General features: G+C 64.8%; 41 protein-coding genes and 1 pseudogene. 15 read left to right on the top strand and 27 right to left on the bottom strand.

From position 1 onward, the window contains the following. Positions 1-208: EAL domain-containing protein (locus CDI09_RS12485; RefSeq protein ID WP_146220879.1), on the top strand; the 208-nt coding region annotated here is incomplete at its 5' end. 50 nt (positions 209-258) lie between these two features. Continuing rightward, complete coding sequence (locus CDI09_RS12480) at positions 259-1,995, top strand: putative bifunctional diguanylate cyclase/phosphodiesterase (RefSeq protein WP_078525767.1); 1,737 nt, start codon at positions 259-261, stop codon at positions 1,993-1,995. A 144-nt stretch (positions 1,996-2,139) separates the two neighbouring features. On the opposite strand, the gene lpdA is transcribed toward CDI09_RS12480, so the two are convergent. From lpdA to zapE, 4 genes are all read right to left on the bottom strand, one after another. Next, entirely contained in the window at positions 2,140-3,879 is a 1,740-nt protein-coding gene (gene lpdA, locus CDI09_RS12475; protein WP_078525766.1) for a dihydrolipoyl dehydrogenase, read from the bottom strand. A gap of 69 nt (positions 3,880-3,948) precedes the next feature. Further along, a complete protein-coding gene (gene odhB, locus CDI09_RS12470) occupies positions 3,949-5,208 on the bottom strand; it encodes a 2-oxoglutarate dehydrogenase complex dihydrolipoyllysine-residue succinyltransferase (protein WP_078525764.1) in 1,260 nt (419 codons plus the stop codon). A 121-nt stretch (positions 5,209-5,329) separates the two neighbouring features. Continuing rightward, positions 5,330-8,203: a 2-oxoglutarate dehydrogenase E1 component gene (locus tag CDI09_RS12465; RefSeq protein ID WP_078525762.1), complete on the bottom strand. Its 2,874-nt coding sequence runs from the start codon at positions 8,201-8,203 to the stop codon at positions 5,330-5,332. Between the two features lie 346 nt (positions 8,204-8,549). After that, complete coding sequence (gene zapE, locus CDI09_RS12460) at positions 8,550-9,749, bottom strand: cell division protein ZapE (RefSeq protein ID WP_078525760.1); 1,200 nt, start codon at positions 9,747-9,749, stop codon at positions 8,550-8,552. Positions 9,750-9,869: 120 nt separating this feature from the next. On the opposite strand from zapE, the gene CDI09_RS12455 reads away from it, so the two are divergent. The 4 genes from CDI09_RS12455 (at position 9,870) to CDI09_RS12440 (ending at position 11,995) form a co-directional block, all read left to right on the top strand. After that, positions 9,870-10,208: a carboxymuconolactone decarboxylase family protein gene (locus CDI09_RS12455; RefSeq protein ID WP_078525759.1), complete on the top strand. Its 339-nt coding sequence runs from the start codon at positions 9,870-9,872 to the stop codon at positions 10,206-10,208. 106 nt (positions 10,209-10,314) lie between these two features. Further along, entirely contained in the window at positions 10,315-10,959 is a 645-nt protein-coding gene (locus CDI09_RS12450) for a 2OG-Fe(II) oxygenase (protein WP_078525757.1), read from the top strand. A gap of 88 nt (positions 10,960-11,047) precedes the next feature. After that, the gene (locus CDI09_RS12445) at positions 11,048-11,401 is read left to right on the top strand and encodes a hypothetical protein (RefSeq protein WP_110571344.1); all 354 of its coding nucleotides are present in this window, start codon (positions 11,048-11,050) and stop codon (positions 11,399-11,401) included. Positions 11,402-11,452: 51 nt separating this feature from the next. Beyond that, positions 11,453-11,995 carry a Spy/CpxP family protein refolding chaperone gene (locus CDI09_RS12440; protein WP_078525756.1) on the top strand — a complete coding sequence of 181 codons (543 nt, stop codon included), beginning with the start codon at positions 11,453-11,455 and terminating at the stop codon, positions 11,993-11,995. Positions 11,996-12,145: 150 nt separating this feature from the next. On the opposite strand, the gene zwf is transcribed toward CDI09_RS12440, so the two are convergent. Beyond that, positions 12,146-13,690, bottom strand: coding sequence for a glucose-6-phosphate dehydrogenase (gene zwf, locus CDI09_RS12435; protein ID WP_078525754.1), 1,545 nt, complete (start codon positions 13,688-13,690; stop codon positions 12,146-12,148). Positions 13,691-13,972: 282 nt separating this feature from the next. Between zwf and CDI09_RS12430 the strand changes: the two genes are divergently transcribed. The 6 genes from CDI09_RS12430 (at position 13,973) to CDI09_RS12405 (ending at position 19,538) form a co-directional block, all read left to right on the top strand. Continuing rightward, the gene (locus CDI09_RS12430; RefSeq protein ID WP_078525753.1) at positions 13,973-14,992 is read left to right on the top strand and encodes an aspartate-semialdehyde dehydrogenase; all 1,020 of its coding nucleotides are present in this window, start codon (positions 13,973-13,975) and stop codon (positions 14,990-14,992) included. Positions 14,993-15,235: 243 nt separating this feature from the next. Next, positions 15,236-15,628, top strand: coding sequence for a succinate dehydrogenase, cytochrome b556 subunit (sdhC, locus tag CDI09_RS12425; protein WP_078525751.1), 393 nt, complete (start codon positions 15,236-15,238; stop codon positions 15,626-15,628). A gap of 2 nt (positions 15,629-15,630) precedes the next feature. Beyond that, entirely contained in the window at positions 15,631-16,062 is a 432-nt protein-coding gene (gene sdhD / locus CDI09_RS12420) for a succinate dehydrogenase, hydrophobic membrane anchor protein (RefSeq protein WP_061274364.1), read from the top strand. Between the two features lie 97 nt (positions 16,063-16,159). Further along, a complete protein-coding gene (gene sdhA / locus CDI09_RS12415) occupies positions 16,160-17,971 on the top strand; it encodes a succinate dehydrogenase flavoprotein subunit (protein ID WP_078525750.1) in 1,812 nt (603 codons plus the stop codon). Positions 17,972-17,997: 26 nt separating this feature from the next. Then, positions 17,998-18,780 (top strand): succinate dehydrogenase iron-sulfur subunit, encoded by a 783-nt coding sequence (locus tag CDI09_RS12410; protein WP_078525748.1) that lies wholly within the window; start codon positions 17,998-18,000, stop codon positions 18,778-18,780. A 95-nt stretch (positions 18,781-18,875) separates the two neighbouring features. Further along, on the top strand, positions 18,876-19,538 hold the full coding sequence (locus tag CDI09_RS12405; RefSeq protein ID WP_078525747.1) for a tyrosine-protein phosphatase: 663 nt from the start codon (positions 18,876-18,878) through the stop codon (positions 19,536-19,538). A gap of 119 nt (positions 19,539-19,657) precedes the next feature. Here CDI09_RS12405 and CDI09_RS12400 read toward each other — a convergent pair whose 3' ends face one another. The 5 genes from CDI09_RS12400 to CDI09_RS12380 all read right to left on the bottom strand — a co-directional run bounded on the left by CDI09_RS12400 (position 19,658) and on the right by CDI09_RS12380 (position 23,763). Next, a complete protein-coding gene (locus CDI09_RS12400; RefSeq protein WP_078525745.1) occupies positions 19,658-20,122 on the bottom strand; it encodes a helix-turn-helix domain-containing protein in 465 nt (154 codons plus the stop codon). Positions 20,123-20,391: 269 nt separating this feature from the next. Continuing rightward, positions 20,392-21,930 (bottom strand): apolipoprotein N-acyltransferase, encoded by a 1,539-nt coding sequence (gene lnt / locus CDI09_RS12395; RefSeq protein ID WP_078525743.1) that lies wholly within the window; start codon positions 21,928-21,930, stop codon positions 20,392-20,394. A gap of 36 nt (positions 21,931-21,966) precedes the next feature. After that, entirely contained in the window at positions 21,967-22,812 is an 846-nt protein-coding gene (locus CDI09_RS12390; RefSeq protein WP_078525741.1) for a GNAT family N-acetyltransferase, read from the bottom strand. Continuing rightward, positions 22,809-23,300, bottom strand: coding sequence for a Fur family transcriptional regulator (locus CDI09_RS12385; protein WP_078525740.1), 492 nt, complete (start codon positions 23,298-23,300; stop codon positions 22,809-22,811). Before CDI09_RS12385 ends, CDI09_RS12390 begins: the two co-directional genes overlap by 4 nt. 58 nt (positions 23,301-23,358) lie before the next feature. After that, complete coding sequence (locus CDI09_RS12380; RefSeq protein ID WP_078525738.1) at positions 23,359-23,763, bottom strand: MucR family transcriptional regulator; 405 nt, start codon at positions 23,761-23,763, stop codon at positions 23,359-23,361. Between the two features lie 93 nt (positions 23,764-23,856). On the opposite strand from CDI09_RS12380, the gene CDI09_RS12375 reads away from it, so the two are divergent. After that, positions 23,857-24,105 carry a sulfurtransferase TusA family protein gene (locus CDI09_RS12375; RefSeq protein WP_078525737.1) on the top strand — a complete coding sequence of 83 codons (249 nt, stop codon included), beginning with the start codon at positions 23,857-23,859 and terminating at the stop codon, positions 24,103-24,105. Here CDI09_RS12375 and rimI read toward each other — a convergent pair. The 13 genes and pseudogenes from rimI to hrcA form a co-directional block, all read right to left on the bottom strand. Beyond that, positions 24,086-24,529: a ribosomal protein S18-alanine N-acetyltransferase gene (rimI, locus tag CDI09_RS12370; protein ID WP_078525735.1), complete on the bottom strand. Its 444-nt coding sequence runs from the start codon at positions 24,527-24,529 to the stop codon at positions 24,086-24,088. The two genes, CDI09_RS12375 and rimI, sit on opposite strands and share 20 nt — an antisense overlap. Beyond that, complete coding sequence (gene tsaB / locus CDI09_RS12365) at positions 24,526-25,239, bottom strand: tRNA (adenosine(37)-N6)-threonylcarbamoyltransferase complex dimerization subunit type 1 TsaB (protein WP_078525734.1); 714 nt, start codon at positions 25,237-25,239, stop codon at positions 24,526-24,528. The genes rimI and tsaB overlap by 4 nt, the downstream gene beginning before the upstream one ends. A 3-nt stretch (positions 25,240-25,242) precedes the next feature. Next, entirely contained in the window at positions 25,243-25,827 is a 585-nt protein-coding gene (locus CDI09_RS12360) for a malonic semialdehyde reductase (protein WP_078525733.1), read from the bottom strand. A 35-nt stretch (positions 25,828-25,862) separates the two neighbouring features. After that, the gene (locus CDI09_RS12355) at positions 25,863-26,426 is read right to left on the bottom strand and encodes a NifU family protein (protein ID WP_078525731.1); all 564 of its coding nucleotides are present in this window, start codon (positions 26,424-26,426) and stop codon (positions 25,863-25,865) included. A 132-nt stretch (positions 26,427-26,558) separates the two neighbouring features. Then, a complete protein-coding gene (locus CDI09_RS12350) occupies positions 26,559-27,830 on the bottom strand; it encodes an ATP-binding protein (protein ID WP_236944673.1) in 1,272 nt (423 codons plus the stop codon). Positions 27,831-27,934: 104 nt separating this feature from the next. Continuing rightward, a complete protein-coding gene (locus CDI09_RS12345) occupies positions 27,935-28,708 on the bottom strand; it encodes a response regulator (RefSeq protein ID WP_078525729.1) in 774 nt (257 codons plus the stop codon). 233 nt (positions 28,709-28,941) lie between these two features. Beyond that, a pseudogene (locus tag CDI09_RS12340) lies at positions 28,942-30,250 on the bottom strand (hypothetical protein). 112 nt (positions 30,251-30,362) lie between these two features. Next, the gene (locus tag CDI09_RS12335) at positions 30,363-31,130 is read right to left on the bottom strand and encodes a MotA/TolQ/ExbB proton channel family protein (RefSeq protein ID WP_061274394.1); all 768 of its coding nucleotides are present in this window, start codon (positions 31,128-31,130) and stop codon (positions 30,363-30,365) included. Positions 31,131-31,238: 108 nt separating this feature from the next. Beyond that, positions 31,239-31,568 carry a hypothetical protein gene (locus CDI09_RS12330; RefSeq protein WP_236944443.1) on the bottom strand — a complete coding sequence of 110 codons (330 nt, stop codon included), beginning with the start codon at positions 31,566-31,568 and terminating at the stop codon, positions 31,239-31,241. A 223-nt stretch (positions 31,569-31,791) separates the two neighbouring features. Beyond that, a protein-coding gene (gene prfB / locus CDI09_RS12325; protein WP_110571343.1) for a peptide chain release factor 2 occupies positions 31,792-32,923 on the bottom strand; the annotation gives its coding sequence in 2 pieces (ribosomal slippage) (positions 31,792-32,853 and positions 32,855-32,923; 1,131 coding nt in all). Between the two features lie 68 nt (positions 32,924-32,991). Beyond that, complete coding sequence (locus tag CDI09_RS12320; protein ID WP_078525727.1) at positions 32,992-35,556, bottom strand: penicillin-binding protein 1A; 2,565 nt, start codon at positions 35,554-35,556, stop codon at positions 32,992-32,994. 99 nt (positions 35,557-35,655) lie between these two features. Continuing rightward, complete coding sequence (locus CDI09_RS12315) at positions 35,656-36,543, bottom strand: aldo/keto reductase (RefSeq protein ID WP_078525726.1); 888 nt, start codon at positions 36,541-36,543, stop codon at positions 35,656-35,658. Between the two features lie 112 nt (positions 36,544-36,655). Continuing rightward, positions 36,656-37,735: a heat-inducible transcriptional repressor HrcA gene (hrcA, locus tag CDI09_RS12310; protein WP_078525725.1), complete on the bottom strand. Its 1,080-nt coding sequence runs from the start codon at positions 37,733-37,735 to the stop codon at positions 36,656-36,658. Positions 37,736-37,862: 127 nt separating this feature from the next. Here hrcA and rph point away from each other — a divergent pair, with 127 nt between their 5' ends. Continuing rightward, positions 37,863-38,591: a ribonuclease PH gene (gene rph, locus CDI09_RS12305; protein WP_078525724.1), complete on the top strand. Its 729-nt coding sequence runs from the start codon at positions 37,863-37,865 to the stop codon at positions 38,589-38,591. Further along, positions 38,588-39,202 carry an RdgB/HAM1 family non-canonical purine NTP pyrophosphatase gene (gene rdgB / locus CDI09_RS12300; RefSeq protein WP_110571342.1) on the top strand — a complete coding sequence of 205 codons (615 nt, stop codon included), beginning with the start codon at positions 38,588-38,590 and terminating at the stop codon, positions 39,200-39,202. The genes rph and rdgB overlap by 4 nt, the downstream gene beginning before the upstream one ends. 107 nt (positions 39,203-39,309) lie before the next feature. On the opposite strand, the gene CDI09_RS12295 is transcribed toward rdgB, so the two are convergent. The 4 genes from CDI09_RS12295 to truB all read right to left on the bottom strand — a co-directional run bounded on the left by CDI09_RS12295 (position 39,310) and on the right by truB (position 44,476). Next, a complete protein-coding gene (locus CDI09_RS12295; protein ID WP_078527905.1) occupies positions 39,310-40,728 on the bottom strand; it encodes an NAD(P)H-dependent flavin oxidoreductase in 1,419 nt (472 codons plus the stop codon). 90 nt (positions 40,729-40,818) lie between these two features. Beyond that, positions 40,819-42,957: a polyribonucleotide nucleotidyltransferase gene (pnp, locus tag CDI09_RS12290; RefSeq protein ID WP_078525722.1), complete on the bottom strand. Its 2,139-nt coding sequence runs from the start codon at positions 42,955-42,957 to the stop codon at positions 40,819-40,821. 304 nt (positions 42,958-43,261) lie between these two features. Then, positions 43,262-43,531, bottom strand: a complete 270-nt coding sequence (gene rpsO, locus CDI09_RS12285; protein WP_061274462.1) for a 30S ribosomal protein S15 — start codon at positions 43,529-43,531, stop codon at positions 43,262-43,264. A 24-nt stretch (positions 43,532-43,555) separates the two neighbouring features. Then, on the bottom strand, positions 43,556-44,476 hold the full coding sequence (gene truB / locus CDI09_RS12280) for a tRNA pseudouridine(55) synthase TruB (protein WP_078525721.1): 921 nt from the start codon (positions 44,474-44,476) through the stop codon (positions 43,556-43,558). Positions 44,477-44,813: the final 337 nt, after the last annotated feature.

Below are 44,813 nucleotides of genomic sequence, written 5' to 3'. Positions count from 1 at the left end.
GACGGTCGTGACCGAAGGCGTCGAGACCGAGCAGCAGCGCGACCTGCTGGAAAAACTGAACTGCGACGTGATGCAGGGCTACCTGTTCGCCAAGCCGCTCGCACCCGACGACTTCGAGAAGTGGATGCGCCACCACCACACGATCCGCCAGATGCTGCCTGCCGCGAAGACTGCCAAAAATGTTTCGCCAGAAAAGAAATCATCCTAAATTACCGATAGGTCAATTCAGGTTTTCCGATCCGTATCCGAGGTAACAGAATGTCAGCACCGCATGATAACAGGCTCCGTGCCCTTACACATGAAGATGCCGACTTCTGGGCGGATGTGGTGGATAATGTCCTTATTGTTGCAGTCACTGACCGCAAGGGCGTTATTACTTACGTCAATGACAAATTCTGCGAGATCAGCCAGTATTCCCGCGAGGAGCTTCTTGGCCATACCCACCGCATCCTGAACTCGGGCGAGCATGGGAAGGCCTTCTTCCGCGAGATGTACCAGACCCTGTTCGCAGGCCGCACCTGGTATGGCAACCTGTGCAACCGCGCCAAGGATGGCAGCCATTACTGGGTGGCCACCACCATCATGCCGCACCACAATGCGCAGGGCGAGATCACCGGTTTCGTGGCAAGCCGGTTTGAAATCACGGAACTGATGAACACCAAGGTCCGGCTCAAGAAACAGGCCGCGACCGATGTGCTGACCGGGCTGCTCAACCGTGGCGGCTTCAATGCCAGCCTTGTCACCGCACTCGAGAACGCCAAGCGCCCGCACCCCGAGCCGCAGGCGCTGGTCATGTTCGATCTTGACGGGTTCAAGCCCGTCAATGACATCCATGGCCACCATGCGGGCGATGAAGTGCTCAAGGTGATCGGGCAGCGCCTGATCGAACTGATCGGCCCCGATGACGCGATCAGCCGCCTTGGTGGCGATGAGTTCGCCATCATCCTGCGCCGCAGCCTCAAGCTCATGCCGCTCGAGACCATTCTGACCAAGGTGCAGAACCTGCTTGAGGAGCCGATCATGCTCGATAGCGCCACGGTGCGCATATCCGGCAGCATCGGGGCCACGCCGATCACGGCAGCGGACACGCTCGAGGGCCTGCAGAAAAACGCCGATGTGGCGGTCTATGCCGCCAAGCAGTCGGGCGGCAAGCAGGCGCGCATGTTCACACCCAGCCTGCACAAGACCACGATGGAACGGGCCAAGATCCTGACCGAGGCCCGCAAGGGCGTGGAACTCAGGCAGTTCGAGGTTTACTACCAGCCCATACTGAACGCACGCACGGGCCGCATCGAGCAGGCGGAAGCACTGATGCGCTGGCACCACCCGGACCGGGGCCTGCTCTCCGCCGGGGCGTTTACCGATGTATTTGCCGACTCGGCCCTGGCCCAGATCATGGAGACGCACCTTGTGCAGTCCTTCCATGACGATATCCAGAAATGGAAGGAAGCAGGCCTGCCCAGCCTGCGGCTGGCGGTCAACCTGTCGCATCTGGACCTGCTCAACCTCGAGCAGCAGATCGATCTGTTCAGCGAGATCCGTGAACTCAACCTTGAACCGTCCACCTTCATGCTGGAAGTGACCGAGCAGATGCTGCAGGGGCGGCGGGCAGAAAAAAGCCGCCTGCGCCTGCGCGCCCTGGCGGAAGACGGGTTTGGCCTGGCCATGGACAATTTCGGTTACGGTACAGTGCGCCTGTCCACCCTGCGCGAACTGCCGCTGCAGTCGCTCAAGCTTGACCGCTGCCTCGTGCGTGACATCGCCACCGACGCGGAAGCCCGCAACCTGCTTGCCGCCCTCATCAAGCTCGGCCATGGCTACAACCTGGCCGTAACGGTGGAAGGCGTGGAAACACAGGAGGAATTCGACACCGTGCGTGCGCTGGGCGTGGATTACGTGCAGGGCTTCTTCATCTCACGCGCGGTTTCCGCAACAGAACTGATCCGCATCACCCAGCGCGATGCCTGGAACCCTGTAAAGACGCCCACGGCCTGAGAGGGCGTGGGCCGACTTTTTCAGAAAGACGGCGGACTTGTGAAGCTTTTTGAAAACAGCTTCACCACAAACTTCTTTTGTCATTCATAAAAAAACCCACCCGGCAGCTCTGTTGCCGGGTGGGTTTTGTGTTGTTGCGCCGGGTCAGATATGGATGGCGCGCTTGTCCACATCGAGGGCTGCTTCCTTCACCGCCTCGCTCAACGTGGGGTGGGCGTGGCAGGTGCGGGCAATATCTTCCGACGAGGCGCCAAACTCGATCGCCATGGTGCATTCGGCAATCAGTTCGCCCGCCATCGGGCCGATAATGTGCACGCCGAGCACCTGGTCGGTGGTGGCATCGGCCAGAACCTTCACAAACCCGTCGGTCATGCCGATGGCGCGCGCGCGGCCATTGGCGGTGAAGGGGAATTTGCCAACCTTGTAGGCAACGCCCTCTTCCTTCAGGTTTTCTTCGGTCTTGCCCACGGTCGCCACTTCCGGCCACGTATAGACCACGGCCGGGATCGCGCCATAATTTACATGGCCTGCCTGGCCTGCCAGCAGCTCGGCTATGGCAACGCCTTCTTCCTCGGCCTTGTGGGCCAGCATGGGGCCAGCGATCACATCGCCAATGGCGTAGATGCCGGGCACGCTGGTGGCGTAATGCGCATCAGTCACGATGCGGCCACGCCTGTCGAGCTCAATGCCGGCTTCCTCCAGCCCAAAGCCCTTGCTGGCTGCCGTGCGGCCAATGGCCAGCAGTACCACATCGGCTTCCAGCGTCTCGGCCGTGCCACCCTTGGCGGGTTCCACGCTCAGGGTCACGCCCTTGGGGCTTTTCTCGGCCTTGGTCACCTTGTGGCCGAGCTTCATCTTGAGGCCCTGCCTGGTCAGGATGCGCTGGAAGGTCTTGGCCACTTCGTTATCGGTGCCGGGAACCAGACGGTCGAGATATTCGATCACCGTCACATCCGCGCCGAGGCGGTGCCACACGCTGCCCAGCTCAAGGCCGATCACGCCACCGCCAATCACCACCATCTTCTTGGGAACGGCGGAAAGCTCAAGCGCGCCGGTGGAGGTGACGATCTGCTTTTCATCCACGTCCACGCCCGGCAGGCCCGCGCTGTCGCTGCCGCTGGCAATGACGATGTGCTTTGCCGTAACCGGCTTGCCATCAACCGTGATGCGCCCCGTACCCTCGATCCTGCCGGTGCCCTTGAGCCAGGTGACCTTGTTCTTCTTGAACAGGAACTCCACGCCCTTCACGTTCGCATCGACCACGGACTGCTTGCGCGCCATCATCTTCGCCAGATCCAGCTTCACGCTGTCGATGATGATGCCCATCTCGCCATATTCATCCTTGGCGGCATGGAAGTTCTCTGACTGCTGCAACAGCGCCTTGGACGGAATACAGCCCACATTGAGGCAGGTGCCCCCAAGGGTCGCGCGCTTTTCCACGCATGCCACCCTGAAGCCAAGCTGGGCTGCGCGAATGGCGCACACGTAACCGCCAGGGCCCGCGCCGATCACGATCACGTCGTAATCCGTCTCGCTTGGCGCCTCGGCCGCGGGGCTGGACGCGGGGGCCGCCGGAGCGGACGCGGCAGGGGCAGCCGCCTGCGCGGGCTGGGCTGCGGGGGCCGGAGCCGCCTTGGCGCCGCCAGCACCCGGCGTAAGGGTGGTCAGCACTGTGCCGACCTCGACCTCATCACCTTCCTTGACGGCATGGGCACCGAGCACGCCCGCCTGCGGGGCGGGTACTTCCACGCTGACCTTGTCGGTTTCCAGCTCGGCGATCGGGTCATCGGCATTGACCGCATCACCGGGCTGTTTCAGCCATTTGGCGACCGTGGCCGTGGTCACGCTCTCGCCCAGCGTGGGCACCTTGATATCGATTGTCATGTCTTGTCAGTCCTGCTTGCTATGCGGTTGCGCGTAGGGGCCGCGACACAGGCGCGGCCCCGGCAGGCATCAGACCTGCAGCAGCAGACGGCGCGGATCTTCCACGTTCTGCTTGACGCGCACAAGGAAGCTGACCGCCTCCTTGCCATCCACGATCCGGTGGTCGTAGGTCAGCGCGATATACATCATCGGGCGGATCACCACCTGCCCGTTCACCGCCATCGGGCGCTCCTGGATGGCATGCATGCCAAGGATGGCCGACTGTGGCGCGTTGATGATGGGCGTGGACATGAGCGAGCCATAGATGCCGCCATTGGTGATCGAGAACGTGCCACCCGACAGCTCATCGATCTTGAGCGTGCCTTCGCGCGCCTTCTTGCCAAAGCCTGCGATCGCGCTCTCGATCTGGGCGAAGCCCATCTTGTCGGCATCGCGGATCACGGGCACGACCAGCCCGTTGGGGCCGCCCACGGCAATGCCGAGGTTGACGAACTCGCGGTAGATCACGTCATCGCCGTCGATCTCGGCGTTGATGGCCGGGAATTCCTGCAGCGCTGCAATGACCGCGCGGCTGAAGATGGACATGAAGCCCAGCTTCACGCCGTTATGCTTCTTGATGAACAGTTCCTTGTATTCGGCGCGCATCTGCATCACCGCCGACATGTCCACCTCATTGAAGGTGGTGAGCAGGGCTGCGGTGTTCTGCGCATCCTTCAGGCGGCGGGCGATGGTACGGCGCAGGCGCGTCATCTTCACGCGCTCTTCACGCGGGTCGTCCTGACGCGGCGGGCGCGGGGCGGCAGCGGGGGCAGCCGCGCGCGGCTGCGCGAGGAAGCTCTGCACGTCACCTTTGGTGATGCGCCCGTCCTTGCCCGTGCCGGTGCCGACCTGGGCGGGCGTTATACCCTGCTCGGCCATGGCCTTGCGCGCGGCGGGGAAAGCCACGTTGGCCGCACCCTGAGCCGCGACATCGGACGGCGGCGTGGCGGGGCGCGCCACCGGGCCCGGGGTTGCGGGCTGGGCCTGCACGCCACCAGGGGCGGCTTCTTTCTTTGGCGCGGGAGTGGCAGCGGCCTTGGGGGCGGCGCCACTACCGGCCTCGATGGTGGAGAGCACGGTGCCCACTTCCACTTCAGCGCCTTCGGGCACCAGCAGCGGGCCAAGCACGCCAGCCTGCGGGGCGGGCACTTCCACGCTGACCTTGTCGGTTTCCAGTTCCACCAACGGGTCATCCTCGTTCACGGCGTCACCCGGCTGCTTGAGCCACTTGGCGATGGTTGCCGTGGTTACGCTTTCACCCAGTGTCGGTACCTTGATCTCGGCGGACATTTCCTGTTTCCCAATCCCTTGGCCGCCCCTGCCCCAACCAGGCTGCGGGGCGGCCCCATTCGTTATTTGGGGGTACGACCGGCAGGCCGCCCCCGTGTTGTTATGTTCTACCCGGTCCGTATCAGGCGCTGACGCCCAGCGCCTTGTTCACCAGCGCCGCCTGCTCGGCAACATGCACCTTGGCAAGGCCCGTGGCCGGGCTGGCCGCCGCAACCCGCCCCACAAAGGTCGGGCGCGTGCTCTTGTGGCCAATATCGGTCAGCACGCCCTCGATCAGGCGATCGACAAAGGTCCAGCCGCCCATGTTCTCGGGTTCTTCCTGGCACCAGATCACCTTGGCCTGCCTGTAGCGGGCCAGTTCCTCGCCCAGCATCTTGCCGGGGAAGGGATAGAACTGCTCGAGGCGCAGGATTGCGACGTTATCGAGCTTGCGCTCACGGCGTTCGGCCAGCAGGTCGTAATAGACCTTGCCCGAGCAGATCACCACCCGGTCCACCTTGTCAGGCGCTGCGATCGGGTCGATCTCGCCAATGACCGGCAGGAAGCGCGTGCCCGGCCCGAAATCCTTGAGTTCCGACACCGCCAGCTTATGGCGCAGCAGGGACTTCGGCGTCATGATGATCAGCGGCTTGCGGTAGTCGAGGAACAACTGGCGGCGCAGCGCGTGGAAGTAGTTGGCGGGCGTGGTGATGTTGCACACCCGCATGTTATTCTCGGCGCAAAGCTGCAGGTAGCGCTCGAGGCGGGCGGAGGAATGCTCCGGCCCCTGCCCCTCATAGCCATGCGGCAGCAGCATCACGAGGCCCGACATGCGCAGCCACTTGGTCTCGCCCGAGGCGATGAACTGGTCGATGATGACCTGCGCGCCGTTGGCGAAGTCACCGAACTGCGCCTCCCACAGCACCAGCGCATTGGGGTCGGCCAGCGAGTAGCCGTATTCAAAGCCCAGCACGCCGAATTCGGACAGCAGCGAGTTGTAGATCTCGATGGCCGCCTGGTCCTTGGCGATGTTGTTGAGCGGCACGTAGGTGTTCTGGTTCACCTGATCGATCAGCACCGCATGGCGCTGGCTGAAGGTGCCGCGCTGGCAGTCCTCGCCCGACAGGCGGACATGGTGCTTGTCAAGCAGCAGCGTGCCGAAGCCCAGCGCCTCGCCCGTGGCCCAGTCGATGCCCGCGCCGGTCTCGAACATCTTCGCCTTGGCCTTGAGCTGGCGGATGATCTTGGGGTTGGCGTTGAAGTCATCGGGCACATGAGCCAGCGATGCGCCGACTTCCTTCAGCCGGTCGATGGAAACACCGGTTTCGGGCGCGGGCAGGGTCGTGTCGACTGGCGGCGGCTTGAGGCCTTTCCACGCGCCTTCCAGCCAGTCGGCCTTGTTGGGCTTGTAGCCCTGGGCGGCCTGATAGGCCTGCTCGAGCTTGTTGTGGAAACCATCCCACTCGGCGGTCACTTCAGCTTCGGTCACCACGCCTTCGCGCACGAGGCGATCGGAATACAGCGTGCGGATGGTAGGCCGCGCCGCGATGGCCTTGTACATGGTGGGCTGGGTGAAGGACGGCTCATCGGACTCGTTATGGCCGTGGCGGCGGTAGCCCACGATGTCGAGCACCACGTCGGACGCGAACTTCTGGCGGAACTCGGCGGCAAGGCGCGAACAGTAGATCACCGCCTCCGGCTCGTCGCCATTGACGTGCAGGATCGGGGCCTGCACCGCCTTGGCCACGTCCGTGCAGTACAGGCCCGAGAAGGAATGGACCGATACGGTGGTGAACCCGATCTGGTTATTGACCACGACGTGGATCGTGCCGCCTGTGCGGTAGCCGATGAGCTGCGACATGGCCAGCGTTTCATACACGATGCCCTGCCCCGCGAATGCGGCGTCACCATGCAGCAGCACGCCCATGTGGCGGCCGCGCTGGTGGGGGTCGTCATCATCCTGCGTCGCGCGCACCTTGCCGATCACGACCGGGTCCACCGCCTCAAGATGCGAGGGGTTGGGCTGGAGCGAGATATGCACGGGCGTACCGCCAATCTCGACATCGGTGGAGGTGCCGAGATGGTATTTCACATCGCCCGAGCCCTGCACGTCGTCCGGCTTGAAGGACACGCCGGCGAATTCACTGAAGATGGCCGTATAGGGCTTGCGCACGATGTTGACGAGCGTGTTCAGACGCCCGCGATGCGGCATGCCGATGGCCACCGAGCGCACGCCGCCTGCGGCCGCCTGGTCGATGATGGCGTGCAGCGCGGGGATGGTCACGTCCTCGCCCTCAAGGCCGAAGCGCTTGGTGCCGACATAGCGCTTCTGGCAGAAGGACTCGAAACCCTCCGCCTCGGTCAGCTGCTGCAGGATAACCTTTTTCTGCTCCGGGCTTGCGCCCTTGCGCCAGTTGTCACCCTCAAGGCGCGCCTGCACCCACATGCGCTGCTCGGGGTCCTGGATGTGCATGAACTCGGCGCCGATCGGCCCGCAATAGACCGCGCGCAGGGCATCGAGCACCTGATTGATGGTGGCGGTGTCCGAGCCGATCAGGCTGGCGACGATGTGGCCAAGATAGATCGGGCGGTCGCAGTCCTTGGGGCCGAAGCCGTAGGTGGCGGGGTCGAGATCCGCATGGGGCTTGGGCACCTGCAGGCCGAGCGGATCGAGCCGCGCCTCAAGGTGGCCACGCACGCGGAAGGCGCGGATGAGCTGGGTCGCGCGCAGGCTGTCATCAGCCGCCGCCTTCAGGCTCTCCGCCGTAACGCCCGCCGCCTTGCCACCCGGCAGGGGGGCCGGTTCATCGCCAGTGATGATATGCGGGCGCGGCGCCCAGGAGGCCCCTTCCGCATCATGAACGATTTCGGTGCCTTCCTCATGCAGTTCCTGAAACAGGGAGGCAAAGGAAGGATCGACGCTGTTGGGATCGGCCACCCAGCGCGCATACAACTCGGCCAGATAGGCCGTATTGGCGCCGCTGAATGCGGTCGAAAGAATATCTACGCCCGCCATATTGAAGACATCTCCTCGCTGGCGGCCTTTGTGGCCGCGCTATTTCCGGATCCGGCCTGAAACGGCAGCCGGCCCGATTTGTATCGCTACCCTAGCCGCACCCTTGCCGGGATGCCGCCATCTTTCATCAGGATCAGGTCTGCTTGCCGCGCATACTGACATTTTCGTGCCTGACCCGTAATGGCGGGGCATGGCGCTGCAAAACATCGCTTTTCGCGGCACGGATCCCGGCTGATGCGAACTTGCCCATACCCAAGCAAAGACCGCACGGCTTGCCTACCGCCCCGGCAGTCACACCACCGCCATAACCGTCACGATGGCGTGACCCTTCTGCCGTTTGCGTCCATCATGCGTTGAGGTGCGGCAGCTGCATATAGGCCGCGCTCTGCATCTCCTCGAGCCGCGAGGCCGTGCGCTCGAACGCGGTCGCCCCCTGCCCCCTGGCATAGATGGCATCGGGCTGGTCCTCGGCCGAGGCGAACAGCTTGACGTTCTGTTCGTACAGCGTGTCGATCAGCACGATAAACCGGCGGGCCTCGTCAAAATTATCCGGCCCCATGCGCGGCACGCCATCGAGCACGAGGTTGGGGAAGCGCGTGGCCAGTGCCAGGTAATCACCCGCGCCGAGCGGCCTGCCGCACAGCTCGGCAAAGCTGAACCGCGCCACCGGGCCTGCCGCGCGCGCCACCTTCAGCGGGCGCCCCATGATGTCGAGGGTTACGGGCACCACCGGCGCGCCACCGGCCAGTCTGGCAAAGATCGAGTCGAGCTGCCTTGTCGCCGCCGCATCGACGGGGATGATCCATGTCTGCATGCCCGGCGCGTTGCCCCGGCGGTAATCACGCGGGGAATCGAGGATGACGGTATCAACCTCCTTGAGGATCGCGGCGATGAACGGCTTGAACGCATCCGCGCCGGGGCGGTTCTGAAACAGGTCCTCGGGCTTTGTGTTGGATGTGGCCACCACCACCACGCCATCGGCGAACAGGTAATCGAACAGGCGGCCAAGGATCATGGCGTCCGCGATGTCATTGACCTGGAATTCATCAAAGCACAGCAGCCACGCCTCCTGTGCGATCTGGCGGGCAAGCGGGGGGATGGGATCGGACAGGTCGGGATCCGCTTCCTTCATGTCATGCAGGCGCTGGTGCACATCCTGCATGAAGCGGTGGAAATGCACCCGGCGCTTGTGCTCGACCGGGGCGAGGCTGAAGAACAGGTCCATCAGCATGGTTTTTCCACGCCCCACCTGCCCCACCATGTACACGCCGCGCGGCCGGGGCTGCCCCTGCGCCGCCCGGCCCGCAAGGCCAAGCCGCGCCTTCAGCCCGCCAAGCCAGCCACTGGCGGGTGGCGCGGACTGGACCACCGGGTGGTAGTCGCGCAGTTCGCGCCAGAGCTGGTCGAGCCTGCGGGCGGCTTTTTCCTGCTCGGGGTCGCGATCAAGACGGCCTGAAGCCACGCGGGCCTCATAGGCGGCGAAGGGGCCGGTGCCTGCGGGCTGCGCCGCAGCGGACAGGCGGGCGGGGGCGATATCCGTATTCATGATATTTTGGCGATAGTCCGTTAAAAAAGCCCCAGCAAGGCCCCGATCTCGCCAAACTGTGTCATGACAGGGGTTCTCTCCATCTGGTGAACTCAAACCCCATCAGATGGAGGTTTTGTGATGACTGACTGGAACGCCTACCGCGCCCATCTGGGCGAGTCCATCGGCGCGTTTGCCACCCTCTCGCCCGGCACGCTCAAGGGACTCCAGACCCTCGATCGCGCAGGGGCCGAAACCGGCCACCTCGATGCCAAGACCCGCGAACTCATCGCCCTGGCCGTGGCCGTGACCACACGGTGCGACGGGTGCATCTCCGTGCATTCCACCGCGGCGGTAAAGGCCGGGGCCACCAAAGCGGAAATTGCCGAGGCGCTGGGCGTTGCCGTGGCGCTGAACGCGGGGGCCGCCGTGGTCTATTCCAGCCGCGTGCTCGATGCGGTGGATACGGTCAAACCCTGATCTGCCCGATCACTTGCGGGTGAAGGCAACTGGCCCTAATCTGGCGCGTATTGGTTTTCTGGCCCGATGACAGGGCCGCTTTCACCCGCGTGCTTGCAGAGATGGCATGATCCAACCCGTCACCCCCGACTATGCAGCACTTGAGGCGACGCCGGTCGCAACCGCACCCTTCGCCCATGTGGTGGTGCCGCATTTCATCACGCCCCCCGACCTGCGCGCGCTGGCCACGAGCCTGCCCGCCATCCGCTCGGGCGGATCGTTCCCGCCTGCGGCGCTCAGCCTCTCGCCGCTCATGGCAGGGCTGGTGGCGGAGCTGGAGGGGCCGCGCCTGCGCGCGCTCATTGCCGCCAAATTCGACCTCGACCTTGATGCCGCCCCCACCATGCTGACCCTGCGCGGGCGCACACGGGCGAAGGACGGGCGCATCCATCGCGATTCCGACAGCAAGCGCGTGACCGTGCTGCTGTACCTCAACCCGGCCGACGAGGCCGCCTGGGCCCGGCATGAAGGCTGCCTGCGCCTCTTGCGCAACGGGCATGACCTTGAGGATTTCGCCGCCGAGATCCCGCCCGTCAACGGCACGCTGCTCATCTTTCCCAACGGGCCGGACACATGGCATGGGCACCGGCAGTATGTCGGCCCGCGCCATACCATCCAGCTCAATTACATGACCAATGACACCCGCGCGCGCAACGAACTGCGCCGTCACCGGTTATCCGCCCTGACCAAGCGGCTGCCCTGGGTGGCCTGAACCCAGCCCGGGCCATTGTTTCGCCACGCGCGGCGCCTATCATGCCCGCGTTCTTCGCCTTCACGACACGCCGAGGTACTCAAAGCCCATGAAGCTGCGTAAACTCACTGCTTCCCTCCTGTCAGCCAGCTTCGCCCTTGGGCTGCTGGCCACCGCTGTGCCTGCGGCCCACGCACAGCCCTGGCATGGTGGCCCGCGCGGTCCCGGCCCCGGCTGGCATGGCGGCCCGCCCCGTGGCGGGTGGCATGGTGGTGGCTACCGCCGTGGTGGCGGTGGCGCGGGGCTGGCCGTAGGCAGCGGCATTGCGGGCCTTGCGGTTGGCGCCATGCTGGGCAGCGCCCTGGCCGAACGGGGCGCAGCGCCCCCGCCGCCCGCCTATTACCCCGCACCGCCGCCACCGCCGCCACCCCCGGCCTACTACCCGTATGGCGGCGGTTACTGACCGCCTGACATCCCACGCACCCGATCTCTCCCGCGAAGGAAAATACACAACATGATGTTCCGCCGGTTCCTCCCCGCCGCCGCCCTCCTGATGCTGCCCGCCATGGCCCTGGCCGCCGACCCGCAGCCTGCGGCCCCCACGGCCCCCGCAGCGCAGGGCACGCCCAACTCCACCGCCTCGCTCGCCCACACCCCGCATGACCCTGCCCCCGACGAGGTCGAGGCCCACATCAAGGCCCTGCATGACGAGCTGGGCATTACCAAAAAGCAGGAAGCGCTCTGGACGCCGTTCGCGCAGGACATGATGGACAACGCCCAGCGCCTGCATGACGCCATCGAGGCCCGCCGCGAGAAGCTGCCCAAGATGAACGCGGTGGAAAACATGCAGTCCTATGCCGACCTCGTGGCCGAGCGCGCGCATGACATGCAGACGCTCAACAGCGCGTTTGCACCGCTTTATGACAGCTTCTCCAAAAAGCAGCGTAAGCATGCCGATACCCTGTTCGTGCAGGGTGACAGCGCGCATGCCGAGAAGCAGCAGGAGCGTGCCGCCGCAGCGCAGGGAGCAACAGCCGCCGCCCCCGCCGCGCAGTAACCTCCTGCCCCACAGGCATGAAAAAGCCCGCGCCGTGATGGCGCGGGCTTTTTTTGTTCAGTGAAAAGTTTCTGGTGACGCTGTTTTCCAAAAGCTTCAGAAGAACGCCACCTTTTTAAAAAAAGGCGGCACCCGAAAACTTTTATGACTTCAGGCTTTATCCAGCGGGTACCAGGTCCGCCCGTCACGCGCGAGCAGTTCATCAGCGCTCCTCGGGCCGGTGGCGCCTGCCTCATATAGTTCGGGGCCAGTGCTGTCCTGCGCCCAGGCCTGCAATACGGGATCAACCGCCTTCCATGCCGCCTCGATATTGTCGGCGCGCTGGAACAGGGTCTCATCACCCATCAGGCAGTCATAGAGCAGGGTTTCGTAACCCACATTGGGTGATTTGGTGAACACGTCCTCGTAGCGGAAACGGGCCTGCACGTCGGTCAGGTCCATTTCCGGCCCCGGCTTTTTCGCACCAAGTTCCACCGTCAGCCCCTGCGCGGGCTGGATGTTGAGAATGATGCGGTTGGGCGGCAGGTTTTCGGTCTCGGTATCGCGGAACATCAGCATCGGCGGCTTGCGGAACTGCACCACCACCTCCGTGCGGCGGCCCCCCAGCCCCTTGCCGGTGCGCAGGTAGAACGGCACGCCCGCCCAGCGCCAGTTCTCCACATGCAGCTTGAGCGCCACATAGGTCTCGGTATTGCTGTGCGGGGCCACGCCGGGGCTTTCGCGGTAGCCCACCATGGGTTTGCCCTCCACGGTGCCTGCGGCGTACTGCCCGCGCACGGCATCGCGGGGGTCGATGGGGGTTACGGCCTCGAACAGCTGCTCCTTGGCGTTGCGCACGCTCTCGGCATCAAAGGTGTTGGGCGGCTCCATCGCCACCATGGCGAAAAGCTGGAACAGGTGATTGGGCACCATGTCGCGCAGCGCGCCGGTGGGTTCATAGAACGCGCCGCGCTGCTCCACGCCAATGGTCTCGGCGGCGGTGATCTCGATATGATCGACATATTCATTGCGCCATAGCGGCTCGAAGATCAGATTGCCGAATCGCATGGCGAGAATGTTCTGCACCGTCTCCTTGCCCAGGAAGTGGTCGATGCGGAACACCTGCGACTCGTCGAGCACCGAGAGCACGCGGCGATTAAGTTCTTTCGCGCTGGCAAGGTCGGAACCAAACGGCTTTTCAATCACCACCCGGCGGAAGGCACCATCCTTCTGCGCCACGACTCCGGCAGCCCCCAGCGTTTCCACCACGGTGGCGAAAAAGCGCGAAGGAATGGCGAGGTAGAAAATGGCGTTGGCGGGCAGTTTTTCACCGAGCGCGCGGATGGCCGCCACGTCACTGAAATCCGCCTTCACGTATTCCAGCCGCTGCGCCAGCCAGTCCCACTGCGCGGCATCGATGTGGGCGGGGTGGAACTCGGCATTGGGGTCATGGGTAAAGGACTGCATCATGTCATTCAGTCCGTCGCGCCATGCAGCGGTGGTGCTGTCCACCCGGTCCACCCCGATCACGCGGAAATCCGGGTGCAGCAGGCCGCTGCCCACCAGGTTGTACAGCGCGGGCACCAGCAGCCGCTTGGTCAGGTCGCCATGTGCGCCGAATATGACCAGCGTGCACGGTGGGGCGCGGTGCGCGCCTGCGGGGGTGACCGGGCGCCCTGCTGCGGGCGTTGCGGAAATATCAGTTGGTGAGGCCATGATCTCTCTAACCGTCCTTGCCTGCGCGGCCGTGGGGCAGGCCACAGAGGCCTCCCGCGCACGGGCGCGATGGGTCAAGCGTGCCTCGGGCACGCGGTACGCCACAAGGCCTATCACCGCATGGAAGCCGCCACCTTGACCTGCCCCCGATTCGATTCCCCCCGTTTGGGGCGGCACAGGCTGCTTGCACGTTGGCGGCACAGGCTCTAGGTGTGCCTACAGTGACGGAAAACAGCCGGTTCCGCGCGAATGGACCGGCATGACAGGACAGGAAAGACGATTATGGGTTACCGCGTTGCGGTGGTGGGCGCCACCGGTGCTGTGGGGCGCGAAATCCTCAAGACTCTGGCCGAGCGCCAGTTCCCTGTGGATGAGATCGTGGCCCTTGCCTCCGCCCGCTCGGCGGGCAAGGAAGTCTCGTTTGGCGACAAAAAAGTGCTCAAGGTCCAGAACCTCGAGACCTTCGACTTCACCGGCTGGGATGTCGCCCTCTTCTCCCCCGGCGGCGCGGTCTCGGCCGTGCATGCGCCGCGCGCGGCCAAGGCGGGCTGCATCGTGATCGACAACACATCCCACTTCCGCATGGAACCGGATGTGCCGCTCGTGGTGCCCGAGGTCAATCCCAACGATGTGAAGAAGGCGAAGCGCGGCATCATTGCCAACCCGAACTGCTCGACCATCCAGATGGTGGTGGCCCTCAAGCCGCTGCACGACCTGTTCACAATCAGGCGCGTGGTGGTGGCCACCTACCAGGCGGTTGCGGGCGCTGGCAAGAGCGGCATGGACGAGCTGTTCAACCAGGCGCGCGGCAGCCTTGTGGGCGACCCGCTCAAGGCCGAGCAGTTCACCAAGCAGATCGCGTTCAACTGCATCCCCCACATCGACCGCTTCATGGATGATGGCGCCACGAAGGAAGAGTGGAAGATGACGGTCGAGACCCGCAAGATCCTCGATCCCGACATCGCGGTTTTCGCCACCTGCGTGCGGGTGCCGGTGTTCATTGGCCATGCCGAGGCCATTACCGTGGAATTCGAGGAACCCGTTGATCTTGCACGCGCCCGCGAGGCCCTGCGCGAGGCACCGGGCGTGGTGCTGCACGACAAGCGCGAGGATGGCGGCTACGCCACCCCGCTCGAGATCGTGGGCGAGGATGCGACCTATGTCTCGCGCCTGCGCATCGACCCCACCGTGCCTAACGGACTCGGCTTCTGGTGCGTGGCTGACAACCTGCGCAAGGGCGCTGCCCTGAACGCCGTGCAGATTGCCGAAACCATGGTCGCCCTCGACCTGCTCGGGCACTGAAGAACAGGCCTGCGGTGGCGGCGCAACGCGGCTGTACCGCCACCGTGGCGGGGGCAGGGTCTCTCAACCTCGTGTTCCCCGCCTGCGTTGACCCCGCCCGCCGCGCGGCGTAGGACCGAATTCAGACAAGGCGACGGAACAAACCGAAGCCATAACAGGGAAATTGACGAGACGACCATGCAGGATGTCCGTGATGCGCTCTATGTAGGGCAGCGAAGCGACGGAACTCTGACCAGGCGGCCTATGTCCCCACACCTCCAGGTCTACCGCTTCCGTCTTTCCATGTTCCTTTCAATCGCGAACCGCGCTGCCGGTGTCGCCGCCGCAGGCGGTTCGGCACTTGGCCTGTGCTGGATCAGCGCGGCGGCAAAGGGACCCAAATCTTTCAGCAAGGTCCAGAAAGTGACCGGCAACCCGCTTGGCCAGATGCTGATGGCAGGCTGGGCGCTGGCTCTGGTCTACCACTTCGTGGCGGGGCTGCGCCATCTGGCGTGGGATAGCGGCTATCGCTTCTCCAAAAAGGAAATCAACGAGGATGGGCCGGTCGCCGTGGGTGTCACGGTCGGCACCACGCTGGCACTCGTCGCCGGTATCGTTGGCGTTGCGATCTGTCGCTCCCGCAAGAAGGCATCCTGACCATGAGCAATCCAAAGAAGCCACATGTCACGGTCATGCGCTCGCAGCTTTCACGCGCGCGGGGCCTGGGTTCGGGACAGGCCGGCGTCGGCCACTGGTGGGCCGAGCGCGCATCGGCGGTGGCCCTCGTGCCGCTGTCGGGCTGGTTCGTGATCCAGGTGTTCCGCCTTGCGGGCGCATCACAGCCGGAAGTGGCGAAGTGGGGCGCACGCCCCTTCAACACCACCATGATGCTGTCGCTGGTGATCCTGACCTTCTACCACACCCAGCTTGGGCTGCAGGTCATCATTGATGACTACGTGCACGGCAAGGCGCACCTGCCTGCCGGCCTGCTGATGAAGGGGATCGTCTTCCTTCTGGGTCTGTTCGGCGCGGTTTCCGTACTGAAGCTGGCGCTGGCCGGCAGCAGCCGGAGCACGATCGCCGCGGGCTGAAGCCCGCGCAATCGCCTGAGCAGAACATGACATTCGCGGACCGGCGGGCCGCACCTGCGGCCGGCCGTCCGAACGAGCATCGGGACACGTCCAAGAAATGAACGCGACCACTTCACCACTCACCGGCTCCTACAGGATCGTTGACCACGCATATGACGTGGTTGTCGTAGGTGCTGGTGGCTCCGGCCTGAGGGCCACGCTGGGCATGGGGGCCGCTGGCCTCAAGACCGCCTGCGTGACCAAGGTTTTCCCCACACGCAGCCACACCGTTGCAGCCCAGGGCGGCATTGGTGCATCGCTTGGCAACATGGCCGAGGATAACTGGCGCTGGCACATGTACGACACCGTAAAGGGGTCGGACTGGCTGGGCGATCAGGACGCCATCGAATACATGTGCCGCGAAGCGGTGCCCGCCGTGCAGGAACTCGAGCACATGGGCGTGCCGTTTTCACGCACGGAAGATGGCAAGATCTACCAGCGCCCCTTTGGTGGCCACATGCGCAACTATGGCGAGGCCCCTGTGCCCCGCGCCTGCGCCGCAGCCGACCGCACGGGCCATGCCATCCTGCACACGCTGTACCAGCAGTGCCTGAAGCATAACGTTGAATTCTTTGTCGAATACTTCGCCATCGACCTGATCATGGATGAAGAAGGCGCCTGCCGTGGCGTCATGGCCTGGTGCCTGGAAGATGGCACGCTGCACCGCTTCCGCGCGCAGAAGGTGGTGCTGGCCACCGGCGGCTATGGCCGCGCCTATCATTCCTGCACATCCGCCCACACCTGCACCGGTGATGGCGGCGGCATGGCCATCCGCGCGGGCATTCCCATGCAGGACATGGAGTTCGTGCAGTTCCACCCCACCGGCATCTTCCCCGCAGGCTGCCTGCTGACGGAAGGCTGCCGTGGCGAGGGTGGCTACCTCACCAACTCCAAGGGCGAGCGCTTCATGGAGCGTTATGCGCCCACCGCCAAGGATCTCGCCTCGCGCGATGTCGTCTCGCGCGCCATGACCATCGAGATCAACGAGGGGCGCGGCTGCGGGCCAGAGAAGAACTACATCATGCTCCACCTCGAGCATCTTGGCCCCGAGATCCTGCATGAGCGTCTGCCCGGCATTTCCGAGACCGCGCGCATCTTCGCAGGCATCGACGTGACCAAGGAGCCGGTGCCGGTCCTGCCCACGGTGCACTACAACATGGGTGGCATCCCCACCAACTACCATGGCGAGGTCATCCGCCCCACGGCCGATGATGTTGATGCGGTGGTGCCCGGCCTGATGGCCGTGGGCGAGGCCGCCTGCGTGTCCGTGCATGGCGCCAACCGCCTTGGCACCAACTCGCTGCTCGACCTTGTGGTGTTTGGCCGCGCCGCCGCCCAGCGCGCCGCCGCCACCATCAAGAGCGAGGAAGTGATCCGCCCGCTGCCCGAGGGTGCGGGTGACGCTGCGATCGCGCGCTTTGACAGGCTGCGCTACGCCAAGGGCAAGACCCATGTGGCCGATATGCGCTCCAAGCTGCAGCGCACCATGCAAAAGCACGCCGCCGTGTTCCGCAACACCGAAAGCCTGGCGCAAGGTGTGGAGAAGATAAAGGAAATCTGGTCGGAACTGCCCGACATCTCGATCAACGACCGCTCGCTGATCTGGAACAGTGACCTGATGGAAGCGCTCGAGTTCGAGAACCTGCTGGCCAATGCCACCGTGACCATGGCAGGCGCCGATGCCCGCCACGAAAGCCGCGGCGCGCAGGCGCATGACGATTACCCCGATCGTGATGACAAGAACTGGATGAAGCATACCGTCGCCCACATGACCGACGCGGGCGATGTCACGCTGAGCTACCGCCCCGTGCACATGAAAACGCTGACCGACGATGTGCAGGTCTTCCCCCCCAAGAAGCGCGTCTACTGACGTAACGGCGGAAAAGGAACGAGACGATGGTCGAATTCAGACTGCCAAAGAACAGCACGGTGGGCAAAGGCCGCATTTTCACGGCTGCTCCCGGCGCCTCCAATGTCAAGAACTTCCGGATCTATCGCTGGAGCCCGGATGATGACAGCAACCCCGTGGTCGATACCTACGAGATCGACCTCGACAAGATCGGCCCGATGGTGCTCGATGCGCTGATTCATATCAAGAACGATGTGGACTCGACGCTCACCTTCCGCCGATCGTGCCGCGAGGGCATCTGCGGGTCGTGTGCGATGAACATCGCAGGCGAGAACACGCTGGCCTGCCTCAAGCCGATCCGCGACATCGAGGGTGATATCGCGATCTACCCGCTGCCGCACATGCCGGTCATCAAGGATCTGGTGCCCGACCTTGATGGCGCGTATGCCCAGCTGCGCTCGATTGATCCGTGGCTGAAATCCGACACGGCGCCGCCGCCCGATTCCGAGCGCCGCCAGAGCATTGAGGAACGTGCCGAGCTTGATGGCATGTGGGAGTGCATCCTGTGCTTCTGCTGCTCCACCTCGTGCCCGTCCTACTGGTGGAATGGTGATCGCTACCTCGGCCCGGCAACGCTGCTGGCGGCCTATCGCTGGATTGCCGACAGCCGCGACGAGCATGCGGGCGACCGGCTTGATGCGCTGGAAGATCCGCTCAAGCTCTATGCCTGCCGCACGATCATGAACTGCACCCAGACCTGCCCCAAGGGCCTGAACCCCGCCAAGGCGATTGGCCGGATCAAGGAACTGCAGCTTGAACGCAAGGCGTAAGGACTTCTTCCTTCATTCCTGATTGACGCGGAAAGCGCTGGATGTGAAAAATCCAGCGCTTTTTTCGTCTCCACCCGTTTGAAAGGACAAGGCCGGTGTTTGAGGGAAACCTGTCCACCCCCGCTGGCCGAAGCCGCGCCTGGATCGACAGCCTGTTTGTTGACCACGCCATTTTGCGCCAGACCTGGACCAACTTCCGCACGGTCATTCCTGGCCGGGTCTATCGCTGCAACCACCCCACGCCGTGGCGGCTGCGGCTGGCCACGCGCCGACTGGGCCTGAAAACGCTGGTCAACCTGCGCGGGCACCGCAAATGCGGCTCCGATGCCCTCTCACGCGAGGCGGCGCATGCCCTTGGCCTGCGGCATATCGACATGGCGTTCGAGAGCCGCAATGCCCCCCACCGCGACCGTATCGAACGTTTCGAGCGGATTTACCGCGATATCCGCTTTCCCATGCTCATGCACTGCAAGTCGGGCGCTGACCGCACCGGGCTTGCCGCAGGGCTGGTCATCCTGTTCGAGGGCGGCACGGCGCAACAGGCGCTGCGCCAGCTTTCATGGAAGAATGGGCATTTCAATTCATCACGCACCGGCGTGCTTGATGCCTTCTTCCTGCGTTATCAGGCGGAAGCCGAAGGGCGCATCCCCTTCATGGACTGGGTGCGCACGGAATATGATGAAGACCGCCTGCGCCAAGACTTCCGCGCAGGCAAGATCGCATCCTTCATGACCGACCAGGTGCTGCGGCGGGAATGAAAGTGGGGCGCGCCAGTCGTTATAAAAAAGTTTTTGGTGAAGCTTTTTTATAACGCTTCAGAAGACGCCGCCTTTTTGAAAAAAAAGCGACACCCGGAAACGCTCTGATAATGACAGGCTTATGCCCCCATGGAGCGCACAAGGTCCAGCACGCGGCGGCGCGTGCCGCTATCCTCGATTCCGTAATAGGCGCGCACCAGGTCAATCGTCTCGCGGCGTGACAGCAGGGCGAGATCATCGACCGGCAACTCCGCCCTGGCGTCTTCCTTCAGGGCAGGAATCGGGGCCACGCAGGCCACAGGCTCAGCCATGCCCGCAGCTGCATCCGCTACGCCAGCACCCTGCTCCATGCCACGATCGGGCAGGCCCTCAAAAAAGAAGGCCACCGGCACGTCGAGCACGCAGGCAAGGTCATACAGACGCGACGCACCCACACGGTTGCGGCCGCGCTCGTATTTCTGCACCTGCTGGAATGTGAGGCCAAGGGCATTGCCCAACCGCTCCTGTGACATGCCAAGCAGGGTACGGCGCAGGCGGATACGGTTGCCAACATGCACATCCACCGGGTTGGACGCAGCAGACATTTTCCCGATCACAGTGATAGCCTTACCTTTCCTGTCTCATACGGCGCAAACCGCTGGAACGTGCAGATACCCATCAGATAATGGGCCGGGCATTAATCTTTTTTAAAGCAAGCCCGGGTACACTACATACGCTATTTCCTGCACTGTCTGCGCCCAAATGAGGCAGGCATGCATAAAACTTTCCCACTGCAACAGGCAGGGAAAAATTAGGAAAATATTCATGCATTTTTGATGCACGAATAAAAAATGGACTTATCCTAAAGAGGTATTCAAGAACCCTCTTTAAGACGCGGCCGCCGCCAGATTACGCCCGCAACCCCCGTCAGCAACACCAGCAGCAGGGGCACCAGACGGCCATAATGACCAAAAAACGTACAAGGCAGCGCATCGGGCAACGCATGGACCAGCACGCCCTGCCGGTCCCACCCCAGCCGGGCCAACTCGCGGCCACGCCCGTCAAAAATGGCTGAAATGCCGGTATTGGCGGCACGCGCCACCGGCAGGCCTTCCTCCACCGCACGGATGCGCACGGCGGCAAGGTGCTGGCGGGGGCCTGCGCTATTGCCATACCAGGCGTCATTCGTGCTGTTGAGCAGCCAGGTGGGGCGATCATGCGGATCAACCACCTGACCCGAGAAAATCACCTCGTAGCAGATCAGCGGCCCCACCGGGGCAACACCCGGCAGGTGCCAGGTCTGCACGCCGGGGCCGGGGGTCATCCCTTCCCCCGGCACGACATGAAAGGGCAGAAAGGCAGGCTGGTATTCACCAAACGGCACCAGATGCGCCTTGTCATAAGGGGTGGCGGGCTGGCCATCAGGCAGGAGCGCCACCATGCTGTTGCGCCAGTGCCTGTCCTCCAGCCAGCGCAGCGTGCCGATTACGCCCGCCGCAGCCCCCTGGCCTGCCCGCATGATCATGGGGCGCGCGATGTCATCTTCCAAAAGCAGGCCGGGAAAAGCCGATTCCGGCCACGCAAACACGACCGGCCGGCCATCCGCCTCATGCAGCCCCGCCTGCACGCCCGCATGCGTCAGTTCCAGATAGCGGCGGAACACCGCCACATCGGAATCGCGTGATATTTTCTCGGTCTCGGGCACGTTGCCCTGCACCAGCACCACCTCGGGGTTATGGCCATAGGTATCATGGATGCTGGCAACCCGCAGCGCGCCACAGGCCACCCATGCCGCCAGCGCGCCCGTGCAGGCCAGGCGCCCCGTGCGGCCATAAAGCGGCGCAAGCGAGAGCAGGCAGGTCAGCAGCGTCAGCCCATCCACCCCGATCCACGCGGCGGGCTGGAGCATGACATCCCCCGCAAGCCCCGGAAATGCCCACACGCTGCCCGGCGGATTCCACGGAAAACCGCTGAACACGTAAACCCGCGCCATGTCCGTCAACGTCCACAACGCCGCCAGCACCACCAGCCGCCCGGTGCCGCGCGGCACAAGCCGGCTCAACCCGGCCGAAAGCGCGCTGAGCGGCGCCAGAATGACCGCGCAGCCCGGCGAGGCCAGCGGCACCAGCCACCAGAAATCATCCGCCCGGAGCAGGATGGCGTACATGAGCCAGTAAAGGCCCACGGTGTACAGCCCCATGGCGAACATGAAGCCCCGCCGCGCGGCCTCTTTCCAGCTGGTCGCGTTATCAATGGCCAGCGCCAGCAGGCAGAAGGCCACCGGCAGCACCACGACCGCATGCACGGGGGGAAAGCCCAGTGCGTACAGCCCGCCCGCCAGTACCATGGCAAGGTCCGCGCGCCATCCATGCTGGCGCGACAGCCTCATATACAGATCAGAAAGGAACCTCATGCAGCGCAACGATCCGCGCCGTGGGAGAGGACGCGCCTAGTCCAGCGCGTCACGCAGGCGGCGCTCGTAATGGCGGTAGTATTTGTCAGCCAGCAGCTCGCTCTTGACGAGCACGGCCACGTCAATGGTGTTGAACTGCTCATCAATCACCGCGCCATCGCCCACATAACCCCCAAGCCGCAGATAACCCTTGATCAGGGGCGGCAGGCGCGCGAGCGAACGGCGATGGTCGAGGGTCTGCGGATCGGTGCGCAGCATTTCCACCCGGCGCTCCGGCACGGCGCTGATGCGCAGCGCGGGCGGGGCAAGGTGATTGTGGTACAGATAGGTCAGCTCATCAGACAGAGCATCGGGGTTGGTGCCGGGCAGGCTCGCGCAGCCGAACAGCACATCAATGCGGTGCAGGAAGATGTAGGAGGCAATGCCACGCCACAACAGCTGCATGGCCGCGCGACCGCGATAGTTCTGGTCCACGCAGGAGCGACCCACTTCAAGCAGCCGACCGGGAAACTCGGTCAGGCGCGAGATGTCATATTCGCCCGATGTATAGAATTTGCCCAGCTTCTTCGCAGCATCCCCCTGCATGAGCCTGTAGGTGCCCACAACGCCTTTCGCACCCGACGAGATGGCATGGTCGATCACCAGAAGGTGATCGGCGTATTCATCAAATTCGTCCACATCCCGCTTCAGCCGGGCGGTACGGGAATCGGGGCGCGCGCCCATTTCCTCATAGAAGACACGGTAGCGCAGCGCCTGGGCGGCATCGCGCTCCTCATCTGTCGCGGCGATCCTGACGCCAAGGTTCCCCCCGCGCAGCTCGGGAAAACCGTTGCGCTCAAGGTCCAGAGTGGAAAGGGACTGTATGGTTTTCTCGATACTCAAGGCCGTGACCTGCCCTTCTGCTCCGTTTGCGCCGTATGGTCCGTCTGTTCTTGTGCCACGTCGGGTCGCCTGCGCGCAAACAGTTCCAGCCGATGAGATACCAGCTCGAACCCCAGGGAAGCCGTGATCTGGCGCAGCAGTTCGGCATGGGCGGCATGGGTGAACTCAACGACCTGCCCGCTTTCAACATCGATCAGGTGATAGTGGTCGCCTTCCTCCGTCGCCTCGTACCGTGCGCGGCCGCCGCCAAAGTCACGGCGTTCCAGAATACCGTTTTCTTCCAGCAGGCGAACGGTACGATACACCGTGGCAACCGATATGCGCCCATCAAGCGCCGAGGCGCGGCGGTAGAGTTCCTCCACGTCCGGGTGGTCATGGGCCTCGGACAGCACGCGCGCGATGACACGGCGCTGGCCTGTCATTTTCAGGCCGCGCTCCATGCACATGCGCTCGATACGCGTCTGTAGTCCGTTACGATCTGTTGCCATACCTATGGACGTAGCCGATCCTGCCGATACCTGTCCATATGACCACCCGGCACGGGGATCAGTCCTCGCGTTTCGTGCCCAGCCCGATCTTGCGGGCCAGGGTGGAACGGTGGCTGGCATAGCTCGGCGCCACCATGGGGTAGTCATGCGGCAGGCCCCAGCGCTCGCGATATTCATCGGGCGTCATGTTATAGGCGGTCTTGAGGTGGCGTTTGAGCATCTTGAGCTTCTTCCCGTCCTCAAGGCAGACAATGTAGTCAGGGAAGACGGATTTCTTGAGCGGCACCGCCGGCACCGGCTTCTCGGGCACGGGCTCGACGCGACCGAGGGAGGCAACGGCCTCATAGACCCGGTGAATCAGATCGGGGAGAGTTTCCGCATCGATTTCATTCCGCGAGACATATGCCGAAACGATTTCGGCAGCGAGTTCGCGCACTTCAACTTCTGCCGCTGCATCAGCCATTAATCTGATCCTGTCACTCTGGAATAATGATGCATCCTATATAAATAATTCCAGAAGGATCGCAACCGGTCATAACAGAGGTCTCATGGTAATATGTCTGATATAGAGATGGCGAAACTGGATATCACCCATGAAGTGTGCCCCATGACTTTCGTACACACCCGTCTGGCACTTGACAGACTTCCAGCCGGGGGAAAACTGCTTGTCCGCCTGCGGGGAGCAGGCCCGCTGGACAATGTTTCTCGCAGTCTGAAGCTGCTTGGTCATGTCGTGGAAGAAATACAGACAGAAACAGATGGCATAACGCACCAGCTGACCGTGCTCAAATCTCCCGCTTCATGACACAGGCATCGGCGCCATCGGGGTAATAGCGCCGCCTCACCCCCACCACCACGAATCCCGCCGCGTGATAAAGCCCTAGCGCGGCCACGTTATCGCGCGCCACCTCAAGGAACATGCTGGCCACCCCCGCGCGCGCGGCCTCATCCAGGCACCGCCCGAGCAGGGCGCGGCCAATGCCCTGCCCCTGCCAGGCGGGGTCCACGGCAAAGGTCAGGATCTCGGCTTCATCAAGCAGGACACGGGCCATGATGAAGCCCGAAACCGGCGGAATACCCTCACCCTGCGCAAGCAGCACGAACACGCCCGGCATGGCCAGCAGGGCCGTCATGGCCTGCGCATCCCACCGGTGCACTGGCGTGAAGGCCGCCGCGTGGATGCGGGCCAGCAGCGCAGCCTGCCCTGCGGGCACGGCATTGTCTGTCATGGGGTGACGGGGGCCGGGCGCAGGCCCGCGGCGGGCAGCCGGGCTTCCGGCGCATCGACATAAAGCGGCTGGGCCACGCGTGGCGGCAGATCGCCCTGCACGCGCAGCAGGGCGGCGGCGGCAATGGCCTGCGGGTCGGGTGGTGCATCGGGCAGCAGGTGCATGTCATCCCGCCGGGCGGCGGCAGCCTCTGCTACCGCCTGCGCGCCGTTACCGGCCAGCAGCAGGGGCCCCGGCGGCAGGTCAAGTGCATCAAGCATGCAGGCGCGGACCTGCCCCAAGGCTGAGTGCGTGCCCGGCGTTTCAATAAACACGCGGCCCCGGCGGGCCATGGTGCAATGCAGGGCGGTTGCTCCCAGCGGGGTTGCGGCCGCGCGCAGGGCCGGGGCCATGACCTCGCCTCCGGTAACACCCACCACCATGCAGCCCGCCCCCGCCGCCAACCCGTGCGCAAACGCCAGCGAGGCCCGCAGCCCCGTGAACGATCCCGGCCCCACGACCACGCCCGCCAGTTCGGGCATGCCATGGCCCCAGCCACAGTGCGTGAACAGTTCGGTGGCCAGCAGCGGAAACTGCTCGGCCGCGCCACGCCCGGTGGCGATACGGGTGGCAAGGAGAACAGGCGCGCCCGCCGCATCAGCCGCCAGGCAGGCGATCAGGGCCTGCGCCTGCGCACCGGTCGCAGCCCCGTCCATGACCACAATCCGCATGGGTCAGACAATCACGCAGGCATCATCAAAGCCCAGCCGCGGGGCACGCGGCTCAGGCGGCGGCCCGTCACAATAGCCCAGGCAGAGCAGGAAATTGGCCTGCCAGCCCTGATTGGCCAGAAAGGCCTCTTCCACCATCGCCGCATCGAACCCCGACAGCGGCAGCGCCGACAGGCCCAGCGCGCGGGCGGCCAGGATCATGTAGCCGCCTTCCAGCGTGCCGTTGCGCTGGGCGGTTTCCTCGGCCAGACCAACATCAGCGGCGAACCACTGGCGCACATGGGCCTGCGGGTTCAGCGTATCCATGCGCTCGAAGAACAGCGGGTCATGCGCCACAATCACCGTAACCGGGGCCGTCATCATGCGCTGCACGTTGCCTGCCGAGAGCGCCGGGCGCAGGCGCTCGCGCGCGGCCTCCGTGGTCAGGAACACGAAGCGGGCGGGGCAGCAGTTGCCCGATGTCGGCCCAAGGCGCACCAGGTCATAGAGCTGGCGCAGCGTATCGGTGCCGACGGGCCGGTCATTCCACGCCACCGGCGTGCGTGCGTTACGGAACAGAAGGTCAAGCCCAGCATCATCAAGCGCCATGAAACATTCCCAAGCTTACGCGCAAGACCTGCCGATCAGGCCTCTACCTGCTCCACCGATACCACTTCCGGCACGTAATGGCGCAGCATGTTCTCGACCCCGTGCTTGAGGGTGGCGCGCGAGGACGGGCAGCCCGAGCATGCGCCCTGCATGGTCAGGCGCACCACGCCATCACGGTAGCCACGGAACACGATGTCACCGCCATCGCCCGCCACGGCGGGGCGCACGCGGGTATCGAGCAGTTCCTTGATCTGCTGCACGATCTCCTCATCCCCCGGCGCGATCAGGTCTTCAACCACCAGGGCTTCGCTTTCCACCACGGGCTGGCCGGTGGAGAGGTAATCGGCCAGCACCGAGAGCACCTGCGGGCGCAGGGCCTCCCACTCGGTGGCATCGGCACGGGTCACGGCCACGAAGTCATTGCCAAAGAAGACGCGGGCCACGCCATCAAGGTCGAACAGCAGTTCGGCAAGGTGCGAACGGCCCGCCACGGAATCGGGGCTGATGAAGTCAGCCGTCGCCCCGCTGGCCATGATCTCGCGCCCGGGCAGGAACTTCAGGGTGGCGGGATTGGGTGTGTCTTCCGTTTCGATGAACATTGCTCGGTCTTCCAGACATGACGGGAAAGGGGGGACAGGCAAAAGTACTTCCCGGGTCCTGTTATATGATCGACCCGATCACAAATCCAACCCCACGCACACGCACGGCGTGCATTTACGCCCCGTGGCCTATCACGGCATGCGCGGCAGGACAATTTCCGCACACAATCCACCCCCCAGCCGGTTGAACAGCCTGAACCGGCCGCCGCCACGCGCCACCTCACGGCTGACAATGGCCAGCCCCAGCCCCAGCCCGCCCGTACTGCGCGAGCGTGAGCCCTCCACGCGGTAAAATGGCGTGGTGACCCGGTCGAGCTCGGCCTCGGGCAGGCCGGGGCCGTTATCCTCCACGCGGATGCACAGCGCATCTTCCATCAGCGTCAGGCTGACATGGGCGTTGCCGCCATAATTCACGGCATTGTCAATCAGGTTACCCACCACGCGCTTGAGCGCCAGCGGGCGCACGATGGCCTGCGCCTGGTCCGGGCCATCATAGGTCACGTCGCGGCCCTGATCGGCATCGTCATCCACCCGCGTGGCGAGAATGGAGGCCACATTGACCGAACGCGCGGGCTCGGGGTCCTTCTCGCCAGAAAGGTAGGCCAGCACGCCGGTAATCATGGCCTCCATTTCGGTCACGTCGGCCTCGATCTCCTTCTGCGCGTTCGTATCCTCCAGAAAGCCCGCACGCAGGCGCAGGCGGGCCAGAGGCGTGCGCAGATCGTGCGATACGGCAGCCAGCGCCTCGGTGCGGTCGGCAATCAGGCGGTTGATGCGCTCCTGCATGGCGTTGATGGCGCGGGCGAGGTAGCGCACCTCACGCGGGCCCTTGTCGGCCAGTGGCACCCACTGGCCTGACCCCACCGTATCGGCCACGTCGGCCAGCGCGCGCAGCGGCATGCTCAGGGCGCGCACCAGCATGCCGGCCGCCCCGATGACCGCGCCAGCAAGAATGGCCGCCGAGACCAGCCCTCGGCGCATGTGATGCGGCTCGAGGATATCGGGGGCGAGAAAGCCCATGTAGCTGCCATCGGGCAGGCGCAGCGTACCGCGCACATCCGCCGTGCCCATGATGGTGCCCGACAGGTTGAGCGCATCGCCCTGCAGCACCGGCAGCGTGCCCGCCAGCCGGTCATGCAGCTTGCGCAGCGAGGGGGGCTCGACCTTCAGGGCGCCCTGCTGGCCCTGGTTGCGCCAGTCCACCGTAAGATCGCTGGTGGAGAGCATGGCGGCGAGCACCATGCGCTGCGAGGTTGGCGTTGCCGCCAGCACGCGCGCGTCGATCACCAGCCGCTCGCCCACCTGTTCAAGCTGGGCGTCGTCTATGGTGTAGGTCTCGGCTTCCTCATAGAAAACGGAACTGCCCACGAACACGAGCGCCACCGCCACGAGCAGCACGAACATGACACGCCCGACCAGCCCGCGCGGCCACAGCGTAATGCGCCTTGCAACCGCCTGCGGCGCGCGCGCGCCCTGTGGGCTGGCCGGCCCCGCCACCCCGCGCGGCCTCAGACCCGCTCCACTTCAGCGGTAAAGATATAGCCCATGCCGCGCACGGTGCGGATCAGCCCATCCGAATCCGGCCCGAGCTTGCGCCGCAGGCGGCTGACCAGCACATCCACACTGCGGTCGGACACATCGCCCAGCCGCGTGCGCGACAGTTCGAGCAGCCGGTCACGCCCGATCACGCGCTGCGGGTTGTCAAGAAAACTGGTGAGCAGGTCATGCTCCGCCCCCGAAATCTCGACCGCCATGCCCGAGGGGTCGGTCAGTTCACGCCGCCGCAGGTCGAGCATCCACCCGCCAAAGCGCACGGTTTCCTTGCGCTGCCGCCCGGCGCTTGGCGTGGTTACGCCGCCGCCGCGCCTGCGCAGCACCGCGCGCACGCGGGCGAGCAGTTCCTTCTGGCCAAAGGGCTTGGGCACGTAATCATCCGCGCCGAGTTCAAGGCCCTGCACGCGGTCAAGTTCCTCGCCACGGGCGGAGACGATAATGACCGGCACCTCCGTCAGCGGAGCCTCGCCCGGCACCGAGGGGTCAGCCTGCGCGCGCAGGCTGCGGCACAGGTCCAGCCCGTTGGTGCCCGGCAGCATCACGTCAAGGATGATGAGGTCGGCCGTTTGCGCCTTGAGCGCATCCCACATTTCGGGGCCATCCTGCACGCCACGCACGCGGTAACCATCACCCTGCAGGGCGCGGACAATCAGGGTGCGCATGCCGGGATCATCTTCCACCACGAGGATGCGGGCGGGCAGATCGGCTGTGGCAGGTATCTGTGTCATTCTCTCGGCCATGTTCCGGTTCAGGGGCAACGCCAGGTGCCCGTCATGCAACGGCACCCAGCATAACCAACGCGCGGCATGGGGATAAGGCCATCGTTCATATCATAAAATGTCTGCCACATACACAGACGGGGCGCCGGATAATCCGGCACCCCGTCTGGCAGACAGCCTGTAAAAAACAGAAATTTCTGGGCGCCGCCCTGTTCTGAAAAGGCGGCGCCCGCCTGTTTTTATCAGTGTGCGGCAGGCGCCGCGTTCAGCTTGAGCACCCAGAACTGCGCGATGTCACGCGCGCCATTGGTGCCTTCCACGCTGTTGAACGTGGTGATGGCAGCCGCCTTCTGGCCCGCTGCCGCCTGCGCCAGACCATAATGCAGGCGACCGATATTGATATCGGTCGGCCCCTTGGCCAGGCCCTGCTGCATCAGCGCCAGACCCTTGTCGGCCTGCCCATTCAGCACGTAGTTGTAGCCTGCCGTAAGCATGGCGTTGCCGGTTGCGGCCTGGCTGGCAGCCGTATCGAGGTTGGCCTTGGTGCTCTCGGCAGTCTGGGCCACCATCGCCTTCAGCTTCTCGCTGCGCGGGGCAGAGGCATCATGCCCCACCACACCGCTGGCATAGCCCTGGTTGATGATGTCGAGCGCAAGCTGGGGCAGGCCCGCCTGCATGGCCAGCTCGGTAATGTCCATATACTCGGCCGAGGTCTTGACCAGCCCGGACTCAAGGCGCACGCGGTCGATATCAAGCCGCAGGCCCGGCGCCATGTTGGGGTTGCTCAGCACGGAATGGACCACCTGCGCCCAGTAATCGGGCTTGGGGTAATAGGTGGCGAGCATGACATAGGTCTTGGTCAGCGCCGCGTTGTCCTTCAGCTGCGCCTGGCAGGCGGCGAGCAGCTGGAGCTGGTTCTCGGTGGGCTTGCCACCGGCCTTGATGGTGGCATCGATCTGGCCCTGCTGCACGCGCGCGGCGTTGGCGAAGTCATGCTGCAGATAGTAGGCCTGGATCAGGATGGTCAGCATCTGCGGGTTCTTGCCACCCGCCTTGATGTATTTTTCGCTCACCGTAACGGCAGTGGGGTAATCCTTGGCGGTAAAGGCCATGCTGCCTTCGGCCAGCGCCATCTGCTCCTTGGTGGCGGCAGGCGTGCGCGGGGAGGCGATCAGCGTGTCATAGGCCGAGATGGCGGCAGGCACGTTGCCCGACTGGGCGGCCACGGCGGCGCGCATCTGGGCAATGGTGTAGGATTCGTAATCGGTCTTGCCGCTTACGGCGTCGGCTGCGTCCACATCGGCCATGGCCTGCGGATACTTCTTGGCGGCGAGGTCGGTCTGGGCCTTCTGCAGCGCCGTGCCCACCTTCTGGCCAAGCTGGTCAGCCGCGTGCGCGCCGTGCAGGGGCAGGATGCCTGCTACCGGCAGCGCCATCATGACCCCGGCCAGCAGGCGGCCACGCAGCCGGAACAGCGATTTGGATGTGATGTTTTTCAACTGTGATGTCCTTCCATGAACGGGTCATGGCCCGAATGATCGGCCAGGGCATCACGATGGACCCGTGCGGCCCATCATTCAATCCGCCCCCGACCGCAGGCGGGGCGGCTCCATCGAGCCGCCGCGCCGTGACGTTGAAATCAGGTTACGTGCGGATGGCGGGTTTATTCCGCCGGGTCGTGCGTTTCATGGCGGTAGCCGCCGATCAGGATGGACTGTACGTCGGCGGCGAAGTTGCGCACCTCGTCAAGCGCGCCCTTGTTGCGGCGGACCAGCATGTTGTAGCCCAGCACCGCAGGCACGGCGGTGCCCAGGCCGATGGCGGTCATGATCAGCGATTCACCCACCGGGCCCGCCACCTTGTCGATCGAGGCCTGGCCTGCGATGCCGATGGCCGTCAGCGCGTGATAGATGCCCCACACCGTGCCGAACAGCCCCACGAACGGCGAAGTCGAGCCCACCGTGCCGAGGAAGGCAAGGCCACCCTGCAGGCGGTTCTGGATGAAATCGACCGAGCGCTGGATGGACATGGTGGTCCAGGAATACAGGTCGATCGTTTCCTGCATCGTGCCTTCATGGTGCTCGGCGGCGGTAATGCCGGTATCGGCGATGTAGCGGAAGGGCGATGCGGTATCGAGCAGGGCAGCACCCTCCTTGATGTCGTGCGCGGGCCAGAACTTGGCCTTCACTTCCTTCGCCGCCTTCATCATGCGGGCCTGCTCGAGGAATTTGGTAATCATGATGTACCATGTCCCGACAGACATCACGACCATGATGATGAGCACGGTGCGGGCGATGAAGTCACCATTCGACCACAGCGCACCCAGCCCGTAGGGATTATCGGCGGCGGCGGCGGGCGTGGCGTAGGCCAGTGCTGAAAAGGCGGTCAGCAGCGCGGCCGCCATGACTGGTTTACGATGCTGTCGGGTCATTTACCTCAAATCCTCTGACGAATAGGGCCATGCTTCTGGCCCGCAACACATTTCATGACTGTTATCTGACCAGTCCGGACGCTGAAAATCAATCCACCTGTATCGTTTTCAGAACAATTCCGGCTGACGGACCCTGTTATCACGCCCGATGACCGGGGCGGGAATGACCGGAACCACCGGCACGACCATGACCGGACGCACGGGTGGCGGCGCGGGGGGAACCGGCGGCGGTGGCTCGGGAATGATGCGGATCGCCAGCGGCGGCAGGGGGCGATATGGCTCGGGAAACATGGGCCTGGCCTTGGGGCGCAGCCCGTAGGCCAACGCCGACACGACAACGACATGGACCAGCACGATCACCCCCGCCACGCGCAGGTACGGCGTGCGCCGCCGCTGCTTGGCGGCATAATCCTCTCCCATGACTTCGTCAGACCACATGCCGCTCCTGTCCAGCCCCCCTGCGCAGCAACCCGCGCGGGCGCCTGCCGTTCAAATTGCCCGAAGCGGAATTGGGCGTGCTCGGGGGCGCTGTGTCAAGCATCATATGACACAGGTTCGAAACAATTTTCCCTTGGCAGAACAATGCCCCAACGCCCACGGCATGAAAAAACCCCGTGGCCTGAGCCACGGGGTTGCCTGCATGCACGCCCTGGTTGCGGCGTTACTGCGCCTGGGCACTTGCTTCCGAGCGGGTGGCCCCCACGCGGGCGGCAAGGGCGGCGGCCATGAAGTCATCGATGTCACCATCCAGAATCGCATCCGGGTTGGTTTTCTCGACATTGGTGCGCAGGTCCTTCACCAGCTGGTAAGGGGCCAGAACGTAGGAGCGGATCTGGTGCCCCCAGCCGATATCGGTCTTGCTGGCCTCGGTCTGGGCGGCGGCGGCCTCGCGCTTCTGGAGTTCCTGCTCGTACATCCGCGCCTTGAGCATGGTCATGGCGGTGGCGCGGTTGCGGTGCTGCGAGCGGTCGGTCTGGCACGCCACCACGATTCCGGTGGGGATGTGCGTGATGCGGATGGCCGATTCCGTCTTGTTGACGTGCTGGCCGCCAGCACCCGAGGCACGGAAGGTATCGACACGCAGGTCAGCCTCGTTGATCTCGATCTCGATCGAGTCATCCACCACCGGATAGACCCACACGGAAGCAAACGAGGTCTGCCGCCGTGCCGCCGCATCAAACGGCGAGATGCGGACCAGCCGGTGCACGCCCGCTTCGGTCTTGAGCCAGCCATAGGCGTTGGGACCGGTCACCTGGATGGTGGCGGACTTGATCCCGGCCTGCTCGCCCTCCGAGCTTTCCATCATGGTCACCTTGTAGCCATGCTGCTCGGCCCAGCGGGTGTACATGCGCAGCAGCATCTCGGCCCAGTCCTGCGCCTCGGTGCCGCCCGCGCCCGCATTGACCTCGAGGTAGCAGTCATTGCTGTCGGCCTCGCCCGAAAGCAGGCTCTCGGTCTCGCGGCGCTTGGCTTCCTCGGCCAGGGCGCGCAGCGTGCCAAGCGCCTCGGCCACCACGGACTCGTCGCCTTCCATCTCGGCCAGTTCAACGAGTTCGATCGTATCGTTCACATCGGCTTCAAGCCGCTGCACGCCCTCGATCTGGTTGGCCAGCATGGTGCGCTCGCGCATGAGCTTCTGCGCTGCGTCCGAATCGTTCCACAGGTCGGGATCTTCGGCCCGGTTGTTCAGTTCCGCGAGGCGGTCGATTGCGACATCCCAGTCAAAGATGCCTCCTCAGCAGCGCCACCGACTGCTTGATCTGGTCGTTCAGGGCCTCTGTCTCGGCAGACATGGGCTTGCTCCTTGGTCAACGGTCAACAGTGCGGGCCCATATACGCTCAGGCCCGGCCATAAAGGGCGTCAATACAGCCCGCCCATGCCAATGTCACCCCCGGAAGGCTGCGTGGCGGGGGCCGCCGCAGGCGCTGAGGGGTGGCCTGCCGATGTCGTGCCATCAGGCATGGTGGTGGGGCTCGCGGCCATCGTAGCCATGTCATTCTCGGAATCGGGCATGTTCTCGGCCCCCGTATCCGCCGCCGTCAGCGCCATGCCCGAGCCTGCGCCCAGATCCACGCTCTCACCGGGCACCTGGCCGGGCTTGAACGCATCGATTGCGACTCCCATGCCGGTATCGTAGCGTGCAAGCTGCACGCCATCGGGCACGCGGAAGTCAAGGCGCGGACGCGTGGCGAGGGCCGCCTTCATCACCTGGTTCCAGATGGGGCCTGCGATCACGCCGCCGGTCTCGTTCTTGCCCAGCGACTGCGGCGTGTCGAACCCGATCCACACCACCGTGACCAGATCGGGCGAGAAACCCGCGAACCACGCATCATTGAAGTCCTGGCTGGTGCCGGTCTTGCCCGCGATGGGCCGGTCGATGCCCGCGCCCGCGCGCACGCCCGTGCCCCGGCGCACCACATCCTGCATCATGGCCACGATCTGGGCCGCACTGGTGGCGGAGACGACCTGCGGGCGGGTATCGGCCACCTGCGGGCCCTCCTGCGGCGTGCTGCCGGGCTGCAACGTCACGCCTTCGGGCCGCCACACCACGTTGCCGTTGCGGTCCTTGATGTCATCAATCAGGGTGGGCGTGACCAGCCTGCCGCCGTTGGCAATGGTGGCGTAGGCGCCAGCCTCCTTCATCACGGTGGTCTCGACCGCGCCGAGGGCCGCGGGCAGCACCAGCGGCATGGAATGCACGAGGCCAAGGCTCTGTGCGAGCCCGGCCACCGGCTTCATGCCGATCTGGGCGGCAAGGCGGATGGTGACGAGATTGCGCGATTCGCGCAGCGCGTCATGCAGGGTGGTGGGGCCCCAGAAATCCTTCTCGTAGTTGTTGGGGTGCCACTCGCCGTAGCTGACCGGGGAATCATCGAATTTCTGCGAAGGCGAAATCCCCTGCTCCATCGCCGCCAGATAGACAAACGGCTTGAACGAGGACCCCGGCTGGCGCGCGGCCTGAATGGCGCGGTTGAACTGCGATTCGCGGAACGACCAGCCCCCCACCATCGCCAGCACGCGTCCGGTGCGCACATCGATGGTGGCCAGGGCACCTTCCACGCGCGGCACCTGGCGGATGGCAACGCCGCTGCCATCGGCCTGGGGCTCGACCAGCACCACGTCGCCGGTCTTCATGCCCTTGCCGGTACGCATCCACGCCATGTCACGCGCCAGCACCGTGCCGGTATGGGGCATGACGGGATCGCGCCCCTCAAGCCAGCCCACCCGACCCGTGGTGGCGGACAGCACCACCGCCATCCGCCACTGCTCCAGCATGGCGGCGGGTGCGCTAACATGCACCAGCGCATTGGCCCAGTCGCCCGCCACGTCTGCCTCGTCAACATGCGCGAACGCGCCCCGCCAGCCGCCATGGGCACGATCATAGCGCAGCAGTCCCTCGCGCAATGCGCCGGTGGCCACCTGCTGCAGGTGCGAATCCAGCGAGGTATGGACCGAAAGCCCGCCCTCCATGGTGGTGCCGATGCCGTAGCGCTCGATCAGTTCGCGGCGCACTTCCTCGGCAAACCATTCCGAGCCGGGCACGGGGCCGGGACGGGTGAAGTTGGCGGGCACGAGGGGCTCAAGCTGGGCGGCGCGCGCTTCCTCTGGCGTAATCACCCTGAGGTCGGCCATGCGGTCGAGCACCCAGTTGCGGCGGTTGGTCGCCGCCTGCACGTAGCGGTGCGGGTTGTAGTTGGTGGGCGATTTGGGCAGCGCGCCAAGGAAGGCGGCCTCGGCATTGTCAAGCTGGTCGAGCGGCTTGTTGAAATAGGTCTGGGCGGCGGCGCCAATGCCGTACGCGCCCTCGCCCAGATAGATCTCGTTGAGGTAGATCTCGAGGATCTGCTCCTTGCTCAGCGTCTGCTCGAGGCGCATTGCCAGGAGCGCCTCCTTGATCTTGCGGTCGATCGACACCGCATTCGACCCCAGCAGCATGATGCGCGCGACCTGCTGCGTAATGGTCGAGGCCCCGATGGGGCGGTGCTTGGTGCCGTGCATCATCATGTCGGTCACGCCAGCACGCAGGATGGCCAGCGGGTCCACGCCGCCATGGCTGAAGAATTTCTGGTCCTCGGCGGCAAGGAAGGCGCTGCGCACGCGCTCGGGTATGGCGCTGTAGGGCACGAAGATGCGCCGCTCGGCGGCAAGCTCGGCCATCACCTGGTCATCACCGGAATACAGGCGGCTCATGACGGGGGGCTGGTAGGTGCGCAGGCCATCGACGGTGGGCAGGCCCTCGCTCAGGCGCTCATATTCGCACCAGCCCACAATGCCCGCACCGCCGCCGCCAAGCAGCAGCACCGCCAGCGTGGTGCCCGCCAGCCAGCGCACCATGCGGTAGCGCGGGCGGCGCGGGCCACCCCCACCAGGGCGGGAGGGTCCATCCATCCGGCCATCGCGGCCTGATCCGTCAGCAAGCGTCATCCGGTGTCCAATAAGGAGAGAAAGGGGCTGTTCTGTGTCGTGAGGCCCCTGTCTAGCATTGTCCCGCGCTGCCGTCGCCCCCGATCCGCCCGTGCCCGTTCAGCCTGCGTTGCGGCTGGCCCATTCGGCCCGGCCATCATTATCAAGCTGGCGGAATTCCTCATCGCTCAGCTCGATCGCGGCAGCCGCCGCATTATCGGCCACGTGCTCGGGGCTGGACGTGCCGGGAATGGGCAGCATGACCGGCGCGCGGCGCAGCAGCCACGCCAGCGCGATCTGGCCGGGCTGCACGCCCTTCTCGCCCGCAAGGCGCGTGAGCACGGTATCGCCCCTGGTCAGCCCGCCCGCGGCAAGCGGCGCCCATGGAATGAAACCGATATTCTCACGCGTGCAGTAATCGAGCACGTCCTCCGAAAAGCGGTTGACGAGGTTGAAGCGGTTCTGGACCGTCGAGACCGGGAAATACAGCCGTGCGCGCTCGATCATCTCCACCGTCACCTCAGAAAGGCCAACATGGCGGATCAGCCCCTGCGCGCGCATGGCGGCAATGGCCTCGAACTGGCGCTCGGGCGTGCAGTCGGCCCCCACGCGGTGCAGCTGCCACAGGTCGATGCGCTCGACGCCAAGCCTGCGCAGGCTCATCAGCACGCACTGGCGCAGGTAATCGGGGTTGCCGACCGGCTTCCAGATATCCGGCCCGTGGCGCGTATGGCCGCCCTTGGTGGCGATGAGCATGCCCTCATAGGGGTGCAGCGCCTCGCGGATCAGGTTCTCGCTCACCTCGGGGCCATAGGCATCGGCGGTATCGATAAAATTGATGCCGAGTTCAGGCAGGCGCTTCAGCGTGGCGAGTGCCTTCGCCCGGTCGGCCGGCTCACCCCATATGCCCGGACCCGTAATGCGCATGGCTCCGAAGCCGAGCCTTGTAACCTCGATATCGCCCCCGATCATGAATGACCCGGACTGGCGGGCATCAGGCGTGAACATGGCTTTACTCCCTGCTCGATGGGCACGCCCGCGCCTGTGTGGCGGGCGTGCGGTTGGTGCCTGCCCACCATAAGGGTGCGTGGGGGGCGGGGTTGCATGCCGATGCGGCAGTTCAGCCCAGCAGGCGGCCGATCACGCGCGCGGTGTAATCCACGACCGGGATGATACGGCCATAATTGATGCGGGTCGGCCCGATCACGCCAATCGCGCCCACGATGCGGTTGCTGTCGGTGCGCGCGGGCGCCACCACGACCGACATGCCCGCCATGCCGAACAGCCCGCTTTCCGCCCCGATGAAGATGCGCACCCCCTCGGATTCACGCGCAAGGTCGAGCAGGCGCAGCATGGTCTCCTGTGTTTCCAGCCGTTCGAACAGCATCTGGATGGTGGTCAGCCGCTCGATCTCGGTCACATCGGCCAGCAGGCGACCCTGCCCGCGGATGAACAGCGTGCCGCCGCGCTCCTCGGCATCGCTCCATGTGGCAAGGCCACTGGCCACAACCCCTGCCGTCAGGTGGTCGAGTTCGTTGCGGTTGGCGGTCATGTCGGTGCTGACCGTCTCGCGCAGGCGGTCGAGCGTCTGGCCCGACAGGTGGGCGTTGAGATAGTTGCCCGCCTCGACCAGCGCCGAGGGCGGCAGGCCGGGCGGTGTCTCGATCACGCGGTTTTCCACCTGCCCGTCCGCGCTGACCAGAATGACCAGCGCGCGCCCCGGCCCAAGGGCCACGAATTCGATATGCTTGATGGTGCCTGCATCGCTCTTGGGCGCCATGACCAGCCCCGCCGCCGAGGACAGGCCCGAGAGCATGGACGATGCCTGCGCCAGCATGTCCTCAAGCGAGCGGCCCTTCACATCGAGCGTGCCCGCAATACTCTCGCGCTCCTCCTCGCTCAGGCTGCCGAACTGTAGCAGGCCATCGACAAACAGCCGCACGCCCTTTTCGGTTGGCAGGCGGCCCGCCGAGGCATGGGGCGAGAACAGCAGCCCCGCATCGGTCAGGTCGGCCATGACGTTGCGAATCGTGGCCGGCGAGAGCGAAAGCGGCAGGCGCTGCGACAGGGTGCGCGAGCCCATCGGCTCGCCCGTTTCCACATACTGTTCCACGATCTCGCGCAGGATCGCGGCGGAACGCGCATCAAGCCCGGACAGCAGGGCCGGCTGCGATACCGGTGATCGGGTTTCCATCGCCATGCCTCCTTTGCACATCGTCATCCGCCAGCACCCATTATAACAGATCCCACCCGTCCCTGCCCACGCGGGACTGGAAATAGAGGTGGATTGCGCGCTATGCCGCCCCCTCACCTTGCGGAGTTGCCCCATGCGCCCATCCGGCCGCGCCCCCGACGCGCTGCGTCCTGTCTTTATCCAGACCGGCTTTGCCCGCCATGCGGAAGGCTCCGCCCTGATCCGCATGGGCGGCACCGAGGTGCTGTGCGCGGCGAGCGTGGAGCCACGCGTGCCCTCCTTCCTGCGCGGCAAGGGGCAGGGCTGGGTCACGGCGGAATACGGCATGCTGCCACGCGCCACCCATAACCGTGGCCCGCGCGAGGCGGCCCGCGGCAAGCAGAGCGGCCGCACGCAGGAAATCCAGCGCCTGATCGCCCGCGCGCTGCGCGCGGTGGTGGACCTCAAGGCTCTGGGCGAGATCTCGATCACGGTGGATTGCGATGTGCTGAACGCCGATGGCGGCACGCGGTGTGCGGCCATTACCGGCGCGTGGATCGCGCTGCGCCTGGCGCTGGAAAAGCTGGTACGTGACGGCGTGCTGCCTGCTGTTCCGCTCAAGGGGCAGGTTGCGGCCATATCCTGCGGGCTGACCGAGGCAGGCGCCGTGCTCGACCTTGACTACGCCGAGGACAGCAATGCCAGCGCCGACGCCAATTTCGTGCTGACTGCTGATGGCGGCATTGTGGAAATTCAGGGCACGGCGGAAAAAGACCCCTTTACCGAGGCACAGTTCAACACGCTCATGCGCCTGGCCCGCACCGGCACCGCCGAGCTGTTCCATATCCAGACCGTAACCGTGAACGAGGCGCTTGCATCATGACCATCCCCCACCTCAACCGTGGCGACACGCTGGTGCTTGCCACGCATAACAGGGGCAAGATTGCCGAATTCGCCGCCCTGCTGGGCGGCTACGGCATCCGCGTCATTTCCGCGGGCGACCTGTCGCTGCCCGAGCCTGACGAGACGGCGGACAGCTTCGCGGGCAATGCCGCCATCAAGGCCCTAGAAGCGGCCAAGGCCGCTAACCTGCCCGCGCTGGCCGATGATTCGGGCTTCTGTGTTGCGGCGCTGGATGGCGCGCCGGGCATCTTCTCGGCCCGCTGGGCTGGCCCCGGCAAGGACTACCCCGACGCCATGCGCCGCATCCATGAGCAGATGGGCGACAACCCCGACCGCAGCGCGTGGTTCATTTCGGTGCTGTGCCTGGCCTGGCCCGATGGTCGCACCGAAACCTTCGAGGGCCGGATTGATGGCCACGTCATCTGGCCGCCGCATGGCGCCAACGGCCACGGCTACGACCCGCTTTTTGCCCCCGGCACCGGCACGCGCAGCTTTGCGGACATGACGGATGCGGAAAAGAACGCCATCAGCCACCGGGGCCTGGCCTTTGCGCTGTTCAGCGAGGCGTGCCTGCCAAAAACAGAAGTTTAAAGGTTTTGGGGTGCCGCCTTTTTGAAAAAAGCTTCACCAGAAACTTCTGCATGAAAAAAGGCCGGCCCCTTACGGGTACCGGCCTTTTTTGCGTGATCCGCCCAAGCTCAGCGCCCGGTCATGATCCGCTCGAGCAGTTGCGCCACCGTGGGCACGAAACCGTTGGCATAGAACGGGTCGGTCGCGAACCGCCACGCATTGGTGCCACCGAACATGAGGTTGTGGTCGATCACCTCGGCCTGGTCCGGCCCGTGGGCGTGGGCCGCATCCTGAAGGGTTTTCTGGATGCAGTAGGAGCGCGGGTCCGCCTTGTGCCCGTTGGAATAGGCAGGCGGCTTCTGCGACCAGTTGGAAAAGCGGCACTCAGACAGGCAGCCCATGCAGGCCCCCTGATCGGTCAGGATTTCACGCGCGCGCTCGGGTGAGACGAACACCAGCGTGTTGTCCGGCGTGCGCATGGCCTCGGTGTGGCCTTCTTCCATCCACAGATGGGCGCGCTGCCCATCGGCAGGGGTGACAAAAACCTGCCGCCCGCGCGCGCCAATGGCCAGCGCAGTGGTGTGCTCGCCCACGGCCTCGGGCGAGAACGGGATCTGCCGCTCCGAGCGCCCGCGCAGTTCACGCAGGAAGCTGTTGTTGACGGCAGAGGAATAAAAACCCGTAGGCGAGAAGCGGTTGAGGAACACATCCCCCTTCTTCAGCGTCAGCAGGCGGTCTTTCCATGCCTGTGGAATCGGGCTTTCCTGCGTCAGCAGCGGGCGGGTGCCAAACTGGAACACGATCGGCCCGAGTTCGGGGTTGTCAATCCAGTCCTGCCATTCCTCCAGCCACCACACGCCACCGGCCATGATGATGGGGGTCTCGTCCAGCCCGAAGGCCCGCATCTGCTTGCGCAGCGCCAGCACGCGGGGGAACGGATCTTCCGGTGCCAGCGGGTTCTCGGTGTTGGACAGGCCATTATGGCCGCCTGCCCGCCAGGGGTCTTCATACACCACCGCGCCCAGCAGTTCGGCGGTCTTGTGATACGACCGCCGCCACAGGGCGTTGAACGCACGGGCGGATGACACGATGGGATAGTAATGGATGCCGAATTTCGCCGCGATGTCCGACAGGCGGTACGGCATGCCCGCGCCACAAGTCAGGCCCTGGATCAGGCCCGGCGCGCCTTCGAGCACACCATTGATGACCCGTTCCGCACCGCCCATTTCCCACAGGATATTGGCATGGATGCGACCCTTGCCACCGGCGATCTCATGCGCGATGCGGGCCTGGGCGATGCCGCCGCGAATGGCGTAGTCAACCAGTTCCTCATGGCGTTCGCGCCGGGTCTTGCCGTGATAGATCTGCGGCACGATGTTGCCGTCCGCATCGTAGGAATCGGCGTTCACGATCGAGACCGTGCCCGCCCCCCCGGCTGCCGCCCAGTGCCCGGCAGAAATGCCGGTGGAGATCGAGACGCCCTTCCCCCCCTCGACCAGGGGCAGAATATCCGTCCCGCCCATACGGATCGCATTGATCGGCTTCATCACCATTCCATCGTCATGTGTCTACCCGGCCACGCGGGCGCCATGCAGGCGCACGGGTGGCCGGGCTGTCTGTAGGCCGGAACCGCGCGCTTAGCGTGCGGCGGGAGCACGGCCGGGCTTGGCGCCCACGGTCTCGGTAATGTCGGCACCGGTCTCCTGATCAACCACGCGCATGGACAGCTTCACCTTGCCGCGGTCATCAAAGCCCAGAACCTTCACCTTCACTTCGTCGCCCTGCTTGACCACGTCCGTCGTCTTGGAGACGCGGCCCTGTGCCAGCTCGGAGATGTGCACCAGACCATCACGCGGGCCGAGGAAGTTGACGAACGCCCCGAAATCGGCGGTCTTGACCACCTTGCCGTTGTAGATGTGGCCCACTTCGGGTTCAGCCACGATGCCACGGATCCGCTCGATGGCCTTCTCGGCCTGATCGTCGGAGGATGCGGCGATCATGATCGTGCCGTCATCGTTGATATCGATCTTCGCACCCGAATATTCAACGATCTCACGAATGACTTTACCGCCCTGCCCGATCACATCGCGGATCTTTTCCTTCGGCACGGAGATCGTGGTGATCTTCGGCGCGGAGGAGGAGACATCCGTGCGGCCTTCGGTCAGCGCCTTGGCCATCTCGCCCAGGATGTGCATGCGACCATTGCGGGCCTGACCCAGCGCGATCTTCATGATCTCGGGGGTGATGGACGTGATCTTGATGTCCATCTGCAGCGCGGTCACGCCCTGCTCGGTGCCCGCCACCTTGAAGTCCATGTCGCCAAGGTGGTCTTCATCGCCAAGGATGTCGGACAGGACGGCGAAGTCCTCGTCTTCCTTGATCAGGCCCATGGCGATACCGGCCACCGGGCGCTTGAGCGGCACGCCCGCATCCATCAGCGCCAGCGACGTGCCGCACACCGTCGCCATCGAGGACGAACCGTTGCTTTCCGTGATCTCGGACACCACGCGCATGGTGTACGGGAAAGTGTCCTTGCCCGGCAGCAGCGGGTGGATGGCGCGCCATGCCAGCTTGCCATGGCCGATTTCGCGGCGGCCCGGCGAGCCCATGCGCCCGCACTCACCCACCGAGAACGGGGGGAAGTTGTAGTGCAGCATGAAGTTGTTGCGGTACTCGCCTTCCAGCGCGTCCACGATCTGCTCGTCCTGGCCGGTGCCGAGGGTCGCGACAACGAGTGCCTGCGTCTCGCCACGGGTGAACAGGGCGGAACCATGCGCGCGCGGCAGGATGCCGACTTCGGACACAATCGGGCGGATCGTCTCGAGGTCGCGGCCATCGATGCGGTAGCCAGTGTCGAGCACCTCGGTGCGCACCACGTCGGCTTCGAGGTCCTTGATCATCGGCTTGGCGGCGTCGGCCTCGGCCTCGCCGATCTTGGCGAGAATCGCCTCACGGGCGGCGGCGACCTTCTTGTAGCGCACCTGCTTGGCGCGCTCCTTGTAGGCCTCGGCGATCAGGGCGCGACCGGCCTTGTCCACCTTCTTGCGCAGCTTGATTTCCTCTGCCGTCGGCTCGGCCAGGTCCCACGGGGCCTTGGCGGCGTCTTCGGCGAGGTCGATGATCAGGTCGATCACCGGCTGGAAGGCTTCGTGGCCAAACGTCACGGCGCCGAGCATCACGTCCTCGGACAGCTCGACCGCCTCGGACTCGACCATCAGCACGCCTTCGGCGGTGCCGGCCACCACGAGGTCAAGGGCACTTTCCTTGAGCTGCGAGATGGTCGGGTTCAGCACGTATTCGCCGTTGGAATAGCCGACGCGAGCCGCACCCACCGGGCCAAAGAACGGAATGCCCGACAGCGTTAGCGCCGCCGAACAGCCGATCAGCGCCACGACGGCGGGATCGTTTTCCATGTCGTGGCTGAGCACGGTGGCCACGACCTGAACTTCATTGCGGAAGTTCTCGGGGAAGAGCGGGCGCAGCGGGCGGTCGATCAGGCGCGAGTTCAGCACTTCGGCCTCGCTCGGGCGGCCTTCACGCTTGAAGAAGCCACCGGGGATCTTGCCAGCCGCGTAGGCTTTTTCCTGATAGTTGACCGTAAGCGGGAAGAAGTCCTGCCCCGGCTTGACGCTTTTGGCGCCAACGGCCGTGCACAGCACCACCGTGTCGCCATAGGTTACGACCACCGCGCCATCGGCCTGGCGGGCGACCTTGCCCGTTTCCAGCACCAGCGGGCGACCGCCCCATTCCATTTCCTTGCGAAAATAATTGAACATCCAGACAAACCCTGTCCGTTGACTGCCGCAATGCAGGCGGGCCGGACATTGGAACGTATGATGGCAGCGCCTCGGACGGCATGGAGCGATGGCGGCACATACCGCCAGAACACCATGTGGCCTGAAACGCTGCGATCCGGTCCGGACATCTCCGCCGTGGCGTCGGCAGCGTGTTGGCGGCGCCCGTCAGGGGCGCCTGAAAAAATGCGGCCCGGCGGGGCATGGCCATGCCTGTGCATGCGCCATGCCCGCATGGGCCACGCGGGAGGCGGGCATTATGCCCATCCTCCCGCGCGGTCGCAAATCAGCGACGCAGGCCGAGGCGCTTGATCAGCGTTTCGTAACGGGCCACGTCCTTGCGCTTGACATAGTCAAGCAGGCGGCGGCGGCGGCCAACCAGCATCAGCAGGCCACGGCGGGAATGGAAATCCTTCGCGTGGGTCTTGAGGTGGTCGGTCAGGTTCACGATCCGCTCGGTCAGCAGGGCAACCTGCACTTCCGGCGAGCCGGTATCGGTCGCGGCGTTGCGGTATTCACCAATAAGCGCCGTGCGGCGTTCGGCAGTAATCGACATCATTCTCTCCATTGATCATTCGGTTCACAGCATGCGCACTGATCGCAGCATGCCCCCCTCGGGGCGGCACAGCCCGACCACGCGCGCCCCATCCATCGCACGCACGACCCCGCTGCGGGGGTCGGTGTGCGCGGGCATCCGGCCTGCCAGCTGGTCCAGGTCGATCACCTGGCCAAATGACAGGGCATCCGCTTCCTCACGGGTCAGGGCCAGCGCCGGGATGTCGGCCAGCGCGGTCGCGACCGGAAGAAGCAGATCCGGTGGAGCAGGCGCGTTGTCGGCGCTTGCGACAATTTTGTCCAGCGGAATCGCATGGGATTCATCAAATGGCCCCACGTTCAGCCGCCGCAGCGCCGCCACATGCCCCACCGTGCCGCAAGCCAGCGCAATGTCACGCGCCAGCGCGCGCATGTACACTCCCTTGCCCGATTCCACCTCGAACACCGCCGTATCGGCATCGGGGCGGGCAATCAGCTCGAAACGGTCGATGCGCGCGGGCCTTGGCGCGAGTTCGGGCGCGTTGCCCGCGCGCGCCATGTCATACGAGCGCTGGCCGCCCACCTTGAGCGCGGAAAACACCGGCGGCACCTGCATGATCTCGCCGCGGAAGGCGGCAAGCGCGGCCTCGAACGCGGCGTTATCAGGCCGCACGTCCGATGTGGCGGTGACCGCACCCTCGGCGTCATCGCTATCGCGCGCCTCGCCGATGCGCAGGGTGAAGTGGTAGCGCTTGGTGCCATCCATGATGTAGGGCACCGTCTTGGTGGCCTTGCCAAAGGCGATGGGCAGCAGGCCGGTGGCCAGCGGGTCGAGCGTGCCGCCATGGCCCGCCTTGGCGGCATCGAACAGGTAGCGCGCGCGGCCCACCACCTGCGTGGAGGTCATGCCCAGGGGCTTGTCGATGATCAGCCAGCCGTCAAGCGGGCGGCCACGTCTGCGTCGCATTGCACGGCACCTTTGCATGGAATTGGGGAGTGCCGTGCGTTTAGACGAGGCACGCATGCACTTCAATGCCCCATTCCGCCACGGGGGCTGGCCGCCTGCGCCACACATGTTAAAAGGAAAGGCGGGCACATGCCTGCCATCCCCCCAGCCTGCTTGGCCAGCGGGGCATGGAGTGCCATCTTGCAGCAAAACGGATGCATGGATAACCGTGTGCCACAGTATTTTTCATTCCGCGTCTAGCAGCCTGTCGGGTTGGGCATTTTGCGGCTGATAACGCCGAGGCTGACCCGGCTTATGCTGCCTGAAGCCGTGCCATTCTTTTGCAGTTGTATGCGAG

It is taken from the genome of Komagataeibacter nataicola (assembly GCF_003207795.1).
In the GTDB taxonomy this organism is placed as follows: domain Bacteria; phylum Pseudomonadota; class Alphaproteobacteria; order Acetobacterales; family Acetobacteraceae; genus Komagataeibacter; species Komagataeibacter nataicola.
This window is presented reverse-complemented; position numbering and strand designations above follow the sequence as displayed.

Bases quoted from the DNA above. Each gene is read 5' to 3' on its own strand.
- rdgB (WP_110571342.1), top strand. From the start codon at position 38,588: ATGACCATCCCCCACCTCAACCGTGGCGACACGCTGGTGCTTGCCACG.
- CDI09_RS12355 (WP_078525731.1), bottom strand. From the start codon at position 26,426: ATGTTCATCGAAACGGAAGACACACCCAATCCCGCCACCCTGAAGTTC.
- odhB (WP_078525764.1), bottom strand. From the start codon at position 5,208: ATGTCCGCCGAGATCAAGGTACCGACACTGGGTGAAAGCGTAACCACG.
- tsaB (WP_078525734.1), bottom strand. From the start codon at position 25,239: ATGCGGATTGTGGTCATGGACGGGGCTGCGACCGGTGCGCAGGCGCAG.
- CDI09_RS12350 (WP_236944673.1), bottom strand. From the start codon at position 27,830: ATGTTCGTGCTGCTCGTGGCGGTGGCGCTCGTGTTCGTGGGCAGTTCC.
- CDI09_RS12465 (WP_078525762.1), bottom strand. From the start codon at position 8,203: ATGGCGGGCGTAGATATTCTTTCGACCGCATTCAGCGGCGCCAATACG.
- CDI09_RS12315 (WP_078525726.1), bottom strand. From the start codon at position 36,543: ATGTTCACGCCTGATGCCCGCCAGTCCGGGTCATTCATGATCGGGGGC.
- CDI09_RS12360 (WP_078525733.1), bottom strand. From the start codon at position 25,827: ATGGCGCTTGATGATGCTGGGCTTGACCTTCTGTTCCGTAACGCACGC.
- CDI09_RS12375 (WP_078525737.1), top strand. From the start codon at position 23,857: ATGTCTGATATAGAGATGGCGAAACTGGATATCACCCATGAAGTGTGC.
- rpsO (WP_061274462.1), bottom strand. From the start codon at position 43,531: ATGTCGATTACTGCCGAACGCCGCACGGCGCTTATTGGTGAATACCGC.
- CDI09_RS12330 (WP_236944443.1), bottom strand. From the start codon at position 31,568: ATGTGGTCTGACGAAGTCATGGGAGAGGATTATGCCGCCAAGCAGCGG.
- CDI09_RS12455 (WP_078525759.1), top strand. From the start codon at position 9,870: ATGACTGACTGGAACGCCTACCGCGCCCATCTGGGCGAGTCCATCGGC.
- zwf (WP_078525754.1), bottom strand. From the start codon at position 13,690: ATGGCCTCACCAACTGATATTTCCGCAACGCCCGCAGCAGGGCGCCCG.
- rimI (WP_078525735.1), bottom strand. From the start codon at position 24,529: ATGACAGACAATGCCGTGCCCGCAGGGCAGGCTGCGCTGCTGGCCCGC.
- CDI09_RS12410 (WP_078525748.1), top strand. From the start codon at position 17,998: ATGGTCGAATTCAGACTGCCAAAGAACAGCACGGTGGGCAAAGGCCGC.
- CDI09_RS12295 (WP_078527905.1), bottom strand. From the start codon at position 40,728: ATGAAGCCGATCAATGCGATCCGTATGGGCGGGACGGATATTCTGCCC.
- CDI09_RS12480 (WP_078525767.1), top strand. From the start codon at position 259: ATGTCAGCACCGCATGATAACAGGCTCCGTGCCCTTACACATGAAGAT.
- sdhA (WP_078525750.1), top strand. From the start codon at position 16,160: ATGAACGCGACCACTTCACCACTCACCGGCTCCTACAGGATCGTTGAC.
- CDI09_RS12430 (WP_078525753.1), top strand. From the start codon at position 13,973: ATGGGTTACCGCGTTGCGGTGGTGGGCGCCACCGGTGCTGTGGGGCGC.
- rph (WP_078525724.1), top strand. From the start codon at position 37,863: ATGCGCCCATCCGGCCGCGCCCCCGACGCGCTGCGTCCTGTCTTTATC.
- CDI09_RS12385 (WP_078525740.1), bottom strand. From the start codon at position 23,300: ATGGCAACAGATCGTAACGGACTACAGACGCGTATCGAGCGCATGTGC.
- sdhC (WP_078525751.1), top strand. From the start codon at position 15,236: ATGTCCCCACACCTCCAGGTCTACCGCTTCCGTCTTTCCATGTTCCTT.
- truB (WP_078525721.1), bottom strand. From the start codon at position 44,476: ATGCGACGCAGACGTGGCCGCCCGCTTGACGGCTGGCTGATCATCGAC.
- CDI09_RS12445 (WP_110571344.1), top strand. From the start codon at position 11,048: ATGAAGCTGCGTAAACTCACTGCTTCCCTCCTGTCAGCCAGCTTCGCC.
- CDI09_RS12380 (WP_078525738.1), bottom strand. From the start codon at position 23,763: ATGGCTGATGCAGCGGCAGAAGTTGAAGTGCGCGAACTCGCTGCCGAA.
- sdhD (WP_061274364.1), top strand. From the start codon at position 15,631: ATGAGCAATCCAAAGAAGCCACATGTCACGGTCATGCGCTCGCAGCTT.
- CDI09_RS12335 (WP_061274394.1), bottom strand. From the start codon at position 31,130: ATGACCCGACAGCATCGTAAACCAGTCATGGCGGCCGCGCTGCTGACC.
- hrcA (WP_078525725.1), bottom strand. From the start codon at position 37,735: ATGGCGATGGAAACCCGATCACCGGTATCGCAGCCGGCCCTGCTGTCC.
- CDI09_RS12400 (WP_078525745.1), bottom strand. From the start codon at position 20,122: ATGTCTGCTGCGTCCAACCCGGTGGATGTGCATGTTGGCAACCGTATC.
- lpdA (WP_078525766.1), bottom strand. From the start codon at position 3,879: ATGACAATCGATATCAAGGTGCCCACGCTGGGCGAGAGCGTGACCACG.
- CDI09_RS12345 (WP_078525729.1), bottom strand. From the start codon at position 28,708: ATGACACAGATACCTGCCACAGCCGATCTGCCCGCCCGCATCCTCGTG.
- lnt (WP_078525743.1), bottom strand. From the start codon at position 21,930: ATGAGGTTCCTTTCTGATCTGTATATGAGGCTGTCGCGCCAGCATGGA.
- zapE (WP_078525760.1), bottom strand. From the start codon at position 9,749: ATGAATACGGATATCGCCCCCGCCCGCCTGTCCGCTGCGGCGCAGCCC.
- CDI09_RS12440 (WP_078525756.1), top strand. From the start codon at position 11,453: ATGATGTTCCGCCGGTTCCTCCCCGCCGCCGCCCTCCTGATGCTGCCC.
- pnp (WP_078525722.1), bottom strand. From the start codon at position 42,957: ATGTTCAATTATTTTCGCAAGGAAATGGAATGGGGCGGTCGCCCGCTG.
- CDI09_RS12450 (WP_078525757.1), top strand. From the start codon at position 10,315: ATGATCCAACCCGTCACCCCCGACTATGCAGCACTTGAGGCGACGCCG.
- CDI09_RS12320 (WP_078525727.1), bottom strand. From the start codon at position 35,556: ATGACGCTTGCTGACGGATCAGGCCGCGATGGCCGGATGGATGGACCC.